The sequence below is a fragment of the Lacticaseibacillus zeae DSM 20178 = KCTC 3804 genome, from assembly GCF_000260435.1.
GTDB lineage: Bacteria > Bacillota > Bacilli > Lactobacillales > Lactobacillaceae > Lacticaseibacillus > Lacticaseibacillus zeae.
This window is the reverse complement of the sequence record NZ_BACQ01000037.1, coordinates 1-49995: the sequence shown is the minus strand read 5'-3', so window position 1 is coordinate 49995 and position 49995 is coordinate 1. Positions and strand designations below refer to the sequence as shown.

The following is a 49995-nucleotide window of genomic DNA, read 5'->3' as shown; positions in this document are numbered from 1 at the left end:
CCGAGAATCGAAGAGGTACCGTTGAACGCCGGTTTGCTTTTATGAATGGCACGCTGGGGCTTGACTTGGTGAACACTCGGACAGCTGAATCACTGGCCGTCAAGATTGACGTGGCCATCGTCTTGAGCAATGTGCTGACCCTGTTAAGGGTATTTGCTATACCAATTTTGATTTTGGCTAAATTCGAGGGTGAGGCCTATCAAATTCGCTATAAATTTACTACAAGTGTCGAAGATATGGTGGCCTAGTTCAACAGCCACTAGTTAAGCCCAAGTATTCAATCTCAAATGGCCTAGTTGAGTACGCCTCAAAGCTCGCAATGAAATCGATTACTAGTAAGAGCATTGCCTCAATCACTGGCATTTCGACCACGACCGTTGGACGCATCCTTGATGATAATATCAATCCGCGACCGCTCAACTATCTCCCAACCAACCTTTGTTTCGATGAGTTTCGCTCAACTCACCCACAAATGGCCTTTATCTGTATCGACGCTGATACACACAAACGTGTGACTGTGCTTGGTGATCGGCTCTCAGACACCATCAAAAAATTCTTCGAGGAAAACTACTCTATAGACGAAAGAGCGAAGGTGAAGCATATCTGTATGGATATGAACGCTGCGTATCAGAACTTTGTTCACGAGCTCTTCCCTAACGCCGAGATTGTCATCGACCGTTTCCATATCATTCAACTGCTAGGTCGAGCGATGGACCAGATGCGCGTTCAAGCGCTACGGCAAATCAAGGATAAACATTCTCGAGTGGGCTCTGGTGCAAATTTTGCCTGGCAACTTCATTCTAGTATACTGAGTGACAAGAAACGAGGGATTGTGCGCATGAATTACTTTAAAGGACGCCACTTTCAACAGGATATCATTATAGTAGCCGTTGGCTACTATTTTAGGTTCAGTCTCAGCTACCGTGATATCGTTGAATTGCTACGTGATCGCGGGGTTAGTGTGCATCACACCACGGTCATGCGTTGGGTTCATCATTATGGCCCCATCTTTAAGGCTTTATGGCGCCAACATCAAACCTCCCATACCAAAAGTTGGAGGATAGACGAGGCTTACATTAACGTCAAAGGTCATTGGACTTATCTGTATCGTGCAATTGATAGCAACGGTCTGACGCTCGACTTCGAACTGCTAAAGCATCGTGATTATGCGGCAGCCTATCACTTTTTGAAACGGCTTTTGACGACCGATGGTCGTCCTGATCGCTTAGTCACCGATCAATATCGAGCAACACTTAAGGCAGTGAAGCACCTGATGAAACAAGACTACTTGAGCAAATCAGCACACCAATGTTCCAAGTATCGAAACAATTTAATCGAACAAGATCATCGATTCATTAAACGACACCGGGTGCGGTCAGCAAGTTTCCAAAACATCCGAACCGCTAGTGCAACACTCAGCGGCATTGAAGTCATCCATGCATTACGCAAGAAAACCCGACGAGAGCTAAGCCTCATCGGGTTTTCAGCCGTGGACGAATTAAAAGCGATGGTGCCAGCATAACCTACAACACCCTATCAACAACTAGGTAAAAGGCACACTCCCAGACTATTTGCACCAGAGCCGAAATATCTACTACCGGGTTGTTTCCGAATGACCACCATCCTCTCGATAAGAATCTTTCCCACGGACAGCTCAAAACACTGATTTCATAAGCTATTGATTAAGAATTGACCTGTATGCATTCACTGCTACCGGTCGATTTTTCTCGCGCAGCAATTCTCCATCAGGTAATTCATCAAAGAAATATTTGGAAATTGCTTTCATAAGTGACCAGAAAATTTGTCTGTAATTATGTAACCCAATAAATCAGACGAGGAGGATAACCCAATGAGTAGTGAGCAAGAAGTGACGCGAATGTTTATTCGCTATGTACAACAAGCCCTCAAAAATGAACGAATCAATCGGTATAAGGCCTCTCTTCGGCAAATCAAGGAAATACCACTGGAGGCCTGGCTACTGGAAGAAATCGAAGATTCCTATCATCTCGTTGAATTCAGGTTGACCGATGAGGAAATCGAGCATCTTGAAGACTTCATCGAAAGTGAGAAATTATCAAGAGCAGTTTCCACCCTTTCTTCGACAGATAAAACGGTCTTGTATCAATATTATTATGGCGAACTCAACGACGTCGAAATTGGCAACCGTAGTGGCAAAACAAGTCAGGGGGTGAACAAGAGGCGGCGACGGGCACTAGCGCGGATTAAGGAAGCATACGAAAATATGTAATGAATACGGAGGAGTGTTCAATGCATTATACAGAGGTCGATAACCTGATACCGGTTATCTTGGCAGCGCAGGACGGAGACGCAGAGGCAATGTCCCAACTACTCGATATGTTCAGCTACGGTTTCGATCGCGAGGCTGCATACGGAAAAAGCTATATCGATCCCGATTTGAGGCAGGAACTTCAAATCAAGTTTGTATTCAGCGTTCAGCGCTTCAACGTGGCTGAACACCTATCGCAACCGTCCACTCAATCAAGTTCACAGCTAACTCGTACATAATCAATTTCAACTTTTTTCTGATTTTAGTTTCATTTCGACCCGTTCCCGCTGTCTGTATATGCAGAAGCGGGATTTTCTTTTGCTCGCTGTGTCCTTTGACAACTGAATAGCGTTGTTCAGCAACAACAGCCGTCGCCATGACCTCGCATGAGTGAGCGAACACCAAGGCCAGATACTTACACGTCACTCCCACGCAACGGGAGAGCTGATTCACTGTGGATCAGTTAGCCGGTCGGAACCGGGTTGAACAACGCCGCCTCACCAATTTACTGAATGGAGGTGATACGCTCACCTTGCACACTAACTCTTGAAGGGAAGTGGCACTATCAGCCAAGAAATTCGCCATGAAATGTCCTTCGTTTTGAGCGACGGACAGATCGATACGATCCGCAACAAGGTATTTGAGATTATCCGTGAAGAAGTAAACAGCGTTCGGCACGAAGCACTGCTAAACGTCCGCTACTTCAAGAAAGGTGAAGCCTGCAAATATCTCAACGTTTCGTACAACACGTTAGACGTTTGGATCATGCTGGGCTTGCCCAAGATCACAATCGGTAACTCGGTCAGATTTGATCGCATTGAACTTGATAAATGGATGCAAGGCATGAGTGTTGGATGTTAAAATAATGATGTCTTACGCCTCACTGCCTTATTGAGCAGGAGGTCAATCATTATGTCAATCACCAAAACCAAAGCTGGTACCTATCAGGTCAGCGTTTTCTATCCGAAAGCCGTTCGTGAACTCATGGGCGTCGCCGGACAGACGCGTTTTCGGGAAACCATCTCGACCAAACAAGCAGCAGTCGCAAAGGAGCGTGAGATCAACAAGAAAATTAAAGAAGCCCAAAAGAACGGTAATGCCCGTTCTCTTGAGCTTAAAGGTAAGATTCTGTTCAAGACGTTCTACAAAGATGTCTTCATGCCACTGTATTTGACCGGTTCCACTGGTCGGGCACCGGTTGTCCCAACGAAGGCTACTGTCGAATACCAGCGTGGGTTGTTCAAGAACCACCTACTGCCAATGTTCGGCTCCTATTCCATGACCTACCTGAACTCCAACAAAGAGTTCGTCGTCGATCGGCTCAAGGAGAAGTCAGAGCACTTCGCTAATATCAAAACGGTTAAGGCGTATGTGCGCCAAATGTTTGAAGTCGCCGAGATCCTCGACTACATCGAATATGACCGCGTAGGCAAGTCCCTCCGCCTTGTCGGGCAACCACACAAGGACAAGCTCAAGAAGGAGCGAGTGAAGAAAGGTGAGTTCCTGACCGCAGAGCAACTTCTGGACTGGCTACAAGCCACAAAAGAGGACTATGAGCGCGGTAAGCTATCTCTAGCCGATTACACCCTGTTCCTGCTAACGTTGCACCTAGGCGACCGTAAGAGCGAATCCTACGCTTTACAGTGGAAGCACATTGATCTGGAAGCTGGCAAGTTGTATCTGGTTCAGTCACTCGATGGTAACCGCGACGCGAAGGACACCAAGGGACACAAGCAAAGCATTATGACCCTGCCACAGGATATTCTATATCTACTGGCCGACTGGAAGGCAGAACAAGCCAAGCAGCTCGAAGCAATCGGAGTAGAGCAAGATGGTGAGCAGTGGCTGTTCACCTACGTCACTCGTGAGGGTATTCGCAACCAGCCGCTTTACTCTGATTACCTCAACGCACGGATCAAGTCAGTCAATCGGCGGCACCCTGAATTGGTCTACCTGCATCCACACAAGATGCGGCACACGTTCAGTACCCTAGCACGACAAGGCGGTGCGTCGATGGAAGACATCTCCAGTGCGCTCACCCATTCCAATGTTTCAACCACGCGAACTTACGTGAACACACCGGATATAATAACAACGGTCACCCACCAACGCTTCCTAGATCGGCTGAATTCCGCAAGACTAGAAAAACAAAAAGACGTTCAGAATTCAAACTGAATTCCAAACGTCCCCATATTGAGCCAAATTCTCGTACAAATCGCACCCGTTTTGATGAATTTGTACGAAAACCAACTTTTAAGATTCTCGTCACGCCGCGGTTCGTGGCCGCAATGTGACAAAGTGGTCTTTATTTGCTGGTAAGCCCGTACTTCTTGTTGAAGCGATCAACCCGTCCATCGGCCTGCGTGAACTTCTGCTTGCCGGTGTAGAACGGATGAGAATCGGACGAAATTTCTACCCGAACCAACGGGTATTCTTTGCCGTCTTCCCACTTGATGGTTTCTTTGGAAGTTTTGGTGGAACCGGAAATAAATTTAAAACCAGTTGCTGAATCCATGAAAACAACTGGATGATAATCTGGATGGATGCCTTGCTTCATAATCAATTACTCCTTTTGCCCTAAATCATTGCCTGATCTAGAGATACTATGACTACAACTCTAATAGTCTATCACGCGCAACCTATAAACGCAATCTCAATCAATCAATTCGACATCCGCGCCTAAACCGCGCAGTTTCATCACAACCCGATCATAGCCGCGCAAGATATTATCAACTTTGGTAATCGTCGTTGTCCCTTCAGCCATCAGCCCGGCAATCATGAGACAGGCGCCGGCACGAATTTCTTCAGCTGCGACCTCGGTTCCCTGCAGATGATCGCAATGATGCAAGATGATCACATCATTTTCAATCGTAATGTCCGCACCCATCCGCAACAATTCCGGAATATGGCGGACACGCTTAGGGTAAATCGTATCAATGATGAGTCCTTCGCCATGTGCTTTTAACATCAATGGTGTAATTGGCTGTTGCAAGTCGGTCGCAAAGCCGGGATAGGGCATCGTTTTGATTTGAACCATTTTCAAATCGCCTGACGGATAGACGAAAATACTATCCTCGCCCACGTCCATGACGACACCCATTTCCTCCAGCTTAGCCAAAAAGGCATCTAAATGCTCCGAAATGATGTTCTTGACTTTCACGCCTTCGCCAACTGCTGCGGCCATGGCCAAATAAGTACCGGCTTCGATGCGATCCGGAATAATCGTATGCGAGTTATGCGCTTCAAGTGTTGGCACGCCGCTAATCCGGATCACATCCGTACCGGCACCCCGTACCTTGGCGCCCATGTTGTTTAAGTAAGTCGCTAAGTCAATGATTTCCGGCTCTTTGGCAGCATTTTCGATCACTGTGCGGCCTTTCGCCGTCACTGCCGCCAAAATCACGTTAATCGTGGCGCCGACAGAAACCATATCCAAGAAAATCCGGGCGCCGTGTAAGCCTTCAGCAGGTGCTTTAATCGCCATGGCACCATGTTCATTACTCACAGAAGCACCTAACGCTTCAAACCCCTTAATATGTTGATCAATCGGCCGCGGACCGATATCATCGCCACCAGGCAATCCAACAATGGCTTTTCCAAACCGCCCTAATAACGCCCCCATAAAATAATAGGAAGCGCGCAGACTCTTAATCTTACCGTTTGGCAACGGTACATCGTGAATTTCTGTTGGATCAATCGTCAAAACATTTTCGGTAAAATCAGATTTGACGTTCATATCATCCAAAATGGCCATCAAATTATAGACATCCTGGATGTGCGGCACTGAATCGAGTGTCACCGGGGTGCGCGACAAAATTGCAGCCGGAATTAAAGCAACCGTGCTGTTCTTTGCACCGCCGATCACAACTTCACCGGACAATTTCTTTCCGCCGTGGATCAGCATTTTTTCCATTTGACTTAAATCCTCGCTTAAGGTCGTTCATTTCAAGTAGGCTGAAGCTGACCTGCATCTTATGCTTCAAATATAAAACGCGATTTCTGGTAGGCAAGCCCATGACCCATCCGCCATGCACTCAATATACAAGTTTAATGAATCCCAGAGGAAAAAACAAGGAGTAAAAAGATGAGAGCGTGAACTGGCGCGGTTAGAAGTCGGAGTGTAAGTGGCCTCAGGCGTGATGGCCCGGTCTTGGCCATTGCGACTGAGGTCCTTACACGCAGACTTCTGCGCCAGTGAACGCGTTTGGAGAGAGCGTGAGCAGGAGCGCTTAGGAATCGGAGTGTAAGTGGCCCCAAGCCTAAATGGCCGGTCTTTGGCCATTTAGGCTTGGGGTCCTTACACGTAGATTCCTGCGACTGCGAACGCGTTTTGAAGACGCTGCAGAGAATGTTAGTGACTCTCAACGTGACAGCCAGGGTCTTGGGTCATTTAGGCTTTGACCAATCCACCACAACAAAAAAAGCCGCCCCAAAGCATCCCGCTTCAAGGCAGCAACGATCAACGATTAATTTTTAAAATCGCCAGCCGACTGGATAAAGGCCTTAAACAAGCCTTCAGGTTTATTCGGACGTGATTGGAATTCCGGGTGATACTGTGACGCAACAAAGAATTTGTTCTTCGGATATTCGATGATTTCCATCAAGCGGTTGTCCGGGCTAACACCGGAAAATACCAAGCCTTTGTCTTCCATCGGCTTGCGATACTTGGTGTTGAACTCATAACGATGACGATGACGCTTCTGAATTTCATGAACATTGTCGTACGCCTTCGCTGCAACGGAGCCAGGTTTCAACACACATGGATAAAGGCCAAGCCGCAACGTCCCGCCGAGGTTCTTCACGCCAACCTGGTCACGCATCAAGTCAATAACCGGATCCTTGACATCAGGATGGGTTTCAGTCGTACCGGCGTCTTTAAGTCCCAAAACGTTCCGGGCAAATTCGATTGACGCCATCTGCATGCCGAGGCAAATGCCCAAGAATGGAATATCATTTTCGCGTGCGTAACGAATGGCTGCAATTTTGCCTTCTAAGCCGCGATCGCCGAAGCCGCCAGGAACCAAGATGCCATCAAAGCCTTGCAGCAAGCTTTCGACGTTATCATCATTGACATCTTCTGCTTGAAACATTTCCAAATCAATATCGGAATCCCAGTAATAGCCAGCATGTTTAAGCGCTTCGGCAACGGAAATATAGGCATCCTTTAAGGCGACATATTTACCGACCAACGCAATTTTGGTGTGGTGGGTCAAATGCTGAACCTTATGCTCAAGCTTCATCCACTCGGTCATATCAGCGGCCGGCACATCAAAGCCAAAATGGTCAACGACGATCTGATCCATTTTTTGCGCCTGCAATGCTAACGGAACGGAGTAAAGTGTCTTGGCGTCACGCGATTCAATCACGGCATTTTCCGGCACATCGGTAAACAACGCGATTTTCTTCTTCATGTCTTCCGTGATTGGCTTTTCGGTCCGAACAACGAGCATGTTTGGCTGGATGCCGATGCTGCGCAGTTCTTTAACACTGTGCTGCGTCGGCTTGGTCTTCATTTCGTCGGCTGCCCGCAAATAAGGCACCAGACTGGCATGGATGTAGAAAACATTATCCGAGCCGACATCGCGCTTCATCTGCCGAATCGCTTCGAGGAACGGCAAGGATTCGATATCGCCAACCGTTCCGCCGATTTCCGTGATGATCACATCGGAGTCACTGTGTTTAGCGGCACGCATGATTTTTTCTTTAATCATGTTGGTGATGTGGGGGATTACCTGAACGGTCGCACCAAGGTATTCACCGCGGCGTTCACGTTGCAAGACTTCAGAATAAATTTTCCCGGTTGTGACGTTGCTGTACTTATTCAGGTTAATATCGATAAACCGTTCATAATGGCCAAGGTCGAGGTCAGTCTCGGCGCCATCATCGGTGACGAACACTTCACCATGCTGATAAGGATTCATGGTGCCTGGGTCAACATTGATGTACGGATCGAATTTTTGAATGGTGATCTTCAAACCACGATTCTTCAACAAACGACCTAGGGATGCAGCAACGATCCCTTTACCTAATGACGATACGACCCCACCGGTAACAAAAATATACTTGGTCATAGCCAATCTGCTATATAAAACGTGGAAGAATGTCTCTTTGACACCAATAAAGGTTTTATATATTTCCTTTCTTGATTGACAATCCTACATTTCATTTAGTCCCGTCAACAACGGTATTCCCACTCTGAAATAATTCATCATGACAGTGACCGCCTCCTGAACTTTAAGGGTATAGCCTACCCCGTAACCTTTGATTTTGCATAAGCTATCAGATTCTCAACGGCATTTTCGTCTCGCCGCAACTTCACGCCACACTGGTAACAATGATAGTCATCGTGACCCGTACGATGTTTCAAGTTGCCGCTTAGCGTGACGCGTTCATCTGCCGTTTTAACATAACCGCAGTTGGAACAGCGTTGCGTGCTTGGATAATACTGATCCACCAGCACCAACGTATTGCCATACCAGTCAGCCTTGTACTGCATGATCACTTTAAACTTGCCAAACAGTGATCGATGCAGGTTCTTGGCGAGACGTTTATTCATGCGCATGTGGCGATTATCCAGATCCTCAATCCCAATTAGGTCATAATCAGTGACGAGCATCGTCGTAAACTTTTGCAGCAAATCCGTTTGAATCCGTTCAACTCGTTGGTATTGACGCTTCAACTTGGTTCTCGTTGTGCGATAAGCCGCGGAGTTAAAATGCTTGGGATTTACTTTCCGTTTGCGGGCTAATTGGCGCTGATAATGAGCAATGCGGGCGTAAAGTGGTGGCAGACGTTCAGGCAAGGTGGGTTGAGTGGCATAGCCGGTTGACGTTTGATAGTCAAACTTGCCGATATTGGCATCAACCCCAGTGACCGTTAGAACCGGTCGCTTTTCAACGGAAGCCTGAACCTCAATCGAAAACGAAGCGTAGTAACCGTCAGCGTCTTGGACGACGCAAACTTGTTTCAGTTCGCCTTGCCAGCGCGGTTGTTCGGCTAGTTTGATGTCATACCAGGCACCAGCACCATGAGGTTTATCTAAACGTAACTTGCCATTCACAAGTTGCGCCCGATCCGTTTTGAACGTTTTGCGGGATCGTTTCTTAGATTTCCAGTTGGGCTTATCGTGATCTGGCATCTTCGGATTGAAGTAGTTCTTCCAAGCCTTACCTAGATCGTTTACCGCAAGCTGTAAAACTCGGGCTGACTGTTCGTACTGCCAGTCAGCTTTATTCCAAACCAGTTCGTCCCGCACTTTGCGTTCATTTGGCCGCAAAGTTTTGTCCGCCATCAGGAGAGATGCGTCGTACATGGCGTTCCACGTTTCTAAGGCTTGATTCCAGCAAAACCGGCGATAGTTAAACAATCGTTCTAGTTCACGCCGCATGGTTGCATTGGGATAGAGCTTGATCTTATGCGTTTTAATCAAAAGTTGTCACCTCCTCTCAATTAGCTGGTTAAACGCCACTTGAGAGGAAGCTTGAAGTAAGCGCTCAAACCAAGGCTAGCTAGCGGAACTTTGGTAAGAACCATCATACAGTACCGATTCAGGCTATTGTCAATACATTTCGCTAGTTAACTTGGTTTGAACACACGGACAGCTTCCACTTAATTATTCTGCCCATGTTGTACCGTTTTAATCCATGTTATTCGACATATTTGAGCTCTATTAATATCCTCCTTTTTAATAATCGGGAAAAAACAAAAACAAGCTCCCTATTCATGCGAACAGGGAGCTTGAACCGTATTGGCTTTACACTTTTGTAAAGCGCCCAAAACGTATATTAACCAATTGTAAGAGGTTCGTCAAGCATTAAAGTGAATTGAGTAAAATCAAGATTGTTGCGATCGATCTATAACGCGCTCACTAAAAAAACCGCACCTTTTAAGGGCACGGCCTAAACGACTAGTGCTTGTCGCTGTCACTGTCGTCATCATCACTATCATCGTCATCGCTGTCATCATCGCCGGAGAAGTCAGCCGTGATGTCGTCGTTATCGTCATCATCGTCGCTGTCATTGTCTCCGAACTCGGCTAGCTGGCCTTCAATACCATCTGGCAACCCATCGTCAGGGTCGTCGTCGCTGTCATCGTCAGTTGCGGCAGCTTTGCCGATTTTATCATGAAAGCCGGTATGATCATCGTCGTCAAAATCATCGTCATCGCTATCGGCGTCGAGATCTTCATCTTCGGGATCGTCGTCGTTGTAATCAATGACATCATCGTCATCGGCTACGTCAGCCAAGAAGGCATTAACCTTCTTGCGCTTCTTGCGACGTGGTACTTCTTCTTCATCTTCCGGATGGTTAACTTCTTCATCGACGGAATCGTATGGATACCAAGCGCGCAGGCCCCAAACGTTATCGCCTAAAGAAATGAAACTGCCATCCACGTTCAGATCCGTGTAAAATTGCGGCAAACGTTCACGAATTTCTTCGTCACTCTTGCCGAGATAAGTCTGGATCTCGTTGGCCAGATCAACGAACGCCATGGTATCCCCTTTTTCTTCGAGGATCTCATGGGCTACTTCGATCATTGATAATTCTGATTTATCGGCATTGGCAAATGCTTTGAGTTTCAACCGATACACGCCCTTTCCAAGTCTTTACAGTCTGTTTCTTATAGTACACGCTCATGCCTTGAATTGCAATCTTAACCGATAATTTCCCAGATGTTGATGGTTCGCGAATAACTCATACTCAACGTAAATCTCCCCTGCCACCGGATCGGTTGTCATGCGGGCATCAATACGCGGGGTGACTGTTTCCACCGGAATAATGCCGTATGGTGTTCGATAGCGCGTCAAAACCCGTTTTTCGTTGGCAAAGAAAAGCTTCAATTGCGTATCGCCATTGCTGCTGCCGCGTGAAAGCTGAATATCGCCGTCATCGCGCAGTTTCATGGTCACCGGCATACTGGTTCCAGCATCTTCATCGACTTCTTGATATCGAATATAAAGCGCGTTGCCCATTTGAACCAACGTCCCGGGTTCATCAAAAACATGTGTCTCAGTGTCATCACCTTGTGTGACAAACGTCTCAAGGTGAATTTGAATCGGCACTCCTTGTGAAAGATCCATAATGTCAATCCTTTCTATAACGTATTGTACGCTCACGGGTCAACCCGGTCGAGTTTAAACAGGGAAAATGTCTTTGTGACTGACGCGCCCTGCCACCTTCGCTATAATATAAGTAATCTACTATTAAGAAAGAGGGCGCACGATGGACCTGACGTCGCTGGCTGGACAACAAGCCGCCATTTTCCAACAGGATTTCACCAAAGAAGAAGCTCCGCTCAGCTTTGCCCATACCAATGCCCTGTTAGCACATCCTGAGTTGCACCCACCGTTAATGTTGCACTTTTGGACGGCAGAACAGACCGTGATTCTTGGGATGCAGGATTTAAAATTACCGCAATTCGGACATGCCTTGCCGGTTCTGGCCAGCGATCATTACGGCGTCTTTGTTCGTAATTCCGGCGGCTTGGCAGTGATTGCTGACAGCGGCGTCTTGAATGTCTCACTTTTTTTACCTAATGAAGACAATCTATCCATCGACACTGCCTACGATATGATGACCGCCCTTTTTCGAACGGCATTCCCAAGTTTGCCCATAGCCACCAGCGAAATTATTCATTCGTATTGTCCTGGCAAATACGACCTCAGTGTTCATGGGCGAAAATTCGCCGGCATGGCTCAGCGGCGCAATCATGCCGGTGTGGTGGTCATGCTGTATTGCAGCATCTTCGGTGATCAAAATGCCCGGTGCGACTTATTACGCCGCTTCTATCGGGCAGGACATGCCAGCGCCAGTCCGCACTTCAAGTTTCCAATTATTCGTTCTGAAACCATGACCACGCTCAGCGATTTGCTGGGTCGTCCGCTGACCCGCAACGAAGCCATTTTAGCACTGTTAAATGCTTTGGCTGCCAGTGGCATTGCCGCAGATATGAACTCGATGCCGGCGATTTTACGCGATCCTGCCTACCACAAGGCACTCGCTGCGGCCACTGCGGATCTGCGCAATCGCAATCGTCATTTATCATAACGCGCTCCCCGGCGCAGAAGTACCTTGGTCGCAATGGCCTAAACCCGGGTCATCACGCCCAAGGCCACTTACACTTCGACTTCCAACCGCGCCGGCTCACGCTCACTTAAGGAAAATGGGGGAACACCATGCAATTTGAAAAATTACCGCGCGAAAAAGTCTTTCGCGATCCGGTTCATAATTATATTCACGTGCAGCATCGCGTGATTCTTGATTTGATCAATACACCGGAGTTTCAGCGTTTGCGCCGGATTAAGCAGTTAGGCGTTTCGGACTATGTATTCCAAGGGGCCGAGCATACCCGATTTGCGCATTCGTTAGGGGTTTATGAAATTGCCCGTGAAATGTGCGACAATTTTGTCACGAATTACCCTAGCAAAACACCGGGAGACGGCCTTTGGGATGATCGGGAGCGCCCCGTTGTTCTGTGTGCCGCACTGCTGCACGATATTGGCCATGGCGCCTATTCCCACACTTTTGAGCATATCTTCAATACTGATCACGAAGCCATTACCCGCGCCATTCTTACGGATCCGCATACCAACGTCAACCGTATTTTGCGCAGTGTTAGTTCCGATTTTCCAGAGCGCGTGGCTTCGGTCATCAACCATACTTATCCGAATCCGCAAGTCGTCCAGATGATTTCCAGTCAAATCGATGCCGACCGGATGGATTATCTGTTGCATGATGCTTACTATACCGGAACTAAATATGGTTTGTTCGATTTATCTCGCATTTTGCGGGTCATGCGGCCTTATTCAGACGGAATTGCTTACGAAGCTAATGGGATGCATGCGGTTGAAGACTATGTTGTCAGTCGCTTTCAAATGTATCAGCAAGTCTATTTCCACCCGGTATCGCGCGGGATGGAAGTTATCTTGTCCCACTTGCTGAAACGCGCCAAGTTTCTTTATGAGTCTGGCCAGTTCGAACCGGGTTTTTCGCCACGATTATTAGTGCCATTCTTTGAACAGTCATTTACCTTAAGCGATTATCTCAAGTTGGATGACGGCGTGCTCAATACCTACTTTACTTACTGGCTCGATTATCCAGACAGCATTCTGAGTGACTTTGCCGATCGCTTTCTGAACCGGCGGCCGCTTAAGTCAGTCACCTTCACCGATCAAACGGCTGAACTGCTGCCGAAACTGCGCCACCTAGTGACAGAAGCCGGCTTTGATGCCCAATACTACACGGCGGAAAATGACAGCTTCGATCTACCATACGATCAATACGATCCTGCCTCTGCCAATCCGAAAACCCAAATCGAAATCATGCAAAAAGACGGCACCCTCGAGGAGTTGTCGACTTTATCCCCGTTAGTGGCGGCGCTTAGTGGTCGGGCTACCGGTGATAAACGATTCTATTTTCCAAAAGAAATGCTTGCCACTGAGGACAGCAATCTCTTTTCATCGATTTATGAAAAATTTCAGCATTACCTACTAAATGGCGGCGTTATTGACCCCCACTTACATGATTAGCCTTTTCATCTTCAGCGCTTGGGCTGTTGTGCCAGCCATTTGGCAACGGCCCAGCGATGCGTGGGGCGTTTGAGTTCCGCCAGTGCCAGATCGATGGGCATCAGCATCAACGTATTGAACGTTTCCAAGGGATCTTGGACAAATGCCAGCTCATCACAGGCAAAAAAGGTTGCCGGATGATAATACGCAGTTTGCCGATGGTGGGAATAAAAATATTCCGACGACTTGCCCAGTTCTTTAGTCACGTGAACCGTTGCACCAAATTCCTCAAGCAACTCGCGCGCCAAAGTTGCTTCAGGCGTTTCGCCTTTTTCAACCCCGCCACCAGGTAAAAACAACGCATGGTTCGGGGCTTGTAAAATCAGCAGTCGTGCACCGCTATGGTCCGGAATCACGCCATACGCGCCAATTCGGGTGTGATAATCTAACTTAGGATCTTTTCGACCAAACACTGGATCAATCATATGGCATCCCTCCGCTCTTGATCACATTATACCCTAATCAATTTCTAACCTCTACACAAGGAGTCCTTTCGATGACTGTTCAGGAAACATTATTTGTTTTTTCAATCCCCATCGTGCTGGGAATCATCTTCGCCATCAGCTTTACGGTTGAGCCGCGCCGTCTGATTAATGGCTGGCTGTTCAATCTGTTTGCTGTTGCTTTTCTATTCGCGCTCGCCTTAGCTATTTTAGGGTCCAGCAATTTACTGTTGATTTCAGTTACGGGTACCCTCTTCATCATCACAGTGTTGATCGTCATTCTCATATTCACCTTACACTTGTTCTGGCTGTTGTGGAACGCCATCTTGGTTTGGCGGCGTGAAGGCCATTCATTGAGCAACATGCTAACGCTTTACATCGCCATCGGATTACTTTTGCTTGAAATCGCCGCTTCATTCGGGCGCCGTTTTATTCCAGAGCCGATCTACATCACTTTAGCTGTTTTCTTCAGCTTCGGCGGCCTGTATGTCTTATTGACACTTTATAACTTCCTGACAGTACTAGTCTTATATAATCTCCGTCCCCAGCCGCACAATCGCACATTTCTCATTGTGCTGGGCGCTGGCCTGCTGCATGGTGACCAGGTTTCGCCATTGCTCGCCAGCCGCATCGACACAGCCATCAAGTTTTATCATAAGCAGATTAAAAAAGGCCGCCCGGCGCCGCGAATTATTTTTTCCGGCGGCAAGGGTGGCGATGAGACAATCTCCGAAGCTCTGGCCATGCAGCGCTATGCTTTGGGAAAAGGCATCCCTGAAAAAGATACCTTGTTAGAAGACAAGTCAACGACGACGCTGGAAAATATGACCTTTTCCAAACGCCTGATTACGCAGGAAATCGGCGAAGCGCCGTATAAAGCCAGCTTCTTTACCAACAACTATCACCTTTTCCGTGCCGGTATTTACGCGCGCATGGCGGGCATTGATGCCAATGGTGTTGGCGGTAACACCTCCTTTTATTTTCTGCCTAACGCAGTCATCCGCGAATATCTCGCCTTGGTTGTGCTGTACAAACGGCGGCATGCCATTGCGTTTGGCATTATTGTGATCATGGCCCTTGCTCAGCTACTGAGGGCATGGTAACCACTGCGAGCCATTCACGTGCAGAAAGGCGGGTCATTTCGATATACTGAACTTGACCGTAACATGTTTCAAACCATGAGGAGTGTGAGCGATGTTAAAAGAATTCCAGAAATTCATCATGCGCGGTAACGTCTTGGATCTTGCTGTCGGGGTTATCATCGGGAGTGCTTTTACCGGCTTAGTCAAGTCTTTGACAAAGAATCTGATTAACCCGATTCTGTCCATGTTTGCCGGCAAAACCGATTTGAGCGGTTTGTCGTTCACGCTATTAGGTGCCAAGTTTACATACGGCAATTTTCTGAACGATGTGATCAACTTTTTGATCATTGCGTTTGTCGTCTTCTTAATCGTGCGCAGCGTCAATCGCTTCCTCCCGGCCAAGCCGGCAAAACCAGTTGGCCCGACACAAACCGAATTGCTTGAAGAAATTCGCGATCTCTTGAAGGACCAGGATGCTAAGACTAAAGATTAACGGCTGATCATATGAGCATTCGTTAGTAGAACAAAAACCGGTTCAGGTGAGTTACAAAAAGCTCACTTGAACCGGTTTTTTGGTCTTCACTATTATTCTGCAAAAAGTGTCTCAATTGAGTCGCTGCCAAACGTACTTAAACCATTTGATGAGCAGCACTCCGATCCAAATCACCGGGGCAGTCAAAACCAGAAATAACTGAAAAGCAAATCTAACGATGACTGCACCGACACGATCCATACCGCCGCTTTCTAGTATTGATGCCATGACAGGCGTGGTACTGTAAATGAAATTCTGATAGACATTCATGTCCTTTTTCATTTCTGCGACGTAATCTTTGGTCGATCGGCCAGTCGCCGCCAATCGTTGCGCATTACGTTCGATTTTATCGAGAAAATTCGGTGCCGCGCCTAACCAGCTTACTAATAAATAAACGTCGCCGAGTGTCAATCCGAAATTAAGTCCACTCGTCTTTTTCAAGTGGAAAAATAGCGTTAATAAGGCATATGCCGCAAATAATCTGATCCGTTTTTGCATAGTCAACAATCCTATCTCTGACATCAAGGCTGCACAGGTCCATATTTTTGCTATTAGCATACGCCAAAAGACATCATCATGCTGCTTATTCCAAGTGGATCGCTAAAACACCATGTTCGGCTTCCTGCTGTTTCGAATAAATCCGGTAAGTATCGCTAACCATCTTAGCCACCGAATCAGTTGAGGCGCTGCCTACGACGATTCCTTGATAATGATCATACAACTGCACGAAACTGGCGAATTTTTCAAGTTTAGCAACCTGTTTGCTTAATCGCTGTTGTGTCGTCAAATCTTCAAAGACAATCGGGTCGCCCACCCGTAACTGTTGGCGTTTTTGGTCATTCAATCTGATTTCGATAGTTTTACTACCTTCTCGTACCAGCTCAAATTGTTCATGCGTGAGCCCCATTTTCATATCCCCAGTGCTCCTTCATTTTAAAAAATGGTCGCACGCCATTACGCGTACGCCCACCTTTTGAATTCAGACAATGGTGTTCACTTAACGGCTTACAATTAATACTGCCGCTTACCGCCTTGATAAACCTGCTTATCTTTTTGTTGGAAAGCCTTCACATCGGCCATTGGATCGTTTTCCAAGACCAAGAAGTCTGCAAACTTGCCTTTTTCAAGCGTACCATATTGGTCGTCAACGCCCATCAACTTGGTGCCATTAACCGACGTCGAAAAGGCTTCAAACGGTGTCATACCTTGCTCAACCATTAATTGCAGTTCAACCGGCGCCATGGTGAAGTCATTGAATGGCGTGCCGGCATCGGTGCCTAATGTCAACGGTACCCCACGATGAAAGGCATGCATGATGTTCTTGTACAGGTCATCTAACGCATCCGCAGCTTTTTTAACTTCCCAATCCGGAATCTTACCCTTGGCAAATGTTGGAATTGCCCAGTCGGCCACAAGCGTTGGGGTTAAGTATGTGCCTTGCTTTAACATGAGATCGATTTCTTCATCATTTACATAAAAACCATGTTCAACTGAATCAACCCCGGCCTGAATGGCATTCATAATGCCGGGATTGCCTTCAGCATGCGCCGCAACAATCTGACCTTTATGATGCGCCTCTTCAACCGCAACATGCATTTCTGCCACACTCAGCTGCGGATCATCCATAAAGTCGTTAGGGGTCATAACCCCACCGGTTGCAATCACCTTAATGGCCTTAGCACCTTTTTTCAATGCGGTCCGAACCGCCTTGCGCATCTCATCCGGCGAATCAACAACATAGGCTGCATTTGGCATGTCGCCATGACCACCTGTCATTGAAAAGAATTTACCAGATGGCATGATTTGCGGTACCTGTTTTAGTTGACCCTGGTCTTTCAATGCCTTCAGCGCAATGTCGATGTCAAAGCTACTGCCACATTCACGAACATAAGTAACACCGGACTTTAATAGCTGATGTAAATGATCAACAGCACCAACTGTTGAAGCTACGACACCGCGACTGGTACCGCCATCGCCGGTTGAAGGATCCATTGTGATATGTGTATGGACATTAGTTAGTCCGGGCGTCACGTATTGACCACCGAGATCTACCGTTTTGTTTGCCGAAGGAGCCTGTCCACTCCCTACTTCAGCAACTTTACCAGTGTCATCAACCGTGAACCAGGCATCTTTAAGAATTTTTTCTGAAGTACCAGTAAATAAAGAACAATTTGTAAAAGTTGTTGCCATCATAAAACCTCCATTCGTTAATTCTGATTGTCCAGCGTACCTGGACTATTGTGCCTTTGGCTGTGCATACGCCCGTAAAAGTTGAATTAAGTAAGCCACGCCTTGCTGATAATCATGTAACCGAATATTCTCATTAGGCGCATGTGGTCCTGATCCGGCGTAATTCACCCCAATTAAAATAACCGGTAAATGCAACGCATCAACAAAAAATTTAGCCGGACCACCGCCAGGCATCATTGGGACGAAGCGGACTTTGCCGGCACTGTATACCTGCTCGGCGACACTTTTTGCCAGTTGCAAATGCGGGTCATTGAGATCGGAGTGGAACGCATCCTCGCCAAGATTATAGTGTAACTGCACATCGGAAAAGCCGTTTTTATCCAACTGCGCCTGGATGAGCTGGGCAATTTTCTTGGGATCCTGTCCTGGCAATAACCGACAATCAAGCTTAGCCTTGGCTTCCTTCGGGATAATTGTTTTAACCCCTTCACCTTCATAGCCGGCGGAAAGGCCATTAATTGTAATAGTGGGCGCCGTGACAGCGGCACGTTTGGGATCATCACTTGTAAATGGTCGTTTAAGGCCATATGTTTTTTTAATCTTGTCACCATCAAAATCCATGTCGGCAATCGCATTCTCCGATGCTTCGTCCAACGGCTTGATGCCGTCGTAAAAGCCATCGACGAGGACGCGGTGCTGGTCATCCGTTAACGATGACAAGGCACGAACCAAGCGCCAAGCAGCGTTGTCAATATAGGCAGCCAGTGAAGAATGAATGTCAGCATCAGCCGTTTTGACGTGAAGATCAAACGAAACAATTCCTTTAAGACCAGCAATAACCTGAAAATGATCAGCTTCGTTCTTGCCGCCGGTTTCCCAGATGCACGCATCCGCCGTCAAGCGGTCGCGATGAGCCTTGACGTAATCCCCAACGTGCGGACTGCCGACTTCTTCGCCACCTTCGATGAAGAACTTAATATTCACCGGAAATCCACCATGATCCTTCATCCAATGCAGTGCCGTCAATCGATACATCAACTCGCCTTTATCATCAGCCACGCCGCGCGCAATGAGTTTACCGTCTACAACAGTTGGCTCAAACGGTTCGGTTCGCCATTCTGCCAGGGGTTCCGGCGGCTGAACATCGTAGTGATTGTAGAACAGGACTGTTTGGTCAGAGTTCCCCTTTAGTTCCGCAAAGACGACTGGATTGCCACCTTGGTCAGTCCACTCCTCAACCGTGTCGGCATTTAAATCTTTAAATGCCTGTTTCACCCAATCGACTGTTTTGCGGATGCCTTTGTTTTGGGCTGAAATCGTTGGAATGCGTAAATAGCCTTCCAAAGATGGCAAATAAGCTAGCGCAAACTCTTCGATCGATTTTTGTTCGTTCATCAAGCCGCCTCCTTATGATGTTATTAATTTTCAATATAGTTCTCATTCATAAAGACGTCAACATCGTTTTATAATTTTAATCACATTTAAAAAAGTTGAATATTGGCAAATAAATCAGTGTGTCGGCGTTTTTGTTTATGCAAAAATGAGAGCCACACGCAAGAAGTTATTGGCATCAGCACAATTAAGGTTAAAGTATTCCCCATATTATAATCTTTTTATAATCTATAAATCGAATGGAGGATGCTTATGAATTTCTTAATTGCGTTTACAGTTGTCATGGTCTTTATGACAGTTGGCGAGTGGGTTGCCGCCGCCACTAGAGCCTTCATTCCATCTGTCTTCATCACTGCGGTTCTGTTCGTCATCGGTTTTTGGACCGTTTTACCTAAAAATGTTGTGGCAACGGCTTCTTTTGGCTCGGGATTCATCACCATTTGCATCGCGCTCTTGTTGGTTCATCTCGGAACGCTGATGAATCTGCGCGAGTTGCTGGCCCAGTGGAAGGCCGTTTGTATTGCATTGCTTGGCGTTTGCGGAACTTTACTGCTGACGTTAACATTGGGAACACTTATTTTTGACTGGAAAACCGTTGTCGCTGCGGTACCACCGTTAACTGGCGGACTCGTTTCTGCTTTACTTATGTCCAGTGGGTTGAAGGCTCAAGGCTTGACAACGTTGGTCGCCTTACCGGTTGCGATGTTCGTCATCCATTCAGTCGTTGGCTATCCCCTAACCTCCGTATTGTTGAAGCAGGAAAGTCACCGACTCCTTAAGCAATTCCGCGCTAACGGTAGCAAGCTGGATCCATCCATTCCCAAAATGCGCCGCGGCGCTGAAGAAAAAGGGGATAACCGTCCAAAAATGATGAAACTACCTACCCCATATCAAACCAGTGCTTTCATCATGGCGCGGGTTGCCCTTGTCGGCTTACTGGCGATGGGCTTTGGCACTTTAACCCACAATGTCATTAATTCAAATGTGGTTTGCCTGATCTTTGGCGTCATTGCCCACCAAATCGGTTTTCTGGAAGATAATGCGTTAAATAAAGCGGGCGTCTTTAATTGGCTGATGTACGGCCTGCTTGCTTATGTCTTCGGTCAACTCAGCGCAACCACCCCCGCTGTTCTGGCCAGCATTGTGCTGCAAATCGCAGTGCTCATTGTTTTAGGGGTTCTAGGCATGTTCTTAGCATCCCGAGTATTGGCTAAGCCATTCGGGATGTCGTGGCAGATGGCCTTTTCATGCTCGTTGACGGCGCTGTTCGGGTTTCCTGCCGATTATATCTTGACTTCCGAAGTGGCCAGCGCGGTTGCCACTACTGAAGATGAGGAAGAATACTTAACACAACAAATGATGCCAAAGATGTTAGTTGGCGGATTCGCCACGGTCTCGGTCGCATCCGTCATTATCGCGACGATCTTCCTAAAGCTGCTTTAACGCCGGCACTTTGAAGATTGATGACACATATGGACGACAACTTTATCTCAGGATAACAAAAGTGGCCGACATAACCAAAATTAAGGTTGTGCCGACCACTTTTAAAATGCTTATTTTGCTGAATATACCGCTTGCCGAAAAAGATGCCTCGACAAGCATCAAATCTTTTGAATTATTTTGTAAACCGATTCTCAAACAACGGCGTAACGGAACGGTTCTCCTGAATCCGCATGATGGCGCGGCCCATCAACGGTCCCACGGAAACAACGTCGAGTTTGTCCATGTGCTTGTCAGCTGGCAAATTGATTGAGTCGGTGACAACGACTTTTTCAATGGCCGAGTGGGTCAAGCGTTCAACCGCCGGGCCAGAGAAAATGGCGTGGGTTGCGGCCACCAAAACTTCGGTTGCGCCGGCATCTTTCAAGGCTTGAGCCGCTAGCGTAATCGTGCCGGCAGTATCGATCATATCGTCGATGATGATGCATTGCTTCCCGGTTACGTTACCGACAATGTTCATGACCTCGGCAACGTTTGGTCGCGGACGCCGCTTGTCGATAATGGCAATGGGCGCTTTAAGGAATTCCGCTAACTTACGAGCGCGGGTAACCCCGCCATGATCGGGTGAAACCACAACGGTGTCGGCACCGTCATAATGATTACGCAAGAAGTAGTCAGCCAACAAAGGCGCGCCCACAAGGTGATCCACCGGAATATCGAAGAAGCCTTGAATTTGGGCAGCGTGCAAGTCAAGGGCCAGCACACGGGTCGCGCCCGCGCGTTCAAGCATGTTGGCTACCAGTTTTGCCGTAATCGGTTCACGTGAACGGGCTTTGCGATCCTGCCGCGCGTAACCGTAATAAGGCATCACGACATTGATGGTGTGGGCAGATGCCCGCCGCAACGCATCAATCATAATCAGCAATTCCATCAAGTTGTCATTCACTGGGCTGGATGTCGACTGGATCAGATAAACATCATCCCCACGAATACTTTCTTCGATGTTGATCTGAATCTCACCATCGCTAAAACGTTTCACTGAGGACTTCCCCAGCTTGACACCAACCTCAGCAGCAATTTTTTCTGCTAACGGCTTGTTCGAATTCAAGGCAAAAATCTTTAATCTCGGGTCACCGTATTGCTCAGACATATGTTCCTCCACGAAATATTATAGGCTGCGAAAAATTGTTCCACAAAGAGCTTAGCGGATTGACGAAAAAAAGCAAGCACATGAGACGAATTATAACCTAATTCCAATCTGGATCGTTCGCGACCGGCAAGCGTTTCCAGTAATCCTCTTTGGTCGTTTGCCGGGCACGGGCGATGGCCATAGCGTGAAACGGTACGTCTTTGGTAATGGTGGATCCAGCCGCGATAAAGCTGTGGTCTGCCACTTCAACCGGGGCAACAATATTCGAGTTAGAACCGATGAACGCATGATCGCCGATGGTACTTTCCCACTTTTTAACGCCGTCATAGTTGACGAATACCACGCCACAACCGACATTGATGTCAGTGCCGAGTGTTGCGTTGCCGACATATGTGAGATGACCAACCTTAGTACGCGCACCGATCTTGGCTTTCTTGATTTCCACAAAGTTGCCCAGATGAACATATTCGCCGATATCGGCATCCGGCCGCAAATGCGAGTTAGGGCCGATGTCACTGTGGGCACGCATGATGGCATGTTCGATCGTCGAACTCGTGACGGTCACATCATTTTCCAAAGTGGCATCGACGAGCTCGGAATGCGTACCAATGTGGCAATCTTCGCCGATGACGGTTTTACCTTTGAGATAGACGCCGGGTTCAATGACCGTGTCGGCACCAATTTGCACATCCGTGTCAATGTAGGTGGTTGCCGGATCGATTAAGGTAACCCCATTGCGCATATGCTGTTCGTTGATCCGTTGTTGCATGATGCGGGTCGCTTTGGCCAATGCAACGCGGTCATTAACGCCTAACGATTCGGTATAATCCGGCATTTGATAAGCTGCCACCTTTTCACCGGCTTCACGCAAAATGCCGAGAACATCCGGCAGATAATATTCGCCTTGGGCATTGTCGTTCTTGACCTGATGCAAAGCCTTAAACAGCGCCTGATTATCAAAAACGTAAACGCCTGTGTTGATTTCGGAAATAAGCGCCTCTTCCGGGGTGGCGTCTTTTTGCTCGACGTTCTTGATGACATTGCCGTCAGCGTCGCGAATAATCCGGCCATAACCCGTCGGATCAGGAGCATTGGCCGTCAAAATAGTGGCCTTAGCCCCTTTGGCTTCATGATAGGCAAATAAATCATTTAACGTCTTCGCGGTAAACAATGGCGTGTCCCCACTGATAATCAGTGTGGCACCGTCTTTTTGCCCTAATAAAGGCTCAGCCTGCAAAACCGCATGGCCAGTACCAAGTTGCTCTTCTTGTAAAACGAATTTAGTCCGGTCACCAAGCGTTTTCTCAACTGCTTCGGCACCGTGGCCCACGATCGTCACAATGGCGTCCGGATGAATCGCCTCAACCTGACTCACCACATGTTCAACCATGCTCTTACCACAAACCGGCTGTAAAACTTTATAATACTTCGATTTCATCCGCGTCCCTTTACCGGCCGCAAGAATGATGGTGAATTTCTTTGACATGCTAAAGCTCCATTCCTAATTGTCTTATTTCATAATAGACCAGCGCGGCAAGGGAGACAACATGTAGAGCGTGAACCGGCGCGGTTAGAAGTCGGAGTATAAGTGGCCTTGGGCGTGATGGCCCGGGCTTAGGCCATCGCGCCCAAGGTCCTTATACGCAGACTTCTGCGCCGGTGAGCGCGTTTTGTATCGGAAAACTCAGGCCCGAGCTTGGCCATTGCGACTGAGGACCTTACACGCAGACTTCTGCGCTTGCGAACGCGTTTGAGAGAGCCGCAGAGAACGCGAGTAACTTTTAACGTCATGTTTCTGCAAGGTTACCCAAACCCAGTGAACACTGTTTTGCAACTGAACCCCTTTCCACACCCTAAAAGCCCAAACAAAAACAGACCCGCCTCACGACGGATCTGCCTACAAAACTACCCTTACTGCTCATTCTCAGCCGCACGTTGCTTAACATCATCTGACACTTTTAACGTACTAATCTGGGTCGTATCCGCCCAAGCATCATAGAAGAACCGATAATGCCGAGTGATCGTTTCCCAAATGAAGTTGAGAATAAACAATATTGCCAAAATGCCGAAAAATCCCAGCGCAGCAAGATTGATTTCGGTTCGCTGTCCCTCTCCAAAATACTCGATGAGAAAGTTGCTGAACCCAATTAAACTTGAATAGGCCACACCATATAGCAAGCCTTCCCGCAACAGTAGCCGCCAAAAACCAACTGGGCGGCCATCTGTGCGAACAATTCTAATCCGAACCAGGCTCTTGCCGAGGGTCTGCCCGTCATTAAAGGCAGGCCAGATAACGAAAACAAAAAGCAGTGGCAACACCATTTCGCTCAAGAAATCCGGTAACTGCGCTAACCCCAGCAAATGGAATAAGAACCTGATCATCAAGCCGACGATGGTGCTTAATATTATAAAATCAATGAAAAAGGCCACCAGACGGCGCATTAATGTCACTCGAACACCGCGCACCTGACTTTTAGCATCCATCGTATCCCGAGATGGCAACGCCTGCATGAAAATCGGGGCCAAAACACCGCCGATCAAGCCGCCAGTGGTGTTAAGAATCAAATCATCCACATCAAACAGTCGATACGGCCGCGGATAGAAGCCATACAGCCCTGACAACTGGGTCAGTTCAAAGAAAAGACTCAAGCCAAAGCTCATCATGATGATCTGCGGCACACTGCGCTTAAAATAATAGCGCAGATAAAAACCAAATGGGATCGTCAAAACGACGTTAAAGAAGGGTTGGATAAACGCGGATTGTTTCAACGCCGCCAACCACGTGTGCGGGTTGGTTGGGGAAAAGACCGTCGTGTGAATAAAGTAGCGTAACGCCATGAATGGGGTCAGATTATATTTTGGCCCGGTAAACTGCGCAACTGCCTCGCGTGACGGAAGCGGTAGGATAATCAAGAAATAAGCCGATAGCAGGTAAAATATGAACGAATAGATCACGATCGCCCGCCACCAGCTAAACGCACCGTAGCGCCGATAAACAATCACCAGAAACGGTAGCGCAAGCACCAATGCTAAAAACGGAAACGTGACCAGTGCCGTTTTAACCGGCCCGAGGTAAGCACTCATTGATGGCTCACCTCAAGCAACTGCTGATTCTGACTAAGAAAGTTCCCGGCAGTGGCATGAAGGGTGTTTGCCTTGGTGTCGACCTTATCAACCCGAATCAGTGATGTATATTCATTGACCATCCGATCGCCATCAAACTTGCCTTCCGCAAAGACGGTGATGCCGACCATTTCAGCATTGAATTCGTCAATCAACGCCTTCATGCCATTGACCGTGCCGCCACCTTTCATGAAGTCGTCGACAATCAGTACCCGCGAATTTGCCGGAAGACTGCGCTTACTCAGCTCCATTTTCTCGATCCGGGCCGATGATCCGGAGACATAGTTGACCGAGACTGTCGAGCCTTCAGTAATCTTGGAATCGCGCCGCACGATGACGAACGGCACATTCAGATACTGACTGACACTTTGGGCAATGGGGATGCCTTTAGTCGCAACGGTCATCACCGCGTCGACCTTGGCATCACGATACTGGGTGGCAATCAACCGGCCAATTTGCCGCAACACACTTGGCGTTCCGAGCAAGTCCGAAAGATAAACATAGCCACCTGGCAAAAGGCGATCGGTTTCCGACAGCCGCTTAGCCATAGCAGCAATAAACTTCTCTGCCTCATCTTCCCCCATGATCGGGATGTACCGCACACCGCCTGCCGCTCCCGGAACCGTTTCAAGAATCCCGGTTTGCCGTTGCGCAAAGGTCCGTCTTACAATCGCCAGATCTTCACTAATCGAGGATTTGGCACTTTCATACCGTTTAGAAAAAAAAGTCAGCGGTATCAGCGTATGCGGCCGTTCTAACAAGTACCGGGTCATATCGATCAAGCGATCACTGCGTCTTACTTTCATTTATTCCGCTCCTAACTCCGAATATTTAGCCTTATGCTAACATTCCGTGATAATCTTACCCAGTATAAATGCTTTTGCCGAAAATTTCGACCCTTTAACTCGATTTTCTCACCGAACGTTCGCATTTGTTCATTTTTACACCTGCCGCCTCGCGAGTCGTATCAGTGGCCTCCCACCCAATTCTATATTAGAATGGTTACAAAGAAGGGTGGGGAAAAGTATGAATGCTTTTGAATTACACCACATGACTTTTGCGCCAACAAAAACGGCTATCCTGAATGATATCAATCTGGACATTCCTTGGGGGATTGATCTTACCATTGCCGGGCATTCTGGGTCGGGTAAAAGTACCTTGCTGCGTTTGCTTGCTACGTTACTGACGCCGACAAGCGGCACGATTTTGTATAATGGCAAGCCTCAGTCTGATTACGATCCGATTCTTTATCGGCGGGAGGTATCTTATTGCGCCCAACAACCTGCCTTGTTTGGCGCCACCGTTGCCGACGATCTGCGTTTTCCGTTTGCGATTCGTAACACCGAGATGCCACGTGAACAGGCTGAAGCCGCCCTGGAAAGCGTCGATCTGGCTAAAACCATGCTTGACGCACCAACGCAAAACCTGTCCGGCGGTGAACGTCAGCGCGTTGCCTTATTGCGCCATCTGTTCTTTCCGCCTAAAGTTCTGCTGCTGGATGAAGTCACGACCGGATTGGATCCGGACACAAAAGCCGTGATTCACGACCTGTTGGACCGCCAAAACAAAAAGGGGATCACCCTCGTTAGCGTGACCCATGACGAAGGCGAACTGCACATGGCAAAGAACCTCATGACGTTGGTAGACGGCCAATTCGAGGAGGTGCCGACCGCATGAATAGTCAGTTAATTGTATCACCTCTGGCACTGCTACTGGCGCTTATCCTGGTGGTCATTGCGTTAACGATCAACTTAAAAGAAGAGTTGGGGATGACCAAAGACTTAATCGTTGGTGTCGTGCGCGCCGTCATCCAGCTAACTGTTGTCGGTTTTGTCTTGACCTATATTATTAAAGTCAACACGGTTTGGTTAACGTTAGCCATGGTCGCCATCATTATTTTCAACGCTGCGTGGAACGCCAAAAAGCGTGCCGGCACTATTCCCGACGCCTTTGTCACCAGCTTGCTCGCCGTCACCACAGCAACCGGGCTCACGCTGATCATGCTAGTCTCCGTCCGCGCCATTCGCTTCATTCCTGCCCAGATTGTGCCGATCAGCGGCATGATTGCCAGTAATGTCATGGTGGCAACCGGCTTGGCATATCGCAGTCTGAACACCGAATTCACGGATTTGCGCCCGCAAGTCCTTGAACGCCTGGCTTTAGGCGCCACCCTCAAACAGGCCAGTCAAAAGCTCATCGTCAATGCGATCAAAACCGGAATGGCGCCTACCATCGACTCGGCAAAAACAGTCGGACTCGTCAGCTTACCCGGCATGATGTCCGGTCTGATCTTTGCCGGCATCGATCCAACAAAAGCCATCATGTACCAGATCATGGTCACCTTCATGTTACTGGGTGCCACAAGCCTCGGCAGCTTCATTGCCGTTTATCGCAGTTATTCACGCTTTTATAATGAGCAAAAGCAGTTGCGGTAATCATCAGCTAGTTCGCATAGAATCAGCGTAAAAAGTTGCTGTAGAAGTAAAGTCAAATTACTTCTGCAGCAACTTTTTTAATTCCAAAATGCTGAGCGCTCAGTAAGGATTTTCCATCTTGTTATCCGGCAAGTAGGGACCGTATTCGACTTGAATAGTCGTGTGCGCGATGTCAAAACTCTCCCGCAACGACAGGCTCAAGGCGTCCAGAAAGGCGTCGTTGCCTTCCGGTGTCGTCCGAACCACATGGACCGTCAGCGCCACATCGGTTGTGCTAAGCGCCCAGATATGCAGGTCGTGACACGAAGCAACAGTCGGGTACGCATCGACCAGTGTCTTGACGGCAATCGGATCGATTTCCTTGGGAACAGCCGCCATGGCCAGGTTGACCGCATCCCGCAACAGGTTCCAAGTGCCAATCAAGACCACAATGGCAACCAGAATCGACATGACCGGATCAAGCCATTCCCAGCCTGTCAACATAATCAAACCCCCGGCTAACACAACGCCTAGCGAAACGCCGGCATCGGCTGCCATGTGCATGAACGCACCGCGAATATTCAAATCGTGCTGCGAGCCACTGTGGAAAAGTCCTGCGGTTGCGCCGTTGACCAAAATCCCCACACCGGCAACCAGCATCATCCAGCCGCCTTCAACCGGCGCATTTTGCGACAGCCGGGTAATCGCTTCGACAATGATCGCGCCCATTGCGACTAACAAAAAGGCGGCATTTGCCAAAGCGGCCAGAATCGATGAACTTTTGTAACCGTATGTACGCTGTACCGTCGGATGGCGATTCGACAGCCACTCGGAAAACCACGCCAACCCTAAGCCTAAAACATCGCTCATATTGTGTATCGCATCCGCAACCAATGCAACCGAACCGATCCCGATCCCAAAAGCAATTTCAGCAATAATATAAATCAGATTAAGCAGAATGCCCCAAAAAAATGCCTTGTTTGGCTGAACCTGTTCCATATCGTCAATGCCTCATTTCCTCATCCATCATGGTTTAGCGATCCCTAAAAATCAACCCCTAAGCCCACGACCATTTGCGGGCAGACAAAACGGCCGCAACAAATAAACCTCGCGGCAGAAGCCTTTCATGCTGTTGTAAACGCGCATCGCCCGCGAATGCTTCTGGCAAAGGCCAAACACGGTCGGGCCGCTGCCGGACATCTGGGCAATCTCGGCACCATACTTCTCTAACCGATGTTTAAGCGCCGTGATTTCGGGGTACCGACTAGCCGTAATTTTCTCCAAAGTATTCCCCATACCGCTGATCATTTGATTAAAATCATGATTCTGAATTCCAGCCACAACACGCTGGGTATCCGGATGCTCCAGCCCGGCTTGATAATCAATCGCGTTGAGGATAGTTGGGGTTGACACTGATACGCGCGGCTTAGCTAACACCACCCAAAAGTTGGGCAAACTTCCCAACGGTGTCACAACATCCCCACGTCCCGTAACCAACGACGTCTCAGAATAAACGCAGTACGGAACATCGCTATCCACACTCAGTCCAATCCGTGCCAATTGTGAACGACTATAACCTAACTCCCAAAGTGAATTCAGGCCGCGCAACACAGCAGCGGCATCACTTGATCCGCCACCCAGTCCAGCCGCAACCGGAATATGTTTTTCGATATGAATCCGCGCACCTTGGCGGATATTGGCATGACGTTGTAACGCCAGTGCCGCTTTATACGCCAGATTGCGCGGATCCTCCGGTAAAAAGCCGCTGTCCGTGGAAACCTTGATCGTGCGGCTCGGCTGAATCGTCACATAATCAGCCAAGTCGACTGATGTCATCACCATCTGCCACTCATGTTCGCCGTCAGCATGGCGATACAAGGCATCCAAACTGAGATTAATCTTGGCGGGTGCTTTTTCGATTAGTTCCATGCTAACCACCAGTCTTTGGCGATGCATACCCTTATAGCTACCAAAGTCTAGCTACAAGCGCCGTTGCATGCATCCACCGTATAGTTATTTTTAGTATACTGTTTTGCGTTGTGATTTTCATTGCCAGATTGTAAAAACGCCGTTAGAAGTTAACACCAAACAAAAGGCCGCGATGCAGTTTGCATCGCGGCCTCCCGAAATAAACGATTTAATCGTCGGTTACTATCTGAAATTATGACGCTTTCTCTTCGCCTTCGAAGGTGATCTTGATTGACTTGGTCAAAAGATCTGCGTAGCTGTAAGAGACACGCTCGAACGCATTCTCACTTTGGTCAAGATCGACCACAAAAATAGCCGGATAGGTTTCCTTCAAGGTCCCCCGCCGCCGCGTCACTTTCTTGCGTCCAGCTTGTGCAACGACCGTTAAGTTCTCACCGATTTTCCCATCGAGCTTCCGTTTGATGCTTGCTAGTGTGATTGGCATGCACTTCACCTCTTAAGTAGCATTCTATCACGAAAGCAAGAAATTTGCAATTATACCACGCACTCTTATTAATCGCAAGCAATAATAGACGCTAGCAAATGCGGCGCGTCAGGCGTCAGCGCGCACGCCGAGTCCTTCTCCTTGTAGCGCCGTATCCAGCCGCGCAAAGTCAGCAATTGCCAACTGTTCGGCCCGCGTTTCCGGCGCAATATTTGCAGCTGCCAGCGCTGTGCGAATCGCAGGCTTGTTTTCCTTGCCAAATAAGGCAACAAGGTTGTTCCAAAGCGTTTTCCGGCGGGACGCAAAGGCGCCGCGCACCAAGCGCTCGAAACTGTCCGGGTTCGTGACGGCTGCCAATGGCTCGGATCGTTGGGTCAACGTCACAATCGCCGAATCGACGTTAGGGGCCGGAACAAAGGCATGGCGGCTGACTGTAAAGGCCGTCGTCACATCTGCCACCAACTGCACCGCAATGCTCAAACTGCCGTAGTCCTTTGACCCTGGCGTCGCACTCAGCCGCGCTGCTACTTCTTTTTGCATCATCACGGTCATGCTGTGCAGCGGCAACCGTGCCCGCAGCAGGTGCAGTAAAATAGGGGTCGTGATGTAATACGGTAAATTGGCAACCACCTTTAGGGTATGCTTTCCGTCAAAATGTTCAGCCACCAATGCGCTCAAATCGGTTTTTAACACATCTTCATTCACCACGGCGGTATTAGGATAATCGGCCAGCGTTTCGGCCAAAATCGGCAGCAGGCGCTCGTCAATTTCCAACGCCACCACCTGATGGGCGCTGTCGGCAAGAAACTGGGTCAAAGCGCCGATCCCCGGGCCGATTTCGATCACATCATCCTGTGACGACAAATCGGCAGCCGCAACAATTTTTTGCAAAATTTGGGGATCGGTCAGGAAGTTCTGGCCCAAACCTTTGCGCATGCGAAACCCGTGGCGCTTTAAAATAGCATTGGTCACTGCTGGCTGTGCGACTTTTTCATGCATGGTCATCTCGGCCTCCATTCACCTGATCCAGTGCCGCAAAAAAGGCAGCCCGGCTGATGCGAAACTCCGTCAAACGGCGTAATAGCTGTTTGCCGTTTGTATAGCCAATGTGCAACAACTCGCCCAGCTGCTCACGACGTTGCCGCGAACCTGCGCCGCCGATCAAATGCGCAGCTAACAGGTCCTGCTGGCTAATGACTTGTGGTGCATCCGGTACTTCAGTAAATAAATGCTGAAGTGCTGCCCGCAATGCTGCCGGCGTTGCATGTTCGATGCCCAGCGACCCTTTATGTGCCGGGACGCCTTCAGCTCGCGGCAGGAAAGCGTGGGTCACGCCGGGAACGGCCCGGGAAATCGTTTTGCGAATCTTCTCACCAGGAAAATCCGGATCGGTGAGAACAATCACTCCACGTTTGGCCTGAGCCTGGCGAATGCGCGCCAAAGTGGTGTCATCAATCGCACTCCCGCGGGTTTCAATGGTATCAATATCGCCAAAAGTTTCCTTTAATCTTTTCGTATCATCGCGGCCTTCTACGACCACAATTTGTTTAATAGTTGTCATGCGTCTTCCTTTAATCTGAAAATTCGGTGGGCATTGTCCCAAGTCTGTTGGGCAATCACGTCTGGGGTGGTGTCGCGTAATTTTGCCAAAGCTTCAACCACATACCGCGTGTAGCCCGGTTGATTCTGCCGGCCGCGGTACGGTGTCGGCGTCAAGTATGGCGCATCGGTTTCTACCAATAAGCGGTCACTGGGAATGATTTTGGCACTGGCATGCTCTTCCGGCGCGTTTTTGAAGCTGACAATACCGGAATAAGAGATGTACAGTCCCAAATCCAAAAAACGCCGCGCCCATTCGGCATTACCCGTGAAACTATGCATGATCGCGCCAAATTGATCAACATGCGCTTTTCTTAAAATGTCGTAAGTATCTTCAAACGCATCACGACTATGAATCGATACCGGCATGTGCAGGGAACGCGCCAATTCTAGCTGACGGCGAAACACGCGGCGTTGGATCTCGCGCGGGGAGGTGTCCCAGTGATAATCCAGTCCGATTTCCCCTAACGCCACCACTTTAGGATCCGCCAACTGCTTTAACAGCAGTGCTTCTTTCGCCTCATCGTAATCTTGACTCGACTCGGGATGCCAACCAACAATGGCGTATAAGTTGGGATACTCATGGGCTAACGTCAAAGCGCCGGCATTCAACGCCGTGTCGGAGCCGACAATTGCCATCTTTTTCACGCCTAACTGCCGTGCCGCCTCAATGTAATCGGCTTCCTTGCCGCGATATGGCGTGTCATTTAAGTGGGTATGTGAATCAAAAATATCCATGCAATCACTGCTTTCTTTCTGCTTCTGCCATTAATGGCGGCAACAAACGGATCACCTGACTCGGCTTCTTAGCGGCAAATAAATGTTGCAACTGTGCCACCGGTGACTGGGTCAACGCGCGGATCAACTGGGCGATACGCATCGGCTGCTCCTTGGAGACGGGATTCATCAACATAAACGCCCACTCAACCGGCAGTATGCGGCTGACGTCTGCCAAATCCTTAAACGCAACGGGAATTTCAAAGTGAACCACGACCAATCGCTCTTGCTGCACTAAATCGCCTTCCAGATGCGGAATCGCAATGTTAGGCAGCCGATCGGCAATCTGATTCAGCTGCATACCAGATGGAAACGTCTGCTCCCGGGCGATCAGTGCCGCTTTGCCTGCTGGCAGCATCACCTTTTGGGCCACGAGCTCGTGACTGATGACATTAAAAAAATCTTCTTGCGTCGGCGTGTTTAAAAAATAAACCAACGGGGTTGTGCTAAATTCAGCCAAGCCTTTCACCTATCTTTTCATAAACTCGATATGGTTAGAGTATAGCACGCCGCTTGCTGTCCCTCATGATTGGTTCCACTTTTGGTTAAAGCTTCTATTATTCACCCATTTTCTTGGAGTTTCATGAAAATCCTCGGCGAAAAATGTTTATTGTTGTCATTTTGTTCTATACTGAGTTTGTACTGAACATTTAAGGATTACCTAGGAGGTATTTTTACATGTCTGTTAAACTTACTGCTGGTCAGTTAGCACATTTGAAGCAATTGTCCAATGATGACAATGTGATTTCCGCTTTGGCCATCGACCAACGCGGTTCCCTGAAGAAGATGCTTGCAGCCGCTCCCAACAAGCCGGCTGATGAAACCACCATCGTTGATTTCAAAAAGGCTGTTTCTGAAGAATTAACCAAATACGCCAGTGCCATTCTGCTCGATCCAGAATATGGCTTACCGGCTGCCAAGGTGCGCGATCCTAAGTCCGGTCTGTTACTTTCTTATGAAAAGACCGGCTACGATGCCACCGAACCTGGCCGCTTCCCTGATTTGATCGACAACCAGAGTGCACTGCGCATCAAGAACGAAGGCGGCGACGCGGTTAAGTTCTTGCTGTACATTGATCCGGACGAACCAGACTCAATCAACGATCGCAAGTATGCCTTTGTTGAACGTGTCGGTGCTGAAGCTAAAGCCAACGACCTGCCGCTGTTCCTTGAATTGGTCTCTTACGATGGTAAGACCAACGAAACCGGCACCGCTGCATGGGCTAAGGCTAAGCCGGAAAAAGTTATCAAGATCACCAAGGAATTCAGCAAGCCGCAATACAACGTTTCCGTTTTGAAGCTTGAAGTTCCGGTTGACCAGAAGTTTGTTGAAGGCTATACCGACGAAGGTGTGACCCCGGTTTACAGCAAAGAAGAAGCTGCTAAGTACTACAAGGCACAATCCGATGCAACGGATCTGCCATTCATCTTCTTGTCTGCCGGTGTTTCCAACGAATTGTTCCTTGAAGAACTCAAATTTGCCAAGGAAGCAGGTTCAACCTTTAACGGTGTCCTTTGCGGCCGGGCAACCTGGAAGCCAGGTGTTAAGCCATTTGCTGCTGAAGGCGAAGCTGCCGGCAAGAAGTGGCTGGAAACCGATGGCAAAGCTAACATTGATCGTTTGAACAAGGTTTTGGCTGAAACCGCCACTCCTTGGACGGACAAGGTTGAAGGTTAGTTCTGATAAATAAGTAAGCGAGAAGGCTGGCCGCATTGAGGTCAGCCTTTTTCATTGCAAAAGAACGATCACATTTACGAAAATTTTCACTAACCATTGCAGCCCATTGACACAGTGGTAGACTGGTAATGAATGCGGTTTCTTATACTAGGAGGTAATATGGTTTGATCACAATTGAAAATAATCAATTCAAAGCGGGCATTGCCGAGCGCGGTGCCGAGTTGCAGTCATTAGTCAACAAAAGTGACAATTACGAGTACATCTGGAATGGTGATAAAACATTTTGGAATCGTCATGCGCCGATTCTCTTCCCTGCGATTGGTAAATCGAATGAAGATCAGTATCGCCTAGGAGCCAAAACATTCCCGATGAGCCAACATGGCTTTGCCCGGGATTACGATTTTGACGTTAGCGATAAAAGTGATTCAGCGGTGACCTTTACGCAACATCAAAACGCCGAGACGCTGAAAAAATTCCCGTTTAAATATACGTTAACCGTGACCTACATGTTGACCAAAGACGGGCTCAGTATTCATTACACCGTGACCAATGACGACAAGAATTCAATGCCGTTTGCGCTAGGCTTCCATCCGGCATTCAATGTGGCGTTAAAGGCTGATGGCAGCTTCGACGATTATGATCTTACGGTTGAACCGCTGAATAGTCCCTTGCAGCGGTTCGGCATCGGCCCAGTGCCGTTCCGTAATGGTGACGTCGAGGACATCCCCGGCGCAGAAGGCAATAAATTGCCATTGACGCACGAGTTGCTAGATGGCGGCCTGGTCATCCTCGCCAACAGCGAAATCATGAAAGCAACCTTAGCATCTCCGCACCATGATCACAGCGTCACGCTTGATATCAACGACTTCCCTTACCTCACCATCTGGAGCCCTGAACATAAAAAGGCACCGTTCATCGCCGTTGAGCCATTTGACGGCCTGCCTGACCAAGCCGGCGAACCATCCGACTGGTATACTAAGCTTGGTAACACGACCTTGTCAGCAGGTGCCAATAAGCAGCTGGCGTTGAAGGTTGCTTTAAAGTAAACATCTATTTTTAGCGTTCGAGTTATCATGCTTGTTGAATGCTTTTGATTCACTGAGCTCTAACCGATACCCCAGCTTTAGGCTATTAGTTCCATGTCGCGCCAAACTCCGCAATCTCCGGCCAGAGCAAGGGCTGGCGACCGCGAAGCTAGAGTGGTGGGCACGACTTTAAGCCTCAGCAAAACCGGCTGAGTCTTAAAGCTCGGCCTTGTACTACGCCGGGAAGATCGCCCGGCTAGTACAATCTCACCACTGAGCCCCCTCTGGCCTACGATTGCTCCGCTTTGGCACTCATATCTTAAAATTTCTGATGAATTGCCCATGAAGAGACAGAGGGCGAACGAAATTCTGATAACGGAATTTTGTTCGCCCTTTTCTTATGGATGTGGATCGTGACCGAATTTCTTTCAAGTTTCACACTTTCCGCTATTTCCACCCTGCTGTCAAAATTTAGGCAAATGCACCAGAACATCAGTACAGTTGCGGTAAAATAAAAGCATACTGGCGAAAGGGTGATTCCAGATGCACATTGCACTTATTGACGATCAAGCGGCGACCCGCGAAGCTACCGTTAAATTGATTCAACAACTGGCCAAGCCGTCGCAGCCGTTGCAGGTGGCGGCTTATGCAAGTGCGGAACAGTTTCTTTTCGCCGAACAGACGCCGGATCTTCTTTTGCTGGACATCAAGCTTGGCTCGGGGATGGACGGCATGACGCTTGCCAAAAAAATCCGTCAACACGATCCCGACACTGCTATCGCTTTTGTCAGTAACTACGACGAGTTCGTTTTTGACGGCTATGATGTCAACGCCATTGACTACATCATCAAACCGCTCACCAAAGAGAAGCTGCAGCATCTGATCGACAAAACTGCGGCTCGGACGCAGCCTAAACTGTTACCGTTGCAAACGTCCATCGGCCTCACCCGGGTGCCGCTTTACGACATTAGCACTATCGAAGTGTCCGACCATCGGCTGCAGGTCCATACCCAAAAAACGACGTACACCGTGAGAGGCCAATTGAAAGACTTGTTGCCCCAGTTGGACGACAACTTTATTCAAATCTACCGGTCCATCGTCATCAACCTTAACTTTTTATCCCAGCTCGATCACCACACCGTTGTGATGGCCGATGGGACGTCTTATCCGGTTTCCCGACAACAGGCGCCGGTGGTTAAGCAAGCCTTTTTCAAACATTTCCGGGGGCTGACAGATGACAGTGAATGATTGGATCGGCCTCGTCGCGTTTCTGTTACTGACAGTGGGCTGTTGCTGGCAGCTATGGTGGATCTTTCGCCGCCAGCAAAATTGGCCAGTCCGCTGGTTGAATCTCGCCATCGTCGCTGTTGCACTCGGCAGCTGGTGGCTTTGGCCGCAGCCGATCGTGCGCATTTTACTTTTTGTCGGCACGGTTCTGGCGGGCAGCTTGGAATTTGTCTTGATTCGCCAGTTTCTCAGCGATCAGGACGCGGTGTTTGCGCGCAGTCTGGATAAAATGATGGCTCAGTACTCACAGGAAGTGCAGGAGCTGTACGCGAACATGCGCGGCTGGCGACACGATTATCATGACCACCTACAGGCACTAAAAGCTTACCTAGACAACCAAGACACGACCGGCGCGCGCCAATATTTGAATGAACTGGAAGATAAATTGGACGCGGTTGATCCGCTCGTCCACTCCGGCAATGCCATGCTTGACGCCATTGTCAACGCAAAACTCACACTAGCAGAACGCCTGCAAATTCCGGTTAACGAAAAAGTGATCGTGGGGAACACGCCGCTTATCAAAGACGTGGACTTGGTGGTGATCTTAGGCAACTTGCTGGACAACGCCATTGAAGCCATCACTGAACAACCAGCTGATGAAAAGCGCCAACTGCGGCTTTACATCGGAATTGTGAAGCAACAGTTTTACATCTCCGTCACCAATACCCGTCCGGCTGACCAGGTCATTGACTATCAATACGCCTCCACCAAAAACGATAAACGCGGCCTTGGGATTCGGCGGGTGAACAAGCTCGTCGCCAAGTACGACGGGATGATCAACCGCCAATATGAGGATGAAGTATTCGTCACTGAAATTGCGATTCCCATTCACGCAGTCAAACCGACCACTCACGCATAATTTGCGCCAGCGCGTCGGTTTTTTGGTAGGTTAAGATCAACGAGGTGAGTGGGATGAAAAAATATAGTTTATGGAACAATCTCCGCTGGTACATCAAGTATCTGCGTAAAGACAAACCTTCCTTAGCCTGGACAGCAAGCGGTCTGGCTATTGATAAGGCCGCAGCCGCTTTGCTGGGCGTTTTTACGCCGGCACTGTTGGTCGGGGCCATTACCGGACACGCGACATTAGGCCAATTTGCTTGGCTGGCAACATTAACCGGACTGGGACTCGCTCTGACCAGTGAAGTCAATTACCTGTTGCTGACTCATGACAGTATCGAAAGTTCCGTCTTACGAACCGCTATCGAACTGGACTTTCATCAAAAGCAATGGGATCTTGACTACGATCAAATCAGCAGTGGCAAACTCCAAGGGCTGGCGCACACCGCGTTCATCAAAGGGCTGAGCAACACATATGCCGGCGCCGAAGCTATCTATCTGTATGGCCGTGGAACACTAGTAGACCTCACAACGCTGATCGTGTTCCTAGCGACACTATCATTTGCCGTTCCGTGGGTCTTTGCACTGGTCTTAGTCAGTGCCGCCATCAGTTACGCCGGCATGAGTTGGTACCGCCATTGGTATCTACAAAACAACGTCAAATGGAACAAGTTAGGCCGTCAGCAAGATTACATTACGCGCAATGCATACGCTTTGGAAAATGGTAAAGACATTCGCATGTTTGGCATGGCGAACTGGTACCATCGCCACCTTGATCGCTTAATTCAGTTACAAGATGCCTGGCAGCGCCGTAACTCGCTGCGCCGGTTCCTCGGAGAGCAAATCGGTCAACTTGCCGGCTTGTTACGTGACGCCATTGTTTACGGCACCTTGATTGTTGCAATCATGCGTGGCAGTCTTTCCATCTCTCAGTTCACCTTAATGTTTGGGATGACCAATAGTTTTATCACCTTATTAGATCAACTTTTAGACGACTTCGGCAAGTTGCAAAATGCCAGCATCGACTTGCAGGAAGTCCGCGAATTTATGAATCTGCAACCACAAACGCCAACCCGCACACTCACGGAAACGGAGCAGAAGCAGTTAGCAAACCGTCCAGTCACCATCACGTTTGCGCACGTCAATTATCAATACCCGGAAGCCAAAAGTGCCAGTCTAAAAGACGTCAGCTTCACACTGCAGGCTGGACAGAAATTGGCGATCGTCGGCATTAACGGCGCCGGCAAATCAACGCTCGCCCGCCTCATGATGGGCCTATTGCATCCAATCAGCGGCACCATCACCATCAACGGGCTAAATGCCAATCTTTTACCACTAGCAGAACGTTTTGCCTTATTTGCCCCCGTCTTTCAAGAAACCATTATCCTGGCCCAGAGTTTAGCCAACAACGTTGCGATGACCGAACATCCGGATCTAAACCGGGTCACAACTGCATTAACCGAGGCTGGCTTGGGAACCTTCGTCAAAACGCTACCGCAAACAACTGCCACGCCCATGACCCGTTATACCAGAGACGACGGGGTTGAATTATCCGGTGGCCAGGCGCAGAAGCTCATGTTGGCACGGGCACTGTACAAAGATGCGCCCGTCTTAATTTTGGATGAACCAACCGCCGCACTGGATGCGATTGCCGAAAATGAGATTTACCAAGACTATGCGCAGCTGGCGGCTGGTAAAACGTCACTGTTCATCTCCCATCGACTAGCCTCGACCCGCTTTTGTGACAGCATCTTGTTTATGAATCATGGGCAGGTACTCGAATCCGGGACTCATGAGCAGCTCATGGCCAAAGGCGGCCGTTATGCCCAAATGTATCAAATTCAAAGTAAGTATTATCAACCGGACGCAAAGGAGGTCATTGCTGATGGCAACTTCTAAAAGTTCAGAAAAAGCCATGCCAAAACAAACCGTTCATCGGGCCTTGCGGGTGGTTCACGTGATTCAAAGTCTCGATCCGCTTGCGATCCCGGTCGAATTTCTCCGCGCGTTGACGACTGTCGGCATCCCTTACCTAAACATCGCCTTCCTCGGCTTGGTGCTTAATCAGTTACAGCAACATGCAACGCTCCCGCAAATGGTGCTCCTTGTCGGTCTGTTTCTAGCCATTCGTTACCTGCTTCAACTGTCGAGTCAATGGTTTGCTAAATTAGCCGAAGATCATGAAAGCGGCGTAAACAGGCGGCTCACCCGCGCAACAACCGAGAAATTGTTGACGGTGAGTTATACCACTCTTCAGGATCCCGATATGCGTAAACAGTATGCCGGCGCTCAAGCTGGGCAAAGTTTTAATGGCGGCATGACCTCGCTCATGAAAGAGGGCATGCAGGATTTCTTTTCGCTAATCATTGCGATTGGCTTCGGTGTTGCTACTTTGATCAGTCTGGCACGGGCAACTAACCACGCAACAACATGGCTAAACGACTTGCGCTATCCACTATTGATTTTGGCGCTACTAATCTTCCCAATTGTCGTTGGTAGCTGGAGTATTCACCACAGTAATCAGATCCAACAAGAACTGATCAGAAAAATTATCCCAAGCAATCGCCGATTTACGTACTTTTACCACTTCACGGAAAATATGGATAATCATGAAGTGATTCGCCTTTATCAAGCAAGCCACTTAGTCATGAACAATGAACGCAATGACAACAACGAATTCTTTGGACAACTTAGCCAAGGTTATTGGCAAATGGCCAAGTTCGGTCACTGGCCAAACCTAGCCATTGCGCTGTCGGTCATTGGCTTGTACATCCTGGTTGGCGCTAAAGCGTTAATGGGCATTATCGCCATTGGCAGCGTGATGATCGCCGTTGGGTACTTTCAGCAACTGATGACCGCCGCCTATCAATTTTTGCAGCAAGTCGGCATGTACGTCAACATGGTCGATTACCTGCAATTTTACGCTGACTTTCTCGCCTTGCCGAATCACGATAAATCCGGAACACTTCCGGTTGAAAAGCGCAACGACAACGAATTTGCCATTCAATTTCACGATGTCAGTTTCAAGTATCCCGGCAGCGACCAGTGGGCCTTGCGTCACGTCAACCTAACGCTGAACATCGGCGAACGACTCGCGTTGGTCGGCCGCAACGGCAGCGGCAAGACGACGTTAATCAAACTACTGGTGCGCCTGTTTAAGCCCACTGAAGGCACCATCACGTTAAACGACATTGACATCCAGAAATACGACGAAGACGAATACCGCAGTCTGTTAGGCGTCGTTTTCCAGGACTTCCGCCTTTTTGCTTACAGCATTGCGGAAAATGTGGCCGCCACGACTGATCCAGATCGGGCGCGCGTTTGGGAAGCCTTGAAGGTTGCGGATGTCGCCGAGCGCGTCAAGCGGATGCCGAAAACCATCGATACGCCGATCACCACAGCCTTAAGCGATGATGGTGTGACCGTTTCCGGCGGCGAAGCGCAGAAAATCGCCATCGCCCGCGCTTGGTACAAAGATGCGCCGATCATGATTCTGGATGAGCCCACGGCAGCGCTCGATCCGATTTCCGAATATGAAATCTACCAGCGCTTTGACGAACTCATCGAAGGTAAAACCGCCATCTATGTCTCACACCGGATGAGCTCCACCCGCTTTTCACAACGCATCGTCGTCCTCGATCACGGTCAAATCGTCCAAGACGGCACCCACGCCAGCCTCATGGCGCATCCGGGTATTTACCGAGACCTATTCAACGCCCAGGCGCAATATTACACGGAAGACCGCATCAAAGCGGCTCGGAAGAAGGTTGCCGCTACTACGACGGCAGTGGCGGATTAGCAAAGCATGCAAAAAGGACACCGGCAAAAAAATTGCCGCGTGCCCTTTTTAAATTATCTAGTTTAACCAACCAAGCTGCCGTTTTGTAGATTCTCAGAAACTTCGAGTAAGGTAATTTTCTTACCATCCAAGCTTTCAGCTGATAACAACATCCCCTCGGAAATCTCGCCCTTCATTTTCCGTGGCTTGAGGTTCACGACTGCCATGACTTTCTTGCCCTTCAACTTCTCGTAATCAGGGTAGAATTCACGAATGCCTGATAGGATCTGGCGCGTGCCCTTATCGCCGGCATCGAGGGTGAACTTCAGCAACTTATCCGCACCCTTGACCGGTTCGACATCGAGGATTTCTGCAACTCGAATTTCACTCTTATCGAATTGTTTGAACTCGATTTCCGACTTGCGGCTCTTTTCATCGACTGCAGCTTTGGCCGTGCCTGGGGTCATTTGACTCTTGATATAGGCAACTTCTTCTTCGGCATCCAACCGCGGGAAGATCGGTGTACCTTGTTCAACCACTTTGGCGCCAGCAGGCAGTGCACCCCACTTGACGATTTTATGATCATCGTTTTCGTGATCTAAGCCCAGTTGGCCAAAAATCTGCAGTGGTGCATGGGTCATGACCGGCTGAATCAATAAGGCAATCAGCCGCAAGCTTTCGGCCAGATGTGCCATGACGGAATCAAGTTGATCCTTTTTGGCCGGATCCTTAGCCAACTTCCAAGGTTCGGTTTCGTCAATGTACTTGTTGGCGCGGGAAACGATCTTCCAAACCTGATCCAACGCATCCGAGAAGCGTAATTCGTCCATCAGTTTGTGATACTCGGTCAAAGCCGCTTCGGCCACATCGCCAAGTTCTTTGTCGAACGGCGTCACATCCGGCTTGAAGGCTGGCAAAATACCGTCTTCGTATTTATTGATCATCGCAATGGTGCGATTCAGCAAGTTGCCGAGGTCATTGGCCAGATCATAGTTGATGCGGTCAATGAAGTCTTCTGGCGTGAACAGACCATCGTTGCCAAAAGGAATGGCCCGCATCAGGTAATACCGCAACGCATCCAAGCCATAACGTTCCACAATCATATCCGGATAAACGGCATTGCCTTTTGACTTGCTCATTTTCCCATCGCGCATGACCAGCCAGCCATGGGCGTAAATTTTCTTCGGCAAAGGCAGACCCAAGGCCATCAAAATAATCGGCCAGTAGATGATGTGGAAGCGAACGATTTCCTTACCGATCAGCTGCACATTGGCCGGCCAATACTTGTCAAACAAGGCGTGGTCGTTGCTGCCGTAACCAAGTGCCGTGATATAGTTCAGCAAGGCGTCAACCCAAACATAAACCACGTGTTTCGGATCAGACGGAATCTGAACCCCCCAGTTGAAGCTCGTACGGCTCATCGCCAGATCTTCAAGCCCCGGCTTAATAAAATTGTTGATCATTTCCGTTTTACGCGAAGCCGGCTGCACAAAATCAGGATGCTCGTCATAATACTTCAGCAAGCGATCCGTATATTTGCTCATCTTGAAGAAGTAGCTTGGCTCATGAACCAGCTGAACCTCATGACCGGATGGCGCCTTCCCGCCGACAACCTTGCCGTCTTTATCCCGATAGACTTCTGACAGTTGCGATTCGGTGAAATATTCCTCGTCTTCAACCGAGTACCAGCCCGTATATTCGCCAAGGTAAACGTCGCCCTGCTTGATGAGCCGTTCGACAATTGCCTGAACCGCTTCAACGTGGGCTTTGTCTGTTGTCCGAATGAATTTGTCATTGGTGATCTCAAGGGTCTTCCACAACTGTTTGATCTGCGCCGCCATGCCATCGACATAAGCCTGCGGTGTCACACCCAGCTTATCGGCTTTTTGTTCAATCTTGAGGCCATGCTCATCTGTCCCGGTGAGGAAGAAAACATCATAACCCATCAATCGCTTATAACGCGCCAAAACGTCCGCCGCAATCGTGGTATACGCATTGCCGATATGTAGTTTGCCAGATGGATAATAAATCGGTGTCGTCACATAAAAAGTTGGTTTGCTTGCCATGCAAGTGCCTCCCGTACTTTAATTCAGAATGATTCCAGTATAACAGAGTATGAGCAGACTTGCTCAAAAATGGCGAATAAGTGGCTGTCTCACAACCACCATCAATCATTCGCCGCCAGCCAATGATCCAGCACATCAATAAACTCATCGTGTTGATCCAGCAGCGCCAAATGCCGACTATTCGCAAACAGATGCCACTTTGCCCCCGGAATGTGATCCACGACCGTTTTCGCAATCAACGGTGTGCAAAGATCGTCTGTGCCGCTGGTGACCAAGACCGGAACGTGAATTTTATGCAGCTGATCAGTGACATCAAAATTGCTAATCGTCCCGTTTTCGGTAAACTCATTCGGTCCTTCCGCAATCAGACTGGCGCGCTTGCCGTTAGTTGGGCGCCGCAGTGGCTCAGGCGAGTTCTCGTCCGGGTCATCCCAGCAATACTTTTCCATGTAGCGGTCATTGGCGGCCAGATATTTGACGTTGTTAAAGTCTCCGGTCCGTTCAGCTTCGGCAATCGCTTCCCGATCTTCATAACTCAGATACTTGATCAGCCGATGCTGCTCCTGCACCCACAGTTTAATCGATGCTGGCGAACCGTCAATCATGACACTCTTAATGCCTTGCGGGTCAAAGCTTGTCAGATAGTACATCTCTAACATTCCGCCCCATGACTGCCCCAACATATGAATCTCGTCCAAGTGCAAAAATTTGCGCAGCGCGATGAGTTCTTCGGCCCATGTCTCTTTGACGTAAACTGCCGGATCCTCTGGCAGCGACGACTTACCGCAACCGACTTGATCATACATAATCAGTTGCCGACCGGTCGCAGCGTAATCATCCATGAGTTCAAAATAATTATGCGAGGAACCGGGCCCGCCATGAATCAACAACAGCGGCGCCTTATCCGCGCTGGGTTCACCCACAATCCGATAATACGTTTTGTATTCATGAAACGGCATGTAGCCTTCTTTAATCTTCATAGCAATCCGCCTTTCGAAACAATTATGCGCCCGGCTCAGCGATTAAAATTTGCTGAACCATTTTGGTGAAAACAATGTGTTTACCGTGATTGTACTACACCATTACCAGACTGTCAGACCGAATTCGACGCTGCCTCACAAAATCTAAAACAAATCCAATTGCCGTGGCGCCAGTCCGGGAAAATCTAATCCCAACATGTCAATGAATGCTTGGGCATTTGCGGCGGCGTCATGTCCGCCATTGTTGTTGAAAATAACGGTCACATTTTTACTTTTGAGATGATGCACAGTGGTGGCAAACTGTTGCAATTCTGCTTGGCTATAGCGATAATTCGTCCGTTCCGTGGTTTTGGCACCGCTCTGACCCCATGCCTGATTACGGCCATGCAGGCGCAGAATCGTTAAGTCAGGATTCGTGGCAATTGGCACTAACGGCACCGATCCCCCGACCGTCTGAGCTTCATCCACCACGACATGAATATCGCCTGCCGCCTGCAACAGACTGATCGTGGCATCACGATAGGCCGGCAGATACCAACTCGCATGCCGGAATTCAACCGCAATCGGCAAATCAGGCAGCCACTGATTGAGGTTTTGCAGATACCGGACATTTTCCGCGGTAACACCAAAATAAGGCGGGAACTGGCACAGCACTGCCTGCAGCTGATGGGTCGCAACCAACGGCGCCACCATATCATTAAACCGCGAAAATTCCGCCACCAAATCCTGAGTGGCTTCGTGTTTTGTCATAAGCTTACTGGCTTTCACAATAAACTGGAAACTCGCTGGCACCTGCGCCTGCCACCGCCGAATCTGGTCCACCGTTTTCAACCCATAAAAAGTCGTATCCAACTCAATTACCGGAAAATATTGGGCATAGTCCGCAAAAGTACTGCGCTTGCCATTTGCCGCAATGCTTGGATGGTCGGCCACACTGGTTAAACCAACGCTAATCATGCCGCTCACCGTCCGCAATCTGAAATTTCTGCAGCACATCGCCGGTAAAATACGATGCATAATCATGCTTTTCACCATTCAAAGCATATCGCAATAACGGCTGCAAATCCGGTACCAACCCCGGATTATCCGCCAGCAACCACTCCTTGGAAAAGGTCGCCAGAATCCCTTCACGAGTGGCTTGCGGCATCTGAAGTCGGTCAGGCGTTTTCCCAAGAAAGGCATAAAGCTCACCGCGAAGTTTGCCGTCAACATGCCAAAATACCCGCCCCACGCCACATAATTCGTGCGCCGGGATAATAATATGGCTTTCTTCCTGCAACTCACGCGCAGCACAGGCAGCCGGCGTCTCGTCAGGCAAAAACTTACCACCGAGTGTATTCCACATGCCGCGATAAGGCGGATTCGTGCGGTTGATCAACAGCCACCCCGTTGGCGTCTCGACCGTCACCAATGTATATTTCTTGACCATGTGCATCCCCTTTTCAAAAATGATCTGCTTAAGGCAGTTGAAGCAAAAAGGCGCCGAAACGGCGTCTTTTTACAGACTTCAGTATTGCTACCGAAATGGGTTATTTCATTTTTTCAAGCGTGTCCTTGATAATGCCTGCCGAATGGACGTACTTCGCCCGTTCGTCATCGGTCAATTTCAATTCCGGTGTGTTGACGACACCGAGTTTGCCGATCGTTGCGGGATGGCCGATTGCAATGCCGAATTCAGGATCGTAATTGGCGCATGGGAAAATTCGCTTGGCATCGCTAATGATGGCCTGTGTCATCTCAGTCGCGATGGTTGCAATGCCGTAGCTAGTGTAGTGTTTTGCATTGTAAATCTTCCAACCGCCAGCCCGCGCCGCATCAGCCAACTGATCATAATCCACTTTGGCATACTCCGCGATCGGTTCATTATTGACCCGAACCGTTGACCATGCCGTGAACTGAGACTCACCGTGTTCGCCCATGTTATAGCCGCGAACATCGGCAACATTCACATGCAGCGTCTCGGCAACCGCGCGCCGCATCCGATAAGTATCCAACGATGTGCCGGTGCCGATAATCTGGGATTTCGGCAAATCAAGCAAGTACTGCCAATAGCTAGTCACCGCATCGCAGGGATTCGTAATATCTAGCAAGACGCCATGGAAGCCAGACGCCTTCAGCTTCGGTGCAACATCATCCAACGCCGCCTTGGAAGTTTTGGTCTCGCCAATCCGGTCGCCATTTGAAATCGCGCCGATATTACCGACTGCAGAAATCACCACGTCCGCGTCTTTCAACGCATCGTAATCATTGACCACAATCTCCGTATACGTTGGCAAGCCGCCTAACGCATCTTTCAAATCATAACTTTCGCCTTCAGCCAATTCGGCTTTCTGGTCAATTAACACCAGTTTGTCCGCAACACCTTTGCTAACCAAATTGAATGCCGTCGTCACACCGACATGGCCAATGCCAATGATACCAATCGTTCTTGCCATATTAAAAAATCTCCTTTCATCATAACGCGTTCGCAGTCGCAGAAATCTACGTGTAAGGACCTTGAAGCCTCAATGGCCAAAGCCCAGCCATTGAGGCTTCAAGGCCACTTACACTCCGATTTCTAAGCGCTCCTGCTCACGCTCACTCACTCTTTTGGACCACGTAATAGATGTCGCTCAACGCGTTGGTCCGGAATTGCCCACAACAATAACATTAACAAGTCCAGTATGATCGTTAATGGCGGCCAAAGCAAAGCCAAAATCATCGCGATGAATGCAATAATAATCGAACCGACCGCTTTCCAGTCATGCTGATGGCCGTATAGCTTCACCAACGCAGAGGTTGCGCCGTTTACGTGCCGTAAAGTGACCACCAGAAGAAGGTAACTGACATTCGACATGAACACAACAAAACCATAAATCAGCTCCGGCCCGAACGCGTCCACATGTCCTTCGCCGACCCAACTGGTGGCAAACGGGAACATCGAAATAGCCAGCATGAAAAACGAATTCGCCCACATCACGCGCCAGTCGATCCGGTTCACCAATTGGAACAAATGATGGTGATTGTTCCAATAAACGATCAGCGTCAGAAATGAAACTAAATAAATTCCAAACCTTCATCTTAATGCCCAAAGCGACGCCAGTGAGCCACTGTGAGGTGGATTTAATTCCAACACCAAGATCGTTAAAATAATCGCGATGACCGCATCGGTAAATGCCTCCAAGCGTCCTTTACTCACCGTCAAATCCCCTTTTCGTCATGATTGTCCGTGACTAGACGTGCAACTTGGCAAAAACGTCAACTGCATCCCCCAGGACCATCTGCGCCCCTTCCGGCAAAGCAATCCGTTCGCGGTTCACGGCCACAATCGTTGCATCCGGCTGCGCATAGCCGATAAGCCCGGCAAATGGATACACGACAAAACTTGTCCCCACGACAATCAGCAAGTCTGCCTGCGCAATGGCATTAATGGCAGCATTAACCGTATCCGGATTAATCGGTTCACCGTATAAGACAATATCCGGCCGTAAAACACCACCGTCTGCTGCATGTACGTCACTTTTCAAATACGTCTGATAGTCAAATTGTTTGCGACAGATTTGACAATAAATCCGATAAAGATTGCCATGAAATTCCACCACATGTTTGGCGCCGGCCTTACGATCAAGTCCGTCAACATTTTGCGTGACAATCGTACCTTTTTGGTTGGTGATGGCCGCCATTTTTTCATGAATGACATTCGGCTTGGCATCGGGATAATACATGTTCTCGACGACAAACTTATGAAAGTCCTCGTGATGGGCCTGCAGATTGTCAATTGATAATGCATACTCTGGGTCAACCTTATCGGCATATAAGCCGCCTTTTGATCGATAATCCGGAATTCCCGAAGCCGTTGAAACGCCAGCCCCGGTCATAAACGTGATCCGTTTGGCTTGATCAATCGCGGTTTGCAAATCAAACATTGCTTCCATCTCCTAACACGCTGAACAGCGCAACATTCTTAAAGAAAAATTCACCTCACACTAGGCAAAACGCTTAGCTTGCCCGCCAGTCACCAATTAGTGAAACTGTCACTATCGCGCTGGATGATTTGGAACAAATTCGTCACCCTAGGCGTAAAAGGTGTAATATTATTTATAAGAAACATTGTAGAAAGGGGTCTTAATACCATGAAGTCCTTTCGGTGGTCGCACTTTTTTAGTTATTTGTTTATGGTCCTAGTCCTCATTTTCTTCCTTTTCGTCTTCTACCAGGTTGTGATGCTTGGTATTCAGTCCGTGACGAACGGCTTCTTCATTAATTTTGGCCGGCATTAACGGATGGTAAAATCGAGACCATACTTCGTCAGAACGCTGTCTAGCGGCTGTTGATACAGCTGTTGGAAAGCTTCTGGCGTTGTTTCTTTTTCAGGTAGTGGTAGCACGAAGGCATTTTGGTCGTCGCTGCGCCCCATTGCGACATAGGCAGGTTGTTTCGTGTCCCGATCGCGATAGCTGCTGTGTTTGATGAGGTAAACCTGATCGAGTGTGAGCCGCAATTGCCGCTTGGATAAAACCGGCGACACCGTGGCGAATTCATGGTCATTGGTCGGCTGGTAGCCTAACTTCTCAATTTGGGCATCGAAACGCTCAAACAGGTGCACAATCGCCCGGCGCAGGCCAAATGGTGAGGCAAGTTTCTGGTCATCTAGCAGCCCGAACAACTCTTGGGCATACGGCAACGCTTGCGGATACGCGCTTGCCAACTCATCGGGTAGCTGCCCGTCCAAAAAGCCTAAAAGATCCAGCAACGACAGAATGCGGTAAATTACCAGCTGATCGTTGGCCTCAGCCGGCACATTCTGCTTGAAGCCTGCCAACACTTGCGCAACTACCTTGTCTGTCAGCAGGCCATGTTCGCGTTGCCAAGCCACCACCAGCATGTGCACTGCAGCGTTATATAAAGCGGTACTCGTGGCATAAAGCTGATCATCCACCTGCGGATCGCCGCTCAGTAAATGAAATTGCAACTGCGGGTAGCCTTTCATCTGGAACAATAAGTGCAGCAGTTCGTGACTTAATGTATATGCCACGTCTGTTGTATCAGTCACAACCACCTCTAGCGTACCATCTTTTTTCAGGCGCTGATGGCTTTGATCATGGGTCAGCACGCCGCTTGCTTCCCCGTTAATCGCCACTTCCAGCGGGTGATCGTAGTGACTTTTCACTTCATCAAGTAATGCCTGGACATCTTTTTGCATGTTTACTCAAAACTCTTTGTTATGGCTCAAGTTGGTCTGCTTGAGCTTCTTGTGGCAATAAAAATGTTTTTAATCCGAAATTGGCTTTCGTAATTTCAATCTACTATCATAAAGGTAGCGATAAAGGGGAGGAAATTCAAATGAAACTATCCGTTCCACTTGTCAATGGAATGCTGGCCGATCGTTATGGCAAGTATGCCACTGGTGCCGACGTCAAGAATGGCTATCCGATCACGAGTTTTCCATTTACGATTGAAGATGCTCCGGAAGGCACCGTCAGTTTCGCACTTTGGCTCCTCGACTATGACGCGGTTCCAGTCGGCGGACTGCCGTGGATTCACTGGAATGCGGCAAACATTCCTGCCAATGTCACGTCGATCCCGGTTGGCGCGAGTCACAGCGATCAGATTCCAATGGTTGAAGGCAAAAATGCTTCTGCAGGCCACTTGGTTGGCAATACTGATCCATTCACGCAGCAAGGTTACGTGGGGCCGCAACCGCCCGACAAGAATCATGATTACACATTGATGATTTTTGCTTTAGACACCAAGTTGCCGCTCCAACCCGGCTTCTGGTTGAATGAAGCCCGCCATGCGATGAAAGGCCATGTTTTGGCCAAAGCCGAGATTGACTTGCCGTCGCGGGTTTAAGTGACTGCCTGTGGCAACCGTGTTCAGATGCTAAGACACCATTCACAAACACAATATAAAAACGGGCATACTTTCTGCACTGCAAATCGCGTGTGGAAAGTA

Annotated in this window: 48 protein-coding genes and 3 pseudogenes; 21 read left to right on the top strand and 30 right to left on the bottom strand. The window is 48.8% G+C overall.

Annotated features, from left to right (window positions below):
- The 7 genes and pseudogenes from GSO_RS08395 to GSO_RS08370 all read left to right on the top strand — a co-directional run.
- Window positions 1-248, top strand: a pseudogene (locus tag GSO_RS08395) (IS5/IS1182 family transposase); the annotation flags it as partial.
- Window positions 249-319: 71 nt separating this feature from the next.
- Window positions 320-772 (top strand): annotated as a pseudogene (locus GSO_RS17785) (transposase); the annotation flags it as partial.
- Between the two features lie 66 nt (window positions 773-838).
- Complete coding sequence (locus GSO_RS08390) at window positions 839-1522, top strand: IS6 family transposase (RefSeq protein ID WP_010490996.1); 684 nt, start codon at window positions 839-841, stop codon at window positions 1520-1522.
- Between the two features lie 327 nt (window positions 1523-1849).
- Window positions 1850-2248, top strand: a complete 399-nt coding sequence (locus GSO_RS08385) for a sigma factor-like helix-turn-helix DNA-binding protein (protein WP_010490994.1) — start codon at window positions 1850-1852, stop codon at window positions 2246-2248.
- A 20-nt stretch (window positions 2249-2268) separates the two neighbouring features.
- Complete coding sequence (locus GSO_RS08380; RefSeq protein ID WP_010490993.1) at window positions 2269-2526, top strand: helix-turn-helix domain-containing protein; 258 nt, start codon at window positions 2269-2271, stop codon at window positions 2524-2526.
- A 361-nt stretch (window positions 2527-2887) separates the two neighbouring features.
- The gene (locus tag GSO_RS08375) at window positions 2888-3148 is read left to right on the top strand and encodes a helix-turn-helix domain-containing protein (RefSeq protein WP_225046620.1); all 261 of its coding nucleotides are present in this window, start codon (window positions 2888-2890) and stop codon (window positions 3146-3148) included.
- Window positions 3149-3199: 51 nt separating this feature from the next.
- The gene (locus tag GSO_RS08370) at window positions 3200-4462 is read left to right on the top strand and encodes a tyrosine-type recombinase/integrase (protein WP_010490990.1); all 1263 of its coding nucleotides are present in this window, start codon (window positions 3200-3202) and stop codon (window positions 4460-4462) included.
- 130 nt (window positions 4463-4592) lie between these two features.
- Here the strand turns inward: GSO_RS08370 and GSO_RS08365 are convergent, their stop codons facing one another.
- The 6 genes from GSO_RS08365 to GSO_RS08340 form a co-directional block, all read right to left on the bottom strand.
- On the bottom strand, window positions 4593-4844 hold the full coding sequence (locus GSO_RS08365; protein WP_010490989.1) for a type B 50S ribosomal protein L31: 252 nt from the start codon (window positions 4842-4844) through the stop codon (window positions 4593-4595).
- Between the two features lie 96 nt (window positions 4845-4940).
- Window positions 4941-6200 carry a UDP-N-acetylglucosamine 1-carboxyvinyltransferase gene (gene murA, locus GSO_RS08360; protein WP_010490988.1) on the bottom strand — a complete coding sequence of 420 codons (1260 nt, stop codon included), beginning with the start codon at window positions 6198-6200 and terminating at the stop codon, window positions 4941-4943.
- A gap of 553 nt (window positions 6201-6753) precedes the next feature.
- Window positions 6754-8358 (bottom strand): CTP synthase, encoded by a 1605-nt coding sequence (pyrG, locus tag GSO_RS08355; RefSeq protein WP_010490987.1) that lies wholly within the window; start codon window positions 8356-8358, stop codon window positions 6754-6756.
- A gap of 176 nt (window positions 8359-8534) precedes the next feature.
- Window positions 8535-9716, bottom strand: a complete 1182-nt coding sequence (locus tag GSO_RS08350) for an RNA-guided endonuclease InsQ/TnpB family protein (RefSeq protein WP_010490986.1) — start codon at window positions 9714-9716, stop codon at window positions 8535-8537.
- Between the two features lie 477 nt (window positions 9717-10193).
- On the bottom strand, window positions 10194-10868 hold the full coding sequence (rpoE, locus tag GSO_RS08345) for a DNA-directed RNA polymerase subunit delta (RefSeq protein WP_010490985.1): 675 nt from the start codon (window positions 10866-10868) through the stop codon (window positions 10194-10196).
- Window positions 10869-10919: 51 nt separating this feature from the next.
- On the bottom strand, window positions 10920-11366 hold the full coding sequence (locus GSO_RS08340; RefSeq protein WP_010490984.1) for a YwiB family protein: 447 nt from the start codon (window positions 11364-11366) through the stop codon (window positions 10920-10922).
- Window positions 11367-11508: 142 nt separating this feature from the next.
- On the opposite strand from GSO_RS08340, the gene GSO_RS08335 reads away from it, so the two are divergent.
- Both GSO_RS08335 and GSO_RS08330 read left to right on the top strand, forming a co-directional pair.
- A complete protein-coding gene (locus GSO_RS08335) occupies window positions 11509-12333 on the top strand; it encodes a lipoate--protein ligase family protein (protein ID WP_010490978.1) in 825 nt (274 codons plus the stop codon).
- Between the two features lie 128 nt (window positions 12334-12461).
- On the top strand, window positions 12462-13814 hold the full coding sequence (locus GSO_RS08330; protein ID WP_010490976.1) for an HD domain-containing protein: 1353 nt from the start codon (window positions 12462-12464) through the stop codon (window positions 13812-13814).
- Window positions 13815-13825: 11 nt separating this feature from the next.
- Here the strand turns inward: GSO_RS08330 and GSO_RS08325 are convergent, their stop codons facing one another.
- Window positions 13826-14278 carry an NUDIX hydrolase gene (locus GSO_RS08325; RefSeq protein WP_010490975.1) on the bottom strand — a complete coding sequence of 151 codons (453 nt, stop codon included), beginning with the start codon at window positions 14276-14278 and terminating at the stop codon, window positions 13826-13828.
- A 71-nt stretch (window positions 14279-14349) separates the two neighbouring features.
- Here GSO_RS08325 and GSO_RS08320 point away from each other — a divergent pair, with 71 nt between their 5' ends.
- Together GSO_RS08320 and mscL are read left to right on the top strand one after the other, a co-directional pair.
- A complete protein-coding gene (locus GSO_RS08320; RefSeq protein ID WP_010490974.1) occupies window positions 14350-15399 on the top strand; it encodes a YdcF family protein in 1050 nt (349 codons plus the stop codon).
- Between the two features lie 91 nt (window positions 15400-15490).
- Window positions 15491-15871, top strand: coding sequence for a large-conductance mechanosensitive channel protein MscL (mscL, locus tag GSO_RS08315; RefSeq protein ID WP_010490973.1), 381 nt, complete (start codon window positions 15491-15493; stop codon window positions 15869-15871).
- 111 nt (window positions 15872-15982) lie between these two features.
- Here the strand turns inward: mscL and GSO_RS08310 are convergent, their stop codons facing one another.
- The 4 genes from GSO_RS08310 to GSO_RS08295 form a co-directional block, all read right to left on the bottom strand.
- Window positions 15983-16408 carry a hypothetical protein gene (locus tag GSO_RS08310; RefSeq protein ID WP_010490972.1) on the bottom strand — a complete coding sequence of 142 codons (426 nt, stop codon included), beginning with the start codon at window positions 16406-16408 and terminating at the stop codon, window positions 15983-15985.
- Between the two features lie 85 nt (window positions 16409-16493).
- A complete protein-coding gene (locus GSO_RS08305; protein ID WP_010490971.1) occupies window positions 16494-16823 on the bottom strand; it encodes an ASCH domain-containing protein in 330 nt (109 codons plus the stop codon).
- Window positions 16824-16921: 98 nt separating this feature from the next.
- Window positions 16922-18100 carry a metal-dependent hydrolase family protein gene (locus tag GSO_RS08300; RefSeq protein ID WP_010490970.1) on the bottom strand — a complete coding sequence of 393 codons (1179 nt, stop codon included), beginning with the start codon at window positions 18098-18100 and terminating at the stop codon, window positions 16922-16924.
- A 45-nt stretch (window positions 18101-18145) separates the two neighbouring features.
- The gene (locus GSO_RS08295) at window positions 18146-19495 is read right to left on the bottom strand and encodes a M20 family metallopeptidase (protein WP_010490969.1); all 1350 of its coding nucleotides are present in this window, start codon (window positions 19493-19495) and stop codon (window positions 18146-18148) included.
- Between the two features lie 249 nt (window positions 19496-19744).
- On the opposite strand from GSO_RS08295, the gene GSO_RS08290 reads away from it, so the two are divergent.
- Window positions 19745-20935 carry a hypothetical protein gene (locus GSO_RS08290; protein WP_010490968.1) on the top strand — a complete coding sequence of 397 codons (1191 nt, stop codon included), beginning with the start codon at window positions 19745-19747 and terminating at the stop codon, window positions 20933-20935.
- Window positions 20936-21107: 172 nt separating this feature from the next.
- Here the strand turns inward: GSO_RS08290 and GSO_RS08285 are convergent, their stop codons facing one another.
- The 4 genes from GSO_RS08285 to purR all read right to left on the bottom strand — a co-directional run bounded on the left by GSO_RS08285 (window position 21108) and on the right by purR (window position 26011).
- Window positions 21108-22082, bottom strand: coding sequence for a ribose-phosphate diphosphokinase (locus GSO_RS08285; RefSeq protein ID WP_003567718.1), 975 nt, complete (start codon window positions 22080-22082; stop codon window positions 21108-21110).
- Between the two features lie 97 nt (window positions 22083-22179).
- The gene (gene glmU, locus GSO_RS08280) at window positions 22180-23568 is read right to left on the bottom strand and encodes a bifunctional UDP-N-acetylglucosamine diphosphorylase/glucosamine-1-phosphate N-acetyltransferase GlmU (protein ID WP_010490965.1); all 1389 of its coding nucleotides are present in this window, start codon (window positions 23566-23568) and stop codon (window positions 22180-22182) included.
- A gap of 425 nt (window positions 23569-23993) precedes the next feature.
- Complete coding sequence (locus GSO_RS08275; RefSeq protein ID WP_010490964.1) at window positions 23994-25166, bottom strand: VanZ family protein; 1173 nt, start codon at window positions 25164-25166, stop codon at window positions 23994-23996.
- A complete protein-coding gene (gene purR, locus GSO_RS08270) occupies window positions 25163-26011 on the bottom strand; it encodes a pur operon repressor (RefSeq protein WP_010490963.1) in 849 nt (282 codons plus the stop codon). The genes GSO_RS08275 and purR overlap by 4 nt, the downstream gene beginning before the upstream one ends.
- Window positions 26012-26231: 220 nt before the next feature.
- Between purR and GSO_RS08265 the strand changes: the two genes are divergently transcribed.
- Together GSO_RS08265 and GSO_RS08260 are read left to right on the top strand one after the other, a co-directional pair.
- Window positions 26232-26882 (top strand): ABC transporter ATP-binding protein, encoded by a 651-nt coding sequence (locus GSO_RS08265; protein ID WP_010490962.1) that lies wholly within the window; start codon window positions 26232-26234, stop codon window positions 26880-26882.
- Window positions 26879-27640: an ABC transporter permease gene (locus tag GSO_RS08260; protein ID WP_010490961.1), complete on the top strand. Its 762-nt coding sequence runs from the start codon at window positions 26879-26881 to the stop codon at window positions 27638-27640. Before GSO_RS08265 ends, GSO_RS08260 begins: the two co-directional genes overlap by 4 nt.
- Window positions 27641-27739: 99 nt before the next feature.
- Here GSO_RS08260 and GSO_RS08255 read toward each other — a convergent pair whose 3' ends face one another.
- From GSO_RS08255 to GSO_RS08225, 7 genes are all read right to left on the bottom strand, one after another.
- Window positions 27740-28618 carry a cation diffusion facilitator family transporter gene (locus GSO_RS08255; protein WP_010490960.1) on the bottom strand — a complete coding sequence of 293 codons (879 nt, stop codon included), beginning with the start codon at window positions 28616-28618 and terminating at the stop codon, window positions 27740-27742.
- 51 nt (window positions 28619-28669) lie between these two features.
- Window positions 28670-29548: a 4-(cytidine 5'-diphospho)-2-C-methyl-D-erythritol kinase gene (ispE, locus tag GSO_RS08250; RefSeq protein ID WP_010490959.1), complete on the bottom strand. Its 879-nt coding sequence runs from the start codon at window positions 29546-29548 to the stop codon at window positions 28670-28672.
- 232 nt (window positions 29549-29780) lie between these two features.
- Window positions 29781-30032, bottom strand: coding sequence for a Veg family protein (locus GSO_RS08245; protein ID WP_010490958.1), 252 nt, complete (start codon window positions 30030-30032; stop codon window positions 29781-29783).
- Between the two features lie 108 nt (window positions 30033-30140).
- Window positions 30141-31037, bottom strand: coding sequence for a 16S rRNA (adenine(1518)-N(6)/adenine(1519)-N(6))-dimethyltransferase RsmA (rsmA, locus tag GSO_RS08240; RefSeq protein ID WP_010490957.1), 897 nt, complete (start codon window positions 31035-31037; stop codon window positions 30141-30143).
- Window positions 31024-31593, bottom strand: coding sequence for a ribonuclease M5 (gene rnmV / locus GSO_RS08235; protein ID WP_010490956.1), 570 nt, complete (start codon window positions 31591-31593; stop codon window positions 31024-31026). The genes rsmA and rnmV overlap by 14 nt, the downstream gene beginning before the upstream one ends.
- Window positions 31590-32369 carry a TatD family hydrolase gene (locus tag GSO_RS08230; RefSeq protein WP_010490955.1) on the bottom strand — a complete coding sequence of 260 codons (780 nt, stop codon included), beginning with the start codon at window positions 32367-32369 and terminating at the stop codon, window positions 31590-31592. The genes rnmV and GSO_RS08230 overlap by 4 nt, the downstream gene beginning before the upstream one ends.
- Window positions 32370-32373: 4 nt before the next feature.
- Complete coding sequence (locus GSO_RS08225; protein WP_010490952.1) at window positions 32374-32868, bottom strand: PTS sugar transporter subunit IIA; 495 nt, start codon at window positions 32866-32868, stop codon at window positions 32374-32376.
- A 218-nt stretch (window positions 32869-33086) separates the two neighbouring features.
- On the opposite strand from GSO_RS08225, the gene GSO_RS08220 reads away from it, so the two are divergent.
- The 6 genes from GSO_RS08220 to GSO_RS08195 all read left to right on the top strand — a co-directional run bounded on the left by GSO_RS08220 (window position 33087) and on the right by GSO_RS08195 (window position 41036).
- Window positions 33087-34085, top strand: coding sequence for a tagatose 1,6-diphosphate aldolase (locus tag GSO_RS08220; protein ID WP_010490951.1), 999 nt, complete (start codon window positions 33087-33089; stop codon window positions 34083-34085).
- A gap of 164 nt (window positions 34086-34249) precedes the next feature.
- The gene (locus GSO_RS08215; RefSeq protein WP_010490950.1) at window positions 34250-35131 is read left to right on the top strand and encodes an aldose 1-epimerase family protein; all 882 of its coding nucleotides are present in this window, start codon (window positions 34250-34252) and stop codon (window positions 35129-35131) included.
- Window positions 35132-35653: 522 nt separating this feature from the next.
- The gene (locus GSO_RS08210) at window positions 35654-36358 is read left to right on the top strand and encodes a LytR/AlgR family response regulator transcription factor (protein ID WP_010490949.1); all 705 of its coding nucleotides are present in this window, start codon (window positions 35654-35656) and stop codon (window positions 36356-36358) included.
- A complete protein-coding gene (locus GSO_RS08205) occupies window positions 36345-37256 on the top strand; it encodes a sensor histidine kinase (protein WP_010490948.1) in 912 nt (303 codons plus the stop codon). The genes GSO_RS08210 and GSO_RS08205 overlap by 14 nt, the downstream gene beginning before the upstream one ends.
- 53 nt (window positions 37257-37309) lie before the next feature.
- Entirely contained in the window at window positions 37310-39136 is a 1827-nt protein-coding gene (locus GSO_RS08200) for an ABC transporter ATP-binding protein (RefSeq protein ID WP_010490947.1), read from the top strand.
- A complete protein-coding gene (locus tag GSO_RS08195; RefSeq protein ID WP_010490946.1) occupies window positions 39123-41036 on the top strand; it encodes an ABC transporter ATP-binding protein in 1914 nt (637 codons plus the stop codon). The genes GSO_RS08200 and GSO_RS08195 overlap by 14 nt, the downstream gene beginning before the upstream one ends.
- A gap of 62 nt (window positions 41037-41098) precedes the next feature.
- On the opposite strand, the gene metG is transcribed toward GSO_RS08195, so the two are convergent.
- From metG to GSO_RS08150, 8 genes and pseudogenes are all read right to left on the bottom strand, one after another.
- Window positions 41099-43081, bottom strand: a complete 1983-nt coding sequence (gene metG, locus GSO_RS08190; protein ID WP_010490945.1) for a methionine--tRNA ligase — start codon at window positions 43079-43081, stop codon at window positions 41099-41101.
- Window positions 43082-43182: 101 nt separating this feature from the next.
- Complete coding sequence (gene pepI / locus GSO_RS08185) at window positions 43183-44061, bottom strand: proline iminopeptidase (protein ID WP_010490944.1); 879 nt, start codon at window positions 44059-44061, stop codon at window positions 43183-43185.
- A gap of 144 nt (window positions 44062-44205) precedes the next feature.
- Window positions 44206-45018 carry a DUF72 domain-containing protein gene (locus GSO_RS08180; protein ID WP_010490943.1) on the bottom strand — a complete coding sequence of 271 codons (813 nt, stop codon included), beginning with the start codon at window positions 45016-45018 and terminating at the stop codon, window positions 44206-44208.
- Window positions 45011-45490 carry an NUDIX hydrolase gene (locus GSO_RS08175; protein WP_010490941.1) on the bottom strand — a complete coding sequence of 160 codons (480 nt, stop codon included), beginning with the start codon at window positions 45488-45490 and terminating at the stop codon, window positions 45011-45013. The genes GSO_RS08180 and GSO_RS08175 overlap by 8 nt, the downstream gene beginning before the upstream one ends.
- A gap of 100 nt (window positions 45491-45590) precedes the next feature.
- Window positions 45591-46496 carry a lactate/malate family dehydrogenase gene (locus GSO_RS08170; protein ID WP_010490939.1) on the bottom strand — a complete coding sequence of 302 codons (906 nt, stop codon included), beginning with the start codon at window positions 46494-46496 and terminating at the stop codon, window positions 45591-45593.
- 146 nt (window positions 46497-46642) lie between these two features.
- Window positions 46643-47239 (bottom strand): annotated as a pseudogene (locus GSO_RS15780) (TMEM175 family protein).
- Window positions 47240-47273: 34 nt separating this feature from the next.
- Window positions 47274-47966 (bottom strand): NAD-dependent protein deacylase, encoded by a 693-nt coding sequence (locus GSO_RS08160; RefSeq protein WP_010490937.1) that lies wholly within the window; start codon window positions 47964-47966, stop codon window positions 47274-47276.
- A gap of 350 nt (window positions 47967-48316) precedes the next feature.
- Window positions 48317-49243, bottom strand: coding sequence for a hypothetical protein (locus GSO_RS08150; protein WP_010490935.1), 927 nt, complete (start codon window positions 49241-49243; stop codon window positions 48317-48319).
- 140 nt (window positions 49244-49383) lie between these two features.
- Between GSO_RS08150 and GSO_RS08145 the strand changes: the two genes are divergently transcribed.
- Window positions 49384-49893 carry a YbhB/YbcL family Raf kinase inhibitor-like protein gene (locus GSO_RS08145; protein WP_010490934.1) on the top strand — a complete coding sequence of 170 codons (510 nt, stop codon included), beginning with the start codon at window positions 49384-49386 and terminating at the stop codon, window positions 49891-49893.
- Window positions 49894-49995: the final 102 nt, after the last annotated feature.

Bases quoted from the DNA above. Each gene is read 5' to 3' on its own strand.
- GSO_RS08390 (WP_010490996.1), top strand. From the start codon at position 839: ATGAATTACTTTAAAGGACGCCACTTTCAACAGGATATCATTATAGTA.
- GSO_RS08385 (WP_010490994.1), top strand. From the start codon at position 1,850: ATGAGTAGTGAGCAAGAAGTGACGCGAATGTTTATTCGCTATGTACAA.
- GSO_RS08380 (WP_010490993.1), top strand. From the start codon at position 2,269: ATGCATTATACAGAGGTCGATAACCTGATACCGGTTATCTTGGCAGCG.
- GSO_RS08370 (WP_010490990.1), top strand. From the start codon at position 3,200: ATGTCAATCACCAAAACCAAAGCTGGTACCTATCAGGTCAGCGTTTTC.
- GSO_RS08365 (WP_010490989.1), bottom strand. From the start codon at position 4,844: ATGAAGCAAGGCATCCATCCAGATTATCATCCAGTTGTTTTCATGGAT.
- murA (WP_010490988.1), bottom strand. From the start codon at position 6,200: ATGGAAAAAATGCTGATCCACGGCGGAAAGAAATTGTCCGGTGAAGTT.
- pyrG (WP_010490987.1), bottom strand. From the start codon at position 8,358: ATGACCAAGTATATTTTTGTTACCGGTGGGGTCGTATCGTCATTAGGT.
- GSO_RS08340 (WP_010490984.1), bottom strand. From the start codon at position 11,366: ATGGATCTTTCACAAGGAGTGCCGATTCAAATTCACCTTGAGACGTTT.
- GSO_RS08335 (WP_010490978.1), top strand. From the start codon at position 11,509: ATGGACCTGACGTCGCTGGCTGGACAACAAGCCGCCATTTTCCAACAG.
- GSO_RS08330 (WP_010490976.1), top strand. From the start codon at position 12,462: ATGCAATTTGAAAAATTACCGCGCGAAAAAGTCTTTCGCGATCCGGTT.
- GSO_RS08325 (WP_010490975.1), bottom strand. From the start codon at position 14,278: ATGATTGATCCAGTGTTTGGTCGAAAAGATCCTAAGTTAGATTATCAC.
- GSO_RS08320 (WP_010490974.1), top strand. From the start codon at position 14,350: ATGACTGTTCAGGAAACATTATTTGTTTTTTCAATCCCCATCGTGCTG.
- mscL (WP_010490973.1), top strand. From the start codon at position 15,491: ATGTTAAAAGAATTCCAGAAATTCATCATGCGCGGTAACGTCTTGGAT.
- GSO_RS08310 (WP_010490972.1), bottom strand. From the start codon at position 16,408: ATGCAAAAACGGATCAGATTATTTGCGGCATATGCCTTATTAACGCTA.
- GSO_RS08305 (WP_010490971.1), bottom strand. From the start codon at position 16,823: ATGAAAATGGGGCTCACGCATGAACAATTTGAGCTGGTACGAGAAGGT.
- GSO_RS08300 (WP_010490970.1), bottom strand. From the start codon at position 18,100: ATGGCAACAACTTTTACAAATTGTTCTTTATTTACTGGTACTTCAGAA.
- GSO_RS08295 (WP_010490969.1), bottom strand. From the start codon at position 19,495: ATGAACGAACAAAAATCGATCGAAGAGTTTGCGCTAGCTTATTTGCCA.
- GSO_RS08290 (WP_010490968.1), top strand. From the start codon at position 19,745: ATGAATTTCTTAATTGCGTTTACAGTTGTCATGGTCTTTATGACAGTT.
- GSO_RS08285 (WP_003567718.1), bottom strand. From the start codon at position 22,082: ATGTCTGAGCAATACGGTGACCCGAGATTAAAGATTTTTGCCTTGAAT.
- glmU (WP_010490965.1), bottom strand. From the start codon at position 23,568: ATGTCAAAGAAATTCACCATCATTCTTGCGGCCGGTAAAGGGACGCGG.
- GSO_RS08275 (WP_010490964.1), bottom strand. From the start codon at position 25,166: ATGAGTGCTTACCTCGGGCCGGTTAAAACGGCACTGGTCACGTTTCCG.
- purR (WP_010490963.1), bottom strand. From the start codon at position 26,011: ATGAAAGTAAGACGCAGTGATCGCTTGATCGATATGACCCGGTACTTG.
- GSO_RS08265 (WP_010490962.1), top strand. From the start codon at position 26,232: ATGAATGCTTTTGAATTACACCACATGACTTTTGCGCCAACAAAAACG.
- GSO_RS08260 (WP_010490961.1), top strand. From the start codon at position 26,879: ATGAATAGTCAGTTAATTGTATCACCTCTGGCACTGCTACTGGCGCTT.
- GSO_RS08255 (WP_010490960.1), bottom strand. From the start codon at position 28,618: ATGGAACAGGTTCAGCCAAACAAGGCATTTTTTTGGGGCATTCTGCTT.
- ispE (WP_010490959.1), bottom strand. From the start codon at position 29,548: ATGGAACTAATCGAAAAAGCACCCGCCAAGATTAATCTCAGTTTGGAT.
- GSO_RS08245 (WP_010490958.1), bottom strand. From the start codon at position 30,032: ATGCCAATCACACTAGCAAGCATCAAACGGAAGCTCGATGGGAAAATC.
- rsmA (WP_010490957.1), bottom strand. From the start codon at position 31,037: ATGACCATGCATGAAAAAGTCGCACAGCCAGCAGTGACCAATGCTATT.
- rnmV (WP_010490956.1), bottom strand. From the start codon at position 31,593: ATGACAACTATTAAACAAATTGTGGTCGTAGAAGGCCGCGATGATACG.
- GSO_RS08230 (WP_010490955.1), bottom strand. From the start codon at position 32,369: ATGGATATTTTTGATTCACATACCCACTTAAATGACACGCCATATCGC.
- GSO_RS08220 (WP_010490951.1), top strand. From the start codon at position 33,087: ATGTCTGTTAAACTTACTGCTGGTCAGTTAGCACATTTGAAGCAATTG.
- GSO_RS08210 (WP_010490949.1), top strand. From the start codon at position 35,654: ATGCACATTGCACTTATTGACGATCAAGCGGCGACCCGCGAAGCTACC.
- GSO_RS08205 (WP_010490948.1), top strand. From the start codon at position 36,345: ATGACAGTGAATGATTGGATCGGCCTCGTCGCGTTTCTGTTACTGACA.
- GSO_RS08200 (WP_010490947.1), top strand. From the start codon at position 37,310: ATGAAAAAATATAGTTTATGGAACAATCTCCGCTGGTACATCAAGTAT.
- GSO_RS08195 (WP_010490946.1), top strand. From the start codon at position 39,123: ATGGCAACTTCTAAAAGTTCAGAAAAAGCCATGCCAAAACAAACCGTT.
- metG (WP_010490945.1), bottom strand. From the start codon at position 43,081: ATGGCAAGCAAACCAACTTTTTATGTGACGACACCGATTTATTATCCA.
- pepI (WP_010490944.1), bottom strand. From the start codon at position 44,061: ATGAAGATTAAAGAAGGCTACATGCCGTTTCATGAATACAAAACGTAT.
- GSO_RS08180 (WP_010490943.1), bottom strand. From the start codon at position 45,018: ATGATTAGCGTTGGTTTAACCAGTGTGGCCGACCATCCAAGCATTGCG.
- GSO_RS08175 (WP_010490941.1), bottom strand. From the start codon at position 45,490: ATGGTCAAGAAATATACATTGGTGACGGTCGAGACGCCAACGGGGTGG.
- GSO_RS08170 (WP_010490939.1), bottom strand. From the start codon at position 46,496: ATGGCAAGAACGATTGGTATCATTGGCATTGGCCATGTCGGTGTGACG.
- GSO_RS08160 (WP_010490937.1), bottom strand. From the start codon at position 47,966: ATGTTTGATTTGCAAACCGCGATTGATCAAGCCAAACGGATCACGTTT.
- GSO_RS08150 (WP_010490935.1), bottom strand. From the start codon at position 49,243: ATGCAAAAAGATGTCCAGGCATTACTTGATGAAGTGAAAAGTCACTAC.
- GSO_RS08145 (WP_010490934.1), top strand. From the start codon at position 49,384: ATGAAACTATCCGTTCCACTTGTCAATGGAATGCTGGCCGATCGTTAT.